General features: G+C 60.1%; 42 protein-coding genes (2 of these 42 running past the window's edge). 17 read left to right on the top strand and 25 right to left on the bottom strand.

Annotated features, from left to right (window positions below; all coding sequences use genetic code 11):
• The 4 genes from BMZ66_RS13355 to BMZ66_RS13370 all read left to right on the top strand — a co-directional run.
• Nucleotides 1–1530: the 3' portion of a CheR family methyltransferase gene (locus BMZ66_RS13355; protein ID WP_177204718.1), read on the top strand. 1503 nt of this gene lie to the left of the window's left edge; 1530 of the gene's 3033 nt are visible here — the last part of the coding sequence; its start codon lies beyond the left edge, outside the window; it ends in the stop codon at nt 1528–1530.
• 387 nt (nt 1531–1917) lie between these two features.
• On the top strand, nt 1918–4674 hold the full coding sequence (locus BMZ66_RS13360; protein ID WP_092674026.1) for a PAS domain S-box protein: 2757 nt from the start codon (nt 1918–1920) through the stop codon (nt 4672–4674).
• Between the two features lie 138 nt (nt 4675–4812).
• Nucleotides 4813–5943, top strand: coding sequence for a cytochrome-c peroxidase (locus tag BMZ66_RS13365; protein WP_092674029.1), 1131 nt, complete (start codon nt 4813–4815; stop codon nt 5941–5943).
• Nucleotides 5944–6105: 162 nt separating this feature from the next.
• Nucleotides 6106–6321, top strand: a complete 216-nt coding sequence (locus BMZ66_RS13370; RefSeq protein ID WP_092674032.1) for a heavy-metal-associated domain-containing protein — start codon at nt 6106–6108, stop codon at nt 6319–6321.
• 112 nt (nt 6322–6433) lie between these two features.
• Here BMZ66_RS13370 and BMZ66_RS13375 read toward each other — a convergent pair whose 3' ends face one another.
• The 3 genes from BMZ66_RS13375 to BMZ66_RS13385 all read right to left on the bottom strand — a co-directional run bounded on the left by BMZ66_RS13375 (nt 6434) and on the right by BMZ66_RS13385 (nt 13056).
• Nucleotides 6434–7546, bottom strand: coding sequence for a T9SS type A sorting domain-containing protein (locus BMZ66_RS13375; protein WP_092674035.1), 1113 nt, complete (start codon nt 7544–7546; stop codon nt 6434–6436).
• A 341-nt stretch (nt 7547–7887) separates the two neighbouring features.
• Nucleotides 7888–10176: a glycoside hydrolase family 2 protein gene (locus tag BMZ66_RS13380; protein WP_234795088.1), complete on the bottom strand. Its 2289-nt coding sequence runs from the start codon at nt 10174–10176 to the stop codon at nt 7888–7890.
• 291 nt (nt 10177–10467) lie between these two features.
• Entirely contained in the window at nt 10468–13056 is a 2589-nt protein-coding gene (locus tag BMZ66_RS13385; RefSeq protein ID WP_092674038.1) for a cellulase family glycosylhydrolase, read from the bottom strand.
• A gap of 395 nt (nt 13057–13451) precedes the next feature.
• Here BMZ66_RS13385 and galK point away from each other — a divergent pair, with 395 nt between their 5' ends.
• From galK to BMZ66_RS13405, 4 genes are all read left to right on the top strand, one after another.
• Nucleotides 13452–14630, top strand: coding sequence for a galactokinase (gene galK, locus BMZ66_RS13390; protein WP_092674041.1), 1179 nt, complete (start codon nt 13452–13454; stop codon nt 14628–14630).
• A gap of 232 nt (nt 14631–14862) precedes the next feature.
• Nucleotides 14863–15915, top strand: a complete 1053-nt coding sequence (locus BMZ66_RS13395; protein ID WP_092674044.1) for a UDP-glucose--hexose-1-phosphate uridylyltransferase — start codon at nt 14863–14865, stop codon at nt 15913–15915.
• 133 nt (nt 15916–16048) lie between these two features.
• Nucleotides 16049–18196 (top strand): beta-galactosidase, encoded by a 2148-nt coding sequence (locus tag BMZ66_RS13400; RefSeq protein WP_214606998.1) that lies wholly within the window; start codon nt 16049–16051, stop codon nt 18194–18196.
• A 168-nt stretch (nt 18197–18364) separates the two neighbouring features.
• Nucleotides 18365–19393, top strand: a complete 1029-nt coding sequence (locus tag BMZ66_RS13405) for a LacI family DNA-binding transcriptional regulator (RefSeq protein WP_092674048.1) — start codon at nt 18365–18367, stop codon at nt 19391–19393.
• Between the two features lie 14 nt (nt 19394–19407).
• Here BMZ66_RS13405 and BMZ66_RS13410 read toward each other — a convergent pair whose 3' ends face one another.
• On the bottom strand, nt 19408–19812 hold the full coding sequence (locus BMZ66_RS13410) for a MerC domain-containing protein (protein ID WP_092674051.1): 405 nt from the start codon (nt 19810–19812) through the stop codon (nt 19408–19410).
• Between the two features lie 350 nt (nt 19813–20162).
• Here BMZ66_RS13410 and BMZ66_RS13415 point away from each other — a divergent pair, with 350 nt between their 5' ends.
• Nucleotides 20163–20660: a hypothetical protein gene (locus tag BMZ66_RS13415; RefSeq protein WP_092674054.1), complete on the top strand. Its 498-nt coding sequence runs from the start codon at nt 20163–20165 to the stop codon at nt 20658–20660.
• Between the two features lie 35 nt (nt 20661–20695).
• Here the strand turns inward: BMZ66_RS13415 and BMZ66_RS13420 are convergent, their stop codons facing one another.
• Nucleotides 20696–21136 (bottom strand): Fur family transcriptional regulator, encoded by a 441-nt coding sequence (locus BMZ66_RS13420; RefSeq protein ID WP_092674057.1) that lies wholly within the window; start codon nt 21134–21136, stop codon nt 20696–20698.
• A 422-nt stretch (nt 21137–21558) separates the two neighbouring features.
• Between BMZ66_RS13420 and BMZ66_RS13425 the strand changes: the two genes are divergently transcribed.
• From BMZ66_RS13425 to BMZ66_RS13455, 7 genes are all read left to right on the top strand, one after another.
• The gene (locus BMZ66_RS13425; protein WP_143080200.1) at nt 21559–21885 is read left to right on the top strand and encodes a hypothetical protein; all 327 of its coding nucleotides are present in this window, start codon (nt 21559–21561) and stop codon (nt 21883–21885) included.
• Nucleotides 21886–22160: 275 nt separating this feature from the next.
• Nucleotides 22161–24590, top strand: a complete 2430-nt coding sequence (locus BMZ66_RS13430; protein ID WP_092674063.1) for a TonB-dependent receptor — start codon at nt 22161–22163, stop codon at nt 24588–24590.
• 198 nt (nt 24591–24788) lie between these two features.
• Nucleotides 24789–25499 (top strand): ABC transporter ATP-binding protein, encoded by a 711-nt coding sequence (locus tag BMZ66_RS13435; protein ID WP_369407594.1) that lies wholly within the window; start codon nt 24789–24791, stop codon nt 25497–25499.
• A gap of 6 nt (nt 25500–25505) precedes the next feature.
• The gene (locus BMZ66_RS13440; protein WP_092674067.1) at nt 25506–26924 is read left to right on the top strand and encodes an ABC transporter permease; all 1419 of its coding nucleotides are present in this window, start codon (nt 25506–25508) and stop codon (nt 26922–26924) included.
• Between the two features lie 2 nt (nt 26925–26926).
• A complete protein-coding gene (locus BMZ66_RS13445) occupies nt 26927–28318 on the top strand; it encodes an ABC transporter permease (RefSeq protein WP_092674071.1) in 1392 nt (463 codons plus the stop codon).
• A gap of 192 nt (nt 28319–28510) precedes the next feature.
• Nucleotides 28511–29233, top strand: a complete 723-nt coding sequence (locus tag BMZ66_RS13450; protein ID WP_177204719.1) for a 3'-5' exonuclease — start codon at nt 28511–28513, stop codon at nt 29231–29233.
• Between the two features lie 229 nt (nt 29234–29462).
• On the top strand, nt 29463–31373 hold the full coding sequence (locus BMZ66_RS13455) for a DUF294 nucleotidyltransferase-like domain-containing protein (protein ID WP_092674077.1): 1911 nt from the start codon (nt 29463–29465) through the stop codon (nt 31371–31373).
• 93 nt (nt 31374–31466) lie between these two features.
• Here the strand turns inward: BMZ66_RS13455 and BMZ66_RS13460 are convergent, their stop codons facing one another.
• Nucleotides 31467–31916, bottom strand: coding sequence for a DUF4174 domain-containing protein (locus BMZ66_RS13460; RefSeq protein WP_177204720.1), 450 nt, complete (start codon nt 31914–31916; stop codon nt 31467–31469).
• A gap of 194 nt (nt 31917–32110) precedes the next feature.
• Between BMZ66_RS13460 and BMZ66_RS13465 the strand changes: the two genes are divergently transcribed.
• Nucleotides 32111–34837 carry an alpha-L-rhamnosidase-related protein gene (locus BMZ66_RS13465; RefSeq protein WP_092674083.1) on the top strand — a complete coding sequence of 909 codons (2727 nt, stop codon included), beginning with the start codon at nt 32111–32113 and terminating at the stop codon, nt 34835–34837.
• Nucleotides 34838–34921: 84 nt separating this feature from the next.
• On the opposite strand, the gene BMZ66_RS13470 is transcribed toward BMZ66_RS13465, so the two are convergent.
• The 19 genes from BMZ66_RS13470 to BMZ66_RS13560 form a co-directional block, all read right to left on the bottom strand.
• The gene (locus BMZ66_RS13470; protein WP_143080201.1) at nt 34922–36280 is read right to left on the bottom strand and encodes an HTTM domain-containing protein; all 1359 of its coding nucleotides are present in this window, start codon (nt 36278–36280) and stop codon (nt 34922–34924) included.
• A gap of 704 nt (nt 36281–36984) precedes the next feature.
• Complete coding sequence (locus BMZ66_RS13475) at nt 36985–37410, bottom strand: hypothetical protein (protein ID WP_143080202.1); 426 nt, start codon at nt 37408–37410, stop codon at nt 36985–36987.
• An 18-nt stretch (nt 37411–37428) separates the two neighbouring features.
• On the bottom strand, nt 37429–38865 hold the full coding sequence (locus tag BMZ66_RS13480) for a GMC oxidoreductase (protein WP_092674092.1): 1437 nt from the start codon (nt 38863–38865) through the stop codon (nt 37429–37431).
• A gap of 272 nt (nt 38866–39137) precedes the next feature.
• Nucleotides 39138–40595 (bottom strand): phytoene desaturase family protein, encoded by a 1458-nt coding sequence (locus tag BMZ66_RS13485; protein WP_092674095.1) that lies wholly within the window; start codon nt 40593–40595, stop codon nt 39138–39140.
• A 203-nt stretch (nt 40596–40798) separates the two neighbouring features.
• The gene (locus BMZ66_RS13490; RefSeq protein ID WP_177204721.1) at nt 40799–41299 is read right to left on the bottom strand and encodes a c-type cytochrome; all 501 of its coding nucleotides are present in this window, start codon (nt 41297–41299) and stop codon (nt 40799–40801) included.
• A 112-nt stretch (nt 41300–41411) separates the two neighbouring features.
• Nucleotides 41412–42413 (bottom strand): hypothetical protein, encoded by a 1002-nt coding sequence (locus tag BMZ66_RS13495; protein ID WP_092674101.1) that lies wholly within the window; start codon nt 42411–42413, stop codon nt 41412–41414.
• Between the two features lie 67 nt (nt 42414–42480).
• Nucleotides 42481–43353: a beta-1,6-N-acetylglucosaminyltransferase gene (locus tag BMZ66_RS13500; RefSeq protein WP_092674104.1), complete on the bottom strand. Its 873-nt coding sequence runs from the start codon at nt 43351–43353 to the stop codon at nt 42481–42483.
• Between the two features lie 113 nt (nt 43354–43466).
• On the bottom strand, nt 43467–44831 hold the full coding sequence (locus BMZ66_RS13505; protein WP_143080204.1) for a lipopolysaccharide biosynthesis protein: 1365 nt from the start codon (nt 44829–44831) through the stop codon (nt 43467–43469).
• Nucleotides 44832–45007: 176 nt separating this feature from the next.
• A complete protein-coding gene (locus BMZ66_RS13510) occupies nt 45008–46687 on the bottom strand; it encodes a glycosyltransferase family 39 protein (protein ID WP_092674110.1) in 1680 nt (559 codons plus the stop codon).
• A gap of 68 nt (nt 46688–46755) precedes the next feature.
• Entirely contained in the window at nt 46756–47796 is a 1041-nt protein-coding gene (locus BMZ66_RS13515; RefSeq protein WP_234795089.1) for a UbiA family prenyltransferase, read from the bottom strand.
• Nucleotides 47789–48532 carry an HAD family hydrolase gene (locus BMZ66_RS13520; RefSeq protein ID WP_092674116.1) on the bottom strand — a complete coding sequence of 248 codons (744 nt, stop codon included), beginning with the start codon at nt 48530–48532 and terminating at the stop codon, nt 47789–47791. The genes BMZ66_RS13515 and BMZ66_RS13520 overlap by 8 nt, the downstream gene beginning before the upstream one ends.
• A gap of 549 nt (nt 48533–49081) precedes the next feature.
• Nucleotides 49082–50245 (bottom strand): glycosyltransferase family 2 protein, encoded by a 1164-nt coding sequence (locus BMZ66_RS13525; RefSeq protein WP_092674119.1) that lies wholly within the window; start codon nt 50243–50245, stop codon nt 49082–49084.
• Between the two features lie 12 nt (nt 50246–50257).
• A complete protein-coding gene (locus BMZ66_RS13530) occupies nt 50258–50902 on the bottom strand; it encodes an acyltransferase (protein ID WP_092674122.1) in 645 nt (214 codons plus the stop codon).
• A 60-nt stretch (nt 50903–50962) separates the two neighbouring features.
• Nucleotides 50963–52195 (bottom strand): glycosyltransferase family 4 protein, encoded by a 1233-nt coding sequence (locus tag BMZ66_RS13535; RefSeq protein ID WP_369407595.1) that lies wholly within the window; start codon nt 52193–52195, stop codon nt 50963–50965.
• A 25-nt stretch (nt 52196–52220) separates the two neighbouring features.
• Nucleotides 52221–53420, bottom strand: a complete 1200-nt coding sequence (locus BMZ66_RS13540; RefSeq protein WP_177204722.1) for a glycosyltransferase — start codon at nt 53418–53420, stop codon at nt 52221–52223.
• A 125-nt stretch (nt 53421–53545) separates the two neighbouring features.
• A complete protein-coding gene (locus BMZ66_RS13545; RefSeq protein WP_092674128.1) occupies nt 53546–54742 on the bottom strand; it encodes a glycosyltransferase family 2 protein in 1197 nt (398 codons plus the stop codon).
• Between the two features lie 88 nt (nt 54743–54830).
• On the bottom strand, nt 54831–55817 hold the full coding sequence (locus tag BMZ66_RS13550) for a glycosyltransferase family 2 protein (RefSeq protein WP_092674132.1): 987 nt from the start codon (nt 55815–55817) through the stop codon (nt 54831–54833).
• On the bottom strand, nt 55810–57270 hold the full coding sequence (locus BMZ66_RS13555; protein ID WP_092674135.1) for an O-antigen ligase family protein: 1461 nt from the start codon (nt 57268–57270) through the stop codon (nt 55810–55812). Before BMZ66_RS13555 ends, BMZ66_RS13550 begins: the two co-directional genes overlap by 8 nt.
• 42 nt (nt 57271–57312) lie before the next feature.
• On the bottom strand, nt 57313–57671 hold the end of the coding sequence (locus BMZ66_RS13560; protein ID WP_092674138.1) for a GumC family protein. It continues 1759 nt past the right edge of the window; only the last 359 of its 2118 coding nucleotides appear in the window; its start codon lies beyond the right edge, outside the window — the gene reads right to left on this strand; its stop codon occupies nt 57313–57315.

Here is a 57671-nt window from a genome sequence, read left to right on the forward strand (position 1 = left end):
CCGCTGGACGTGAAGTGGAAGATTTCGCGCCGCTCCGACGCCGCTTCGCCTCTCACCCGCATTGTTAGTTTCCCCTTTTCTCTAGCGCGGCCGCAGGCCAGCCCCGCACCTGCCGCTGGCACTATGCATCCGAACACTCCCCGTAAAGACGGCCCCTTCGCTACGCTGGTGCAGCGGGTGCTGCTGCGCCAGTACACCCCGCCCGCCGTGGTCATCAACACCAAAGGTGAAATCCTGTACGTGAACGGCCGCACCGGCCGCTACCTGGAGCCCGCTCCCGGCCTGGGCGGCATGAACGTGTTTGAAATGGCCCGCGAGGAGCTGAACTACGAAATCAGCGCAACGGTGCACAAGGCGGCCTCCACCCGGCAAGACGCCGTGGCCGAAAACGTGAAAGTGAAAACCGAGCTCGGCGTGCAGCTCATCCGCGTCACGGTGAAGTACCTGGAAGAGCCCGAGCAGCTGGCCGGCTTGCTGCTGATGGTGTTTGAGGACCAACCCACGCCCCGCAAGGTGCGCCTGGGCAAAGCCAGTATGGGCGCCGACCTCAGCCGCGACGCCGTGGTGGCCGCCCTCGAAAAAGAGCTGCAGTACACCAAGCACCGCCTCCAAACCACCATTGAGGAGATGGAAAGCAGCGTGGAAGAGCTGAAAAGCACCAACGAGGAGCTGCAAAGCGCCAACGAGGAGCTGCAAAGCACCAACGAGGAGGCCATGACCAACAAGGAGGAGATGCAGAGCCTCAACGAGGAGCTCATGACCCTGAACATGCAGTACCTCAGCAAAACCGAGGAGCTGAGCCTGGCGGCCAACGACATGAAGAACCTGCTGGACGCCACCGAAATTGCCACCATTTTCCTGGATAATGACATGGTGATAAAGCGGTTTACGCCGCCGGTGCAACGCATCATTTCGCTGATGCCCGGCGACGTGGGCCGGCCCATCACGCATTTTGCCAGCAACCTGCGGCGCGAGAACCTGGCCCAGGACGTGCAGCAGGTGCTCGACCGCCTGGTGAGCGTGGAAGCCAACATCCAGACCACCACCGGCGAGTGGTACGTCATGCGCATACTGCCCTACCGCACGCTGGATAACTACATCAGCGGGGCCGTCATCACCTTCACCGACATCACCGACCTCAAAACCCTGGAAGCCCAGCTGCAGGAAAGCAGCCGCATGGCCGAGGCCGTGGTAGAAACCGTGCGTGAGCCCCTGCTGGTGCTCGACCACCGCTTGGCGGTGCTGGCCGTGAGCCAGTCGTTTGCCGAGCTGTTTGGAGTAGAGCCGACCGAGGCTAAGGGCCGGCCCCTAAGTGAGCTCGACGGCGGCATGTGGCGGCAGCCCGAGGTGCGCCAGCGCCTCGAAAAGCTGCTGAAAGAACCCGGTGCTGCTTTCGACGACTTTCGGTTTGAAGCGGACTTTCCGGGCGCCGGACTTCGTCAGCTGCAGGTGTACGGCCGCTGCATTGCCAACGACCTTGCCTCGAAAAGCAAGCTGCTGCTGGGGGTACGGGACGTAACGCCGCAGTAAAAGCCAGCACCTGGCCATGATTGCTGCGGTAGCGCCCGTTTAGCTATCGCAGCACTTCTAGTGCTGGTGCCCACCAAGCAGGCGATTCTACCGGTGCCAACCCCCAGCGCCGGAACGAATTCCTGCAGCACATGCTGAAAACTTTTTTATTAATGTGGTTTTAGCTCAGGCCTCGTGCTAAAAAGCTGCCAATCAACTCCAATAGTATGTTGCTTATATCAGCCTTGCCGTTGAGCTTTCGGCAGGAAATGCCCCGTTGATGCGCGGCCAGCTATGGTTAAGATTGGCTAATTAACGTATACATTGTGAGCTAGTCACCTTCCTCCTGCTTTCACGCAGTCCCACTACCGCTGCTGTACAAACAAGGGCTCATTCTCGTCCTTAGCTATGAATAACGAATACGCTTCTGGCTTGAACCTGTTTGAAGAAGGAGAGAGGCCCCCAATGACGGACGTGCATGCGGCCCTGGCATCGCTGCGTTCGCGCGCAGAGCGGCGGCAATACCTGGTGACCCAGGGAACAGAAAATAGGTCACCCGAAGAGGTAAAGCGCATGATGCAGGAGCTGCAGGTGCACCAGATTGAACTTGAAATGCAATACGAAGAACTGCTGCTGGCCCAAACCGAGGTGCAAAACGCCCGCGCCCAGTACGTGGACCTGTACGATTTTGCCCCAGTGGGCTATTTCACGCTCACGGCCACTGGCCTTATTCAGCAGCTGAACCTGTGCGCCAGTAAGCTGTTGGGCACCGTGCGCCAGCGCCTGATGGGGCGGCGTTTTGCGTTGTTTGTGGCCCCCAACAGCCGGCTTGAATTCGGGCAGTTTCTGGCCCGCGTACTCTCCACTTCGCGCACGCTGAGCTGCGATATTATGTTGCAGCGGGAGGACGGCACCCCGTTTCATGCCCTGTTGGAAGGCTTACGCATGGAGGAATCTCCGGAGAATGTGGCCGCCAACCCCCAGTGCCGGCTGGCCGTGATAGACACTACTGCCCGCCACGAGACCACCGCCGCGCTGGCTGCCAGCGAAGCGCGCTTCCGTCGGCTTTTCAACGACAGCCACGACGCCGTGCTGCTGCTGCAGGGGCATACGTACATTGACTGCAACACCGCGGCCTTGCGCCTGGTGGGGGCAAGCCACCGGGACGAGATAGTGGGGCGCAATGCCTGGACGCACACGCCAGAGGTTCAGCCCGACGGCCGGCGTACCGTCGAAATATTTCGAAAGTCGGTGGAGGAGGCCATGCACACGGGCTCCAAGCGCTGCGAATGCCTGATGCACAAGGTGACGGGCGAGGAAATTTGGATTGAAGCCGTGCTCACGCCCATTGAGGACGGGCACGGCAAGCCCCCGCTGGTGCACATTATTTGGCGCGACGTGACCGCCGAGCGCGCTGCCGTGGAGCAGTTGCGCGAAAGCGAAGCCCGGCTAAGCCTGGCCTTGGATGCTTCTGAGACCGGCATCTTCACCTGGGACCTCACCCACAACCAAGTGGTGTGGGACGAACGCGCCCAGGCCATCTTCGGCTTGGTGCACAGCCCCCAGCCCGTGCCGGTGGAGGTGCTGCGCGAACGGTTTCATCCCGCTGATGCTGCCCGCGTGTGGGAAGCTACCGAGGTAGCCATTGCCACGAAGTCGCCGCTGGCCCTCGACTACCGGGTAGTGTGGCCCGATGGCTCGGTACACTACGTGTCGACGGCGGGCCGGGCCATTGCCAACGAGCGAGGAAAGCTAAGGGGCTTTGCCGGCGTGATGCGTGACGTTACGGCCATTTACACCGCTGAAGAAGAGCTGCACTACAAAAGCCTGGTGATGGCCGGGGTGCTTGATAACCTGCCCGTGGTGCTGGCCCGACTGCAGCCGGACGGAACCATAATTGAGCGCACGGGAGCCGAACTCGCTAACCCGGGCCTGTCGAAAGAAGCCACGCTGGGCCGCAACGTGTTGGACCTTTTTCCTCGTTACCGCGAGCAAATCAAGGTGATTTTGGAGGGCGGACACAACGACTTTCTGGCCACCGTGGAGGGCGACGAGCAGAACTTGCACGTGCACATCTACGGCTTCTTCGACCAGCAGCAGCAGCAAGCCCTGCTGCTGGTATTTGATGTGACGGAGATTGAGGAAAAGAAAAGCCAGCTGCTAGCCGAAAAGGAGTTCACCGAGAGCCTGTTGCAAAACAGCGTAGACGGCATTGTGGCCATTGACCGCACTGGCATTGTTACGGCCTGGAACCGCCAAGCCACCCGCTATTTTGGCCAGGAGGCCAGCGACGTATTGGGCCAGCCCCTGTTCGATGTGCTGCCCCGGCTCGACTGCGACGAAGCCAAAGAGGTAGTGGGCCGGGTGCTGGCTGGCGAGCAAGTGCTACTGGCCGGCCAGCCATTCGAGCACCGCGCCGGGCACTACGATGCCTACCACGTGCCGCTGCGCCAGCAGGGAGAAATCACGGGCATTCTCATCATCTTCCGGGACGTGACCGAGCGCGACCGGCTGGCCGAAGAAGCCACCCAGCTGCGCCTGCGCCAGCAGCAGGACGTGCTGTCGGCCATTCTTACCACGCAGGAAACCGAACGCAAGCGCATTGCCGAGGCCCTGCACAACGGCTTGGGTCAGGTGCTATACGCCACCAAGCTGAGCTTGGAAGGGCGGGGCGGCACACCGTCCTCGCCGCGGGCTTCGCTGAAGCTGCTGCACGAGGCCATTCAAACCACTCGCACCATCTCCTTCGAGCTCACCCCCGGCATATTGGAGGACTTTGGCCTGCGCACGGCCCTGCTGGAGCTCAGCAAGCGCATCACGCCCACCGGCCTGCCCGTGCATCTGCACCTCGTGAACCTGGAGGAGCGCCTGCGCCCGACGGTGGAAATTGCCGTGTACCGCATTGTGCAGGAGCTGCTCAATAATATTATGAAGCACGCCCAGGCCACCGAAGTGGTGGTGCACGTGGTTCGCGAAAAGCAGCGCTTAGAAGTGAGCGTGGAAGACAACGGCTGTGGCTTCGACCCCAACGCGCTGACCACTTTGCCGCTGGCTGGCATGGGCCTGTCGGGGGTGCGCAACCGCGTGGCCCTGCTCGGCGGGGTGCTTTCCATCGACTCCCGCCTGGGCCAGGGCACCATCGTCAGCTTCTCGCTCGACGAGTAGCGGAACAGCCGCCGCGCCAAAAGGAAGTCTGATCTCCAACATTTAGCGGGAGGAAGTTGTAACTTTCGCAGGGCGCTGATTGTCTGGTCTTCGAGGGGGCACACCGTGTGCCTTTTCAGGCAGCCCGTTACCAATGATATGTTTCTAGCCAAACAAAGCATACGAACGATGCTGGCCGGCGCGGGGCTGCTGCTGGGCCTGGCCGCCTGCGAGCGCAGCCCGGGCGCCGTGGAGCCGGAAGACCCCACGGGCCCCGTGACCGGGCCCACGGCTTACAACCTGATAATCCCCAGTAATTTCCCGACACCTCCCGCCCAGCCGGCCGATAACCCCCTCACGGTGGAGGGCGTGACGCTGGGCCGGCGGCTGTTCTACGAAACGGCCTTGTCGCGGAACAGCGCCGTGTCGTGCGGGACGTGCCACCGCCAGGAGCTGGCTTTCACCGACGGGCTGGCCCGCTCGCGCGGCGTGAACAACGCCCAGACCACGCGCAGCTCCATGTCATTGGCCAACCTGCTGTGGGAGCCCAAGCTCACCTGGGACGGCGAAGCCAGTACCCTGGAAACCCAGGCCCGCATTCCCATCGAGAAGCCGGAAGAAATGCACCAGTCGTTGCAAGTAGGCGTGGCGCGCCTGCAGCAGTTGCCGGCTTACCCGCCGCTGTACCGCCAGGCCTTCGGCAGCAGCACCATCACCGAAGCGAACACGCTCAAGGCCCTGGCCCAGTTCCAGCGCACCCTCATTTCGGGCAACTCGCGCTACGACCAGTTCCGGCGCGGCAACCGCACGGCGCTCTCAACCTTCGAGCAGCAGGGGCTGGTGCTGTTCAGCACCCACCCCGACGGCCGGATGCGCGGCGGCAACTGCGGCGACTGCCACAGCGGCGACCTGCAAACCAACCACACCTTCAGCAACAACGGCCTCGACGTTAACCCGCCGGACCGCGGCCTGGGCCTGCAAACCGGCCTGCCCACCGACGATGGCAAGTTCCGGGTGCCGTCGCTGCGCAACATAGCTCTGACGGCGCCCTACATGCACGACGGCCGCTTTGCCACCCTAGAGCAAGTGGTGGACCACTACAACGAGCACGTGGCCCTGAATAGCCCCACCATCGACCCGCTGATGCTCAACACCACCAACGACCCGCGCCAGCTGAGCCGCACGCTGGAGCTCACGGCCGACGAGAAGGCCAAGATTGTGGCCTTCATGCGCACGCTCACGGACTCTACGTTTATCCGGGACCCACGCTTTTCGCGGCCTCAGCCGTAGGCGCCGGGCTCCCCTGAGGGCAGAATTTTGCAGGTTTCGCGCAGCAATTCTATGCCGCGATGCCGTGGGCCAGCCGGTAATTTTGTAGAGTTGATTCGGGGCTTGCTAACGCGTAGGCTTACGGACTTTTCTCAATTTTTCAACTAGCTTTTACTTTTCGCCATGTCAACTCTTCGCTTTAAAACGACCATCAACTGCGGCAACTGCATTCGGGCCGTGACGCCCACGCTGAACCAGGAAGTAGGCGCCAACAACTGGCAGGTAGACACCGCCAGCCCCGACAAGGTGCTGACCATCACTGCAGACCAGGTATCTGCCAGCCAGGTAATGGAGGCCGTGGAAGCTGCCGGCTTCGAGATTCAGCCACTAGCCCAATAAGTTGGACCTGAGCGGGGGCGAGCAGTCGCCTTCCGCACTAGTGCATAAAACGAAGAAAGGCGGCCCTAAGCAGGGCCGCCTTTCTTGTTGGCATTTGGTGGAGCGAGGGACGCTATTCCATTACCACCATTTTGCTGGTGACCTGGTCGCCGATTTGCAGCTTCACGAGGTAGGTGCCGGCAGGGAGGCTGCCGAGGGCAAACTCCTGGTTGCCGGCCTGCGGCGCGCTGGCCAGCGAGCGCACCCGCTGCCCCATGGTGTTGTAGACGGCCAGCGACACGGGCTGCTGCCCGGCGGGTACTTTGTAGGCTACCTTGGAGGTGGCCCGGGCAGGGTTGGGGTACACCTGAAAGTCAAGGCCGGCGGCTACGGCAGCCCGATTGGCTAGCAGCACGCCCGTGCCCAGCACAAACGACACGTGCTGATTGCCAGCGATGGCGGTGAAGTCGGGGTCGGCACCGTAGGCGGCGGTACGCCCAGTAATGCCCGGAATGAGGTCGCTCAGGAAGACGCCATTGCCTTCGATGAATGCGGCCATCAGGTCGAGGCGGCTGCCCGTGGCAATGGGCGTGCCCGTGGTGCCAAGCATGGAAAGCGGAATCTCAATTTCGAAGCCGCGGTTGTCGGTATTGGCCGTGATGTTTGCGCTACTGCGGTAGGCCACTTTGGTGCCCGCCAGGTCCGTTACCGAGGCTGGGGCGGTGATGGCCGTTCCGAGTTTGTCGGACGCGTCGAAGTAGGTATCGTTGGCAACCGAGGCCGTGCCGGGGCCGGTTGCGTACGACACCCGGCTGAAAAAAGCCTCGTTGGGGCCGGGGCCAAGCAATACCCGGAAGCCGTAGTCGGTTTCCATATCGAGCACGGGCTTGTGCCGGAGCGGCGACATGACATCGCTACCTCCCAGGGCCATGCCAGCCGGCCGCCCACCTCGCGCGGGTGTGTTGATGTACAGTACGATACCGCGATAAGCGTTGGCAGTGGCCGACTCGCCCGAGGCCACTACCATGAGGTTGAGGGTGGTGGCGGTGTAGCCCACGTACAGGGCTTGTAGGCCGCGGTCGGCATCGAGGTGATTGCCGGAGTAGGTGCCTGCCAGCTGGTATTTGCCCTGGCCCGTGCCGATTTCAGCGGCAGTAGCCTGCCCATCAACCGTAAACTGTGCTTGGGCCGTGAATGATGCTGCCGTGAGAAGCCCCATGGCGCCGAGAGTAAGGAATAGCTTCATAAAAGAATAAGTGAAAACGAAGTTAAATATATAAATTAAGATAATAAGCGGCTGCGGTTGCTACCATGGTGTCACTTTGCGCGGATGGGTTGCTCCCTCAGCAACCAGCCTGCTATCGGCATTCTTCGCAATCAAAGCCGGAGCTGGAGCGAAGTATAGGAAGGCCGGCATGCCCGAAGCGAGCAGGGGCAACAGAAGCTTTGAATCAAGTATGTACTTTGTAAAATTCTGCCCTCTTTGTGTTTAGCTATTTCGAAAAAAAATATTTGGCCCTGCGGTTTTACTGTGCAAACGATTGATTCATCTGTAAAGAGCTCCCTCCTTGTGATGGAGCTACAGGCTCATTTGGTCTCAATCTTTAGCGTGGCATCGGTCAGGCCGTCGCCCGTGGCCGTCAGCTGTAGGGTCCCTTTTTCGAGGCCGGTTTTTACTAGTACCGTAGCTATGCCGGCCTCGGCCCGCACGGGGTTGTCGCCGATGAGCTCGCCTTCTCCCTTGAGCGCGAAGCGGATGCTGTTGGTGGCCTCGGGCAGCACGGTGCCGTTGACGTCGACTACTTCGGCGTACACGAATAGCACGTCCTGGCGGCCGGCGTCGCGGCCGCTGCGGTCGTAGCGCAGCTGCAGGTGGTGGGCCGCGCCGGGCGTGCGCCGCTCGGCAGTGGCCGCCGACTTGCCATTGCGGTAGGCCACAGCCTTGAGGGTGCCGGGCGCAAAAGCCGGCACTGTGAACGTGAAAGGCGCGTGGGCCAGTCGGTCAGCAAATTTGGTGGCGTCGGGGCGCTGCCGGGCCACGGGCTTGCCGTTGAGCTGCAGCTCTATTTCGTCGCAGTTGCTGTACACCACTACCTGCTTGGAGGAAGTGGGCTGCCAGTAGTTGGCGATGTACACCATGGGCTTGCCGAAGCCGTTGCGGCCTTCCACGGGGCCGTTTTGACTCTGGTAGAAGTAGTAGGCGAACTTGGGCAGCCGGAAAATGTCGGACACGCCCGACGACTCAATATCCGGCGCGTAGCCGCGCTTGTAGTCAAACATCAGCCAGTTGGCATCGCCCACGGCCGGGCCGCGGAAGTTGTCGTTGTGGGCTTCCTGGAAGTTGAGGGCCTGCTGGGTGAGCGCCCGCTCGCCCTGCCCGCGCAGCTGCCGCGAGGTGCGCTCTGATTCCTTCAGGCCCGAGAAGGCTGTTTGGTTGAAGCCGGCGTTGTGGGCGTAGTATTCCCAGTCGCCGTACTCGCACAGGAACAGGGGCTTGTCTTTGGCGTATTTGTTGAAATAATCGGGTGCTTTGAGGTGCTGGCGGGCTGGAATGAAGACGTCGTAAGCATAATCGAGCCAGCCGCAGCTGTACACGCCTTCGGCAAACGGCAGCTCCTCGTGCACGGCCTTGTGTGCCGCCTCCATGAAGGGCTTGGCCATGTCCGACTCGTTGAGGGCCGCTTCCCACAGCACAATGCTGGGGTGGTTGCGGTCGCGCCGCACCATGTCGCGAATGTCCTGTAGACTGTTCTTCTGAAACTCGGCGTTGCCAAAAAACTGCCAGCCCGGCGCGGAGTCCATCACCAGCAAGCCCAGCTCATCGCAGGCCTGCAAGAAAGCCTCGGAGGGCGGGTAGTGCGAGCAGCGCACGAAGTTGAAGCCCGCGTCCTTGATTTTCCAGGCGTCGCGGTACTGGGCATTGTCCGAGATGGCGTAGCCGAGGTAGGGGTACTCCTGGTGGCGATTGGTGCCGCGCAGGCGCAGGGGCTGGCCGTTGAGGGTGAAGGTTTTGGCGGCGAAGCGAATGCTGCGCACGCCGGTAGTGGTTTCCTGGCGGTCGACTACTTTGCCGTCGCGCAGCACTTCCACCACGGCGCGGTAGAGGTAGGGCTGGTCGGGCGACCACAACTGAGGCTGGGCGATGCTGAGCTGCTGCTTTATCTGTGAAGATGCGCCCGGCGCAACGCTGGCGGCCTCGCTGGTGGTGCGGGCTACTTCCTGGCCTTTTTCATTGAGCAGCACCGTGCGCACCAGAGCAGTTTGGGCTTGCGGGGCGTCGTTCTGCAGGTCGGTTTGCAGGTGCAGGGTGGCGCTTTGGGGGCTCACGTTTTCGTAGTGCAGCAGTAGGCCGCCACCCGCCACGCGGTTGGCCTGCACGGCGTTAGCAATGTGCAGCGGGTCGGAGAGGATGAGGCGGGCGGGCCGGTACAGGCCGCCGTAGAAGTTGAAATCCAGGCCTTTCAGGGGCTTGCCGGGTGGCACCACGGGGCTGTCCTGGTTGTTGAGGCGCACCAGCAGCACGTTTTCCTCGCCGTACTTCGCTTGGCGCGATATGTCGACGGTGAAGGGCAGGTAGCCGCCCACGTGCCGTTGCAAATTCTGGCCGTTCAGGTACACGTCGGCGGTGTGCATGGCCGCGCCAAACTCGATGGCCACGCGGGACCCCGGGCCAGCCGCTGGCACCCGAAAAAACTTCCGGTAGAAGCTGATGCCCTGCCACTGCTGTTGCTCGGTAACTACCGGCTCGATGCGCGGCGTGTGCGGCAGCGAAACCGGTGCCCACTGCGCGGTGCTGCCTGTTTTGGCGAAAAGCGAAGCGGTGACGGTGGTATCTACATCCCTCACAAACTGCCAGTCCTGGTTGAATTGAGTCACGGCTGGCGGGGCTTGGGTGTTCCGTTCTGAATTAGCTGAGCTGGTGCACTGGCTTAAGGCGGCTATGAGCAGGAGACCGCAGCTGGGGCGGAGCATTGTACTGGAAAGCAGAGAGGGGACAGGCATGAGGTAGCGATTATCGGGAGTATTGCTCAGGTTGGTGTTGAACGATGTAGAGACGCATACTTGCGTCTCGGCGTCCGTGCCGTTAGGGTGCTGTTCGGGCATCGTTCGGATATCGTTCGGATATCGTTGAACGACGAGACGCAAGTATGCGTCTCTACATCGTTCTTATTGCAGTGAGATTGACTCAATATCCACACTTAGCCGGCTACCCGTAACGGTAGCCGCTTCCCACACTACTTGCAGCACCTCAACATCTGCAAGCTTGAGCGCCGCCTTACTACCCGACTGGTATTGCAAGGGTAGAAAGCCCGGGTAAGGCCGGGGCACCAGCAACAGCGCATCGGGCTGGAAGGCGCTGAGGGGAATGCGGATATCCTGCACTTCAGCGCTGAGCGACAGCGGCGCGGAGTAGGCCACGGCGTCTTTGTTTATCAAGGTCATTTTCACCTGGGCGCCGGGCTGGCTGCTGCGGGCTCGTATCACCACTTCTTTGAAGCCGGCCATATCGGCCTGGCGGCTGGCTAGCTTATCGCCGAAGTAGGCCCGCAGGTTGGCAGCGGGGCCAGTGGCAGCGGGCTGGCCTTCGCGGGGCGGGCCCTGCACTAGGCGCAGGGCTAAGGTGCCGTTGGGCAGTGTCACGTAATCGGTCCAGGCAGTAGCGGAGAGGCCGCGGGCTTCGATGCGCTCTTGGTCGAGGTGGGCCTGAAACAGGGGCAGGGGCGTGCCCGCTGCCACAATGGGCACGGCAAAATGCTCGGCGTGGGCGTAGTCCCAGTCGCGGGGCTCGCCTCTGAAGCCGCCGGGGAAGGTGAGTGACTTACTGCCGCTGCGCAGCACCACCCAGTAGCGGAGCTGGCCGGCGTAGAGCAAGTCAGCGGGTACGTTGGCTTCAACGGTGGCGTAGGTCGCGGTCGACATTGGCAGCGTGCGGGTGCGGCCGTAGTAATGCTGTGCTACCAGAAACACGCTGTCGCCGGGCGCCAGACCGGTGAGGGTTGCTGCTATGCGCAGCGGCTGGCCGGCCACAGCTTGGGCCGGTGGCGTATGCAGCACTTGCGGGCCTAGCTCGGTAGCCTGCGGGGCCACAAACTCGCCCAGCTTGATGTGGCGGAAAGTCGACTGCCCAGTGAACGCCGAAGTTGATTTACCCGCGGCAGAAAGCAGGTACACGCCCGGCCGCACGGTGGTGCGGCCGTCGGTGGCCTGGGCCTGCGCGGTATTGTTCGCATTCAGGCCTTTGATGGAGAAGGTACTGCCCAGCTCACGTAGCGACACTTGCAGTGGCTGCTCATTCCACAAAATCTGCGTGACGTGCTTGCTTGGCGAAGCCTTTTCAAACGGGTCGCGGATGGGCACAGCGTCCGGCATCACCTCCAGGCGCCACACGCCAGGCGCGAGTTTATCTAGAAAATAGGCGCCGGTGCCGCCGTAGCGCACCACCGGCGACGAGCCCACACCCGCCAAATGCTGCAGCTTGGCCGGCTGCTTCGGCGCCGTGGTGGTCGAGTTGGTGTAGTAAAATTCTTCCGGCGAGTTCGTCTCGCTCAGCTGCTGGCGGTAACTCACCCGGAAATTATTGAAAACCGAATCAGCGGGGTAGCGTCCGAACGACTGCCCGCGCTTCACGTTGCGGAAAACCTTGCCGGCAATTAGCAGGCTGATGGCCTTGGCCGGCGTGTAGGCTAGGTTGAGGTAATGGGTCTGGTACTCGGTGTTGGCGTAGGCCATGGCCAGTGGGTCGTAGGCAAATTGGGTGGCCCACTGGAAACCCGCCTCGCGGAAGCTGCGCGCCATAAACGGATACATCACCGGCTGAATAATATCGGCCGATTCGAACTCGTATATCATCTTGGCCCGAGAGGTAAAGCGCGGGTCTTGGCGGTAGGGGATGGGGTACTGGTCGACGTAGGGCAGGAAATTGCCGCGCAGTGCGTGCCCGCTTACCAGCCCCTGCGGGTACCATTGGTAGGTGAGGCCATCGACCTTGGCGTTGAGCACGGCCTCGTACACGTCGGGGTTTTCCGACACGTTGTAGAACACCGGCTTGCGGCAGCCCGTGGCCCGAATGGCCTGGGCCATGCGGTCGGCAAAGCTGGTGATTGGGGCTTCGGGCTTGTTGTATCGCGGCTCGTTGCAGACCTCGAAGGCGATGATGTCCGGGTCTTCGCGGTTGAGCTGCTTGGTGTAGGGGTTGCGGTGGTTGAGGAACTGCGTGAGGTAGCGCTCCTGGGCCGCAATGGCGCGCGGGTTGGTGTAGGCCTGGGTTTTGGAGTAGATGCTCGAAAAGCCCGTGCCGGTGTCTTCTTCCGGATAGCCGTTGTTCCAGTAGGCAATGGGCGTGAGGATGATTTTGATGCCGCGCTGCTTGAGCTGGTTCACCAGAAAATCCAGCAGCTTCAGGTGCTCGTTTTCCTGCAGGTTGCCCAGGGTGTCGGTGATTTCGACGTCCCACACGTGCACCCGAAAGGCGTCGACCCCGAGGCGCGAGAGGTGGTATACGTCCTGCGCAATGGCCTGCTCGTGCGGCACGCCCAGCCGCTGGTGGGCGCGGTAGGCGTGCGCAAATGGTGTGGTGTAGTTCACCCCAAACAAGGCCACTTCCTGCTTGCTCTTCTGCCAGCGCAGCACGCCTTTTTTGTCAACGAATACATCGCCACTCGGCTCGCGGGGCACCGACTGTGCCGCCGCTGGCAGCGACACAATCGAATGATATAAAAGAGCGAGCAGCAGCAAAAAATTAGTGCGATGGAGCATGCAGAGGGGAAGAAGTTAGAGTAGGCCGGAGCCTGAAAATGGCATCAAGTGCCTGGAGGTAGGGCAAAAAGCTGATGGAGATTTATAACCAGCATCAAGCAGAAAAACGAGAGCTAGCACCAAACAGGGCTGTTCTGCAATGAAAAGCCACGGTTAATTTGCTGCTATTGGTGGCCTGTAGCAACACCGGGCGACCAACGCCACGAGAAAGAAAAATTCAACGGCCCGAAAGTACCGCAGCCAACTTAAACGGCAAACGTTTGCACAAATTATAGAGTTACGTGCTACTTTTCCGGTGTCATCTGGGGGTGCCTGGCCTTTCGAGTCCAAACTACGTAATCCTTTTTGGCCACTTTCACACCGCATTGTTCCTTCCTAAAACATCAATCCTGCCCATGTCCGCCTCCTTAATTCACGCCGTTCATTCCGATTTCATCCAGCGTTTTGGCTATGAGCCCATGCTGGTGCGCGCCCCCGGCCGCGTCAACCTGATTGGCGAGCATACCGACTACAACGACGGCTTTGTGCTGCCAGCCGCCGTTGACAAAGAAATGATTTTTGCAGTTGGCTTGAATGGCGGCACGGAAATCCGGCTGGTAGCACACGACCTCAACGAGACCTTCGAACTAGGCAGCCCTGCCGAAGTAACTCCCAGTGATACCCAGTGGGCCAACTACCTGCTTGGCGTGGTAGCCCAACTGCAGCTGCGGGAAGTAGACATTCAGGGGTTTGACTGCGTATTTGGCGGCAACGTGCCGCTGGGCGCGGGCATGTCGTCCTCAGCGGCGCTGGAGTGTGGGCTGGCCTTCGCGCTCAACCACATGCTAGGGGCGGGCCTCGATAAAATGGAGCTGGCCCACGCGGCTCAAAAAGCCGAGCACACCTACGCCGGCGTCATGTGCGGCATCATGGACCAGTTTGCCAGCCTGTTTGGGCGCGACGGCCATGTGGTGCGCCTCGACTGCCGCTCGCTCGAGTACGAGTACTTTCCCTTCGACACCAAAGCCACCCGCATTGTGCTCTGCAACTCGGGCGTGAAGCACAGCCTGGCCAGCTCTGAGTACAACACCCGCCGCGAGGAATGCGAGCGCGGCGTGGCGGTGCTCCAGCAGCACTACCCCGCCGTGCAAAGCCTGCGCGATGCCACCCTCGAGCAGCTCGAAGCCCACCGCGCCGAGCTGGGCGACGTGGTATTCCGCCGCTGCTCGTATGTAGTGAAGGAAAACCTGCGCGTGGAAGCCGCCTGCCAGCACCTTGAAGCCGGCGACCTGACTGCCTTCGGCCAGGAGATGTACGGCTCGCACGCCGGCCTGCGCGACGACTATGAAGTAAGCTGCGAGGAGCTCGACGTGCTGGTAGAAGCTGCCCGCGCCGTGCCCGGCGTGTTCGGCGCCCGCATGATGGGGGGAGGATTCGGCGGCTGCACTATCAACCTGGTGGCTCCCGAGCGTGTGGAGGAATTCATCGCCAGCGTGAGCGCCGTTTATAAAGAGAAATTTGGGCTGGAACTCGAAACCTATCAGACTACCATTGTGAGTGGGGTAGGGGCCGTGCCCGCAACAACCGCTGCCTAAGCTAAAAAAGCCGACTGAACGATGTAGAGACGCAATATTTCGCGTCTCGGCGTTGAACAACCGGAACTGCAGGTAACTGCTCACTACTAATAGTATCAGCAACGCCGAGAGACAATACATCTCGGCGTCCGCGCCGTAAAAATTACGCGTTTAGTCGACTTCCTAATGCAAGTTGTTCAACGCCGAGACGCAAAATATTACGTCTCTACACCGTTCTAAAACACCTGAAAATATGGCTTCCTTCGATTCTACTGAACACCCGCACCGCCGCTTCAATGTCCTTTCGGGCGAATGGGTGCTGGTTTCGCCGCACCGCTCCAAGCGCCCCTGGCAGGGCCAGCAGGAAGAGCCCGAGCAGGACAATCGCCCCGCCTACGACCCTACCTGCTACCTCTGCCCCGGGAATAGCCGCGTGGGCGGCGAGCAGAACCCGAAGTACGAAGACACCTTCGTGTTCAACAACGACTTCGGGGCCCTGCAAGTCGACGTGCCCACCGGCGGCATCAACGAAGGCGGCTTGCTGCGGGCCGAAGCCGAGTCGGGCATCTGCCGCGTCATCTGCTTCTCGCCGCGCCACGACCTCACCCTGCCCCAAATGACGGTACCCGCCATCCGGAAAGTGGTAGACTTGTGGGTGCAAGAGTTCGAAACCCTCGGCGCCCGCCCTGACATCAACTACGTGCAGATTTTCGAGAACAAGGGCCAGGTCATGGGCTGCTCGAACCCGCACCCGCACGGCCAGATTTGGGCGCAGCGCACCGTGCCCGGCGAGCCTGCTGCCGAGGGCGTGCAGCAGCTGGCCTACTTCCAGGAGCACGGCCGCACCCTGCTGACCGACTACCTGGCCCTCGAACTGGAAAAAAAGGAGCGGGTGGTGCTCGAAAACGAGCATTTTGTGGTGCTGGTGCCCTTCTGGGCCGTGTGGCCCTTCGAGACACTGGTAGTATCGCGCCGCCCGGTGCAAGACATTATCCAGCTCACCAGCGACGAGCGCGACGCCCTGGCCGACATCCTGCGCCGCCTCACCATTCGCTACGATAACCTGTTCAACATCTCCTTCCCGTACTCGGCCGGCCTGCATCAGCGCCCCACCGACGGCCAGGAACACCCCGAATGGCACCTGCACATGCATTTCTACCCACCGCTGCTGCGCTCAGCCACGGTGCGCAAGTTCATGGTGGGCTACGAAATGCTCGGCGACCCGCAGCGCGACATCACCCCCGAGTTCAGCGCCGACCGCCTGCGTGGCCTCTCAGAAGTGCACTACAAAGAAGCAGGGGAGTAAAGGAGGGTTTCCGCAGCACGTCATTCTATACTTGCCCGTTGTGCCAAAGGCCGCGCGATGGGCAAGTATAGAATGACGTGCTGCTTATCGGCCAAAGGTTTGAATACATAGCTATTACCCTCCGGACTTCTTTATGAACTATCCTTGCCGATTGCTGAGCAGCCTGCTGGCAGGCCTGATGTTGCTGAACCTCACGGCCTGCACCGACCCCGCCGCAACAGCCAAGGACAGCAACCGCCCGCCTTCCTCGACCTTCTTTCCGGACAAGGACATGATGACCATCGGGGTGTACTACTACCCCGAGGCCTGGCCCGAAAGCCAGTGGGCGCGCGACTTTGCCAACATGCGCAAGCTCAACATGGAGTTTGTGCACATGGGCGAATTTGCCTGGGGCCTCTACGAGCCCGAAGAGGGGAAATACAACCTCGACTGGCTGGACCGGGCCGTGGCCCTGGCCGCCAAAGCCGGCCTGAAAGTGGTGCTGTGCACGCCCAGCGCCACCCCGCCCGTGTGGCTGGCCGAAAACCACCCCGAAATCCTGATGGTGGACGCCAAGGGCCGCCGCATGGTGCACGGCAGCCGCGAGCAAGCCAACTGGAGCGCGCCGCTTTACCGGCAGTACGTCGAAAAAATCAACACCCAGCTGGCCCAGCGCTTCGGCAAGAACCCCGCCGTGGTGGGCTGGCAGATTGACAACGAGCTGAGCCACTACGGCCGCGTGTTTTCCTACGATGAGTTCAGTCGCGCCCGGTTTCAGGCCTGGCTCAAGCAGAAGTACGGCACCATTGCCAACCTGAACCGCGACTGGGGCAACAGCTTCTGGTCGCAGCTCTACCAGAATTTCGAGCAGGTGCGCATCCCCAACCAGGAAGAGCTGGTGGCCACGCCCAACCCCCACGCCCTGCTGGATTTTGAGCGCTGGTTTGCCGACGAAGCCGCCGGCTACATCCGCTTTCAGGCCGCCACGCTGCGCCAGCACAGCCGCAACCAGTGGGTGACCACCAACTACATGGCTAACAACCGCGACGTGGACCCCGCCCGCAACCGCCAGGACCTGGACCTGATAACCTGGACCACCTACCCAGTGCACGGCGAAAACTTCGGCCAAAACTGGCCCCTGGGCTTCCGCCTGGGCAACGCCGCCAGCTTGGGCTTCATGCACGATTTCACCCGCACCCTCAACGGCCACGAGGGCGTGATGGAGCTGCAGCCCGGCCAGGTGAACTGGGGCGAAACCAACCCGCAGCCCCTGCCCGGCGCCGTGCACATGTGGATTATGCACGCCTTTGGCTCCGGGGCCAAGCTGGTGTGCTCCTACCGTTTCCGCCAGCCCCGGGCCGGCAGCGAGATGTACCACTACGGCTTTGTGGGGCCCGATGGGGTGACGCCCCTGCCCGGTGGCCTGGAGTATGCCCAGGCCATGCGCGAAATCACGGAGCTCCGCAAGCTGCGGAAGCCCAACGCCACCATGCCGGCGCGCCTCGCTGCCCGCCGCACTGCTTTCCTGTACAACGTCGACAACCGCTTCGACCTCGACAACCACCCTTCCACCAACCGCTGGAGCACGCTGGTGCACATGTTCTGGTACTACGGCGCGCTGAAGTCCCTGAACTGCCCCGTCGACGTCATCAGCGAAAGCCAGGATTTTAGTCAGTACCCGTTTCTGGTGGCCCCGGCTTACCAGCTGCTCGACAAAGCCTTGGTAGCCCGCTGGACTACCTACGTGCAGAACGGCGGCCACCTTGTGCTCAGCACCCGCACCGGCCAGAAAGACCGGCGCGGCATGCTCTGGGAAGGCCCCTGGGGCATGCCCGTGCTAGACCTCATTGGGGCCCGGTTTGGCGACCGGCCCTTCGACATGCTGCCGAGCCCCGTGAAAGGCAAGGTGGCTTTTGCTGGTAAGAGTTACGAATGGGGCACCTGGGCCGAAGTGCTGGTGCCCAACGCGGGCACCACCGCGCTGGCAAAATATGCCGACCAGTTTTACGCTGGCTCGACGGGCGTTATTACCCGCAAGCTGGGCAAGGGCACCGTGACCTACGTGGGCGTCGAGTCATCGAATGGCGACTTGGAGCGCGACGTGCTGCGTAGTGTGTACGCCGCTGCCAACGTGGCCGTTGAGGCCCTGCCCGACCAATTCATTGTGAACTGGCGCGATGGGTTTTGGGTGGCCACCAACTTCACCGCCAGCAAGCAAAAAGTGCCCGCGCCGGAGGGGGCCAAGCTGCTGGTGGGCACCCGGGAACTGGAGCCCGGGGGCGTAGCCGTGTGGCAGGAGTAGGCTTAGTCTTTGGAGGTCATGCAGCGCGCAGCGCAGCATTCTGCTCGCTTTGTAGAGTTAGTAATTCACACAAGATTCTGCGCTGTGCGCTGCATGACTGTCTTCATCAGCCTAACATGACGTTCTTGCGATAAATTATTTATAATTCACACTAGTTCACACTCTGCTTTGGCTGCAAAACGCGCTTCTATTTCAGACATAGCCAAGGAGCTGAACCTAGCTGTATCTACTGTTTCGCGGGCGCTTAGTGGGCATGCGCGCATCAGCGAGGCCACCCGCAAGCGAGTCTGGAAGCTAGCGAAGCAACTCAACTACCAGCCTAACCACCTCGCGGCGGCCCTGCGCAAAGGCCGCAGCAATACGCTGGGCGTTATTGTGCCGCATATCGATGGCAACTTCTTCGCGCTCGTGATGAAGGGCATAGAAGACGTGGCGAACAAAGCCGGTTTCAACGTGATGCTGTGCCAGTCGAACGAAGACTACGTGCACGAGCAGAAGAACATCGAAACCCTGATGAACGCGCAGGTCGACGGCATTCTGGTATCAATGGCCCGGACCACTCGCGACTTTAAGCACTTCGAAAAGGTGCGTAGGCGCGACGTGCCCCTGGTGTTTTTCGACCGCATTCTGGACGGAGTCGACGTGAGTGCCGTGGTGCTGGACGACTACCAGGGCGGCTATCAATCGGTGAAGCACTTGCTGGACCAGGGCTGCCGGCGCATTGCCCATTTTGGCGGCCCGCAGCACATCAACGTGTATAAAAACCGCTACGCCGGCTACTGCCAGGCCTTGCACGACCACGGCATTCCCTTCGAGGAAGAGCTAGTGGTGTTCGGCGACATGGCCCTGGAAGACGGCATTCGGGGCATGAAGCAGCTGCTGGCCCTGCCCAAGCGGCCCGATGCCGTGTTCTCGGCCAGCGACTTTTCGGTGGTGGGGGCCATGCAGGTACTCAAGCAGCACAAGCTGCGCATTCCCCAGGACATCGCCCTGTCGGGCTTCAGCAACGAAACTTTCACGTCGTTCACCGAACCCATGCTCACGTCAGTAGACCAGCACTGCGAGGAAATGGGTGGGGCCGCCGTGCGCCTGCTGCTGGAGATGGTGCAGGAGCGCACCAAGCAGCTTTCGCCGCGCAAAATTGTGCTGCAGCCACTGCTACTGGCCCGGGAATCGTCGCGCTGGCGGCAGGAGTAGCGGCGCGTAAGTCGCTAACTGCGCTGACCGGAAATACAACCCAAGGAGGAACGACAGGCACAGTTGCGGCAATGCCGCTCGTTGAGCAGGTGCACTACAATTAGGCCAGCCGAAGCCGCGTATTGCGCCAGCTCCAGCAGTGGCCAGCGCTCTGCCAGCAGGCTGCACGCCGCAAATACCGCAAACATCCCCCACAAAGCCATCCGCAGGCTGGGAGTGGATTGGCGCCGGGTGGCCAGTGCCACCAGCAATCCGCTCAGCGCTAAAAAGCCCAGCTCCCAACTCTCAGACGTCGACTCGGGATTGCGGGTGCCCCACCACGCCAGCAGGAGCGGGCCGGCGGCGCAGTGCACTCCGCAAAGCACGGCATTCAGAACTCCGCCGTAGTCGGCGGCCCGGCGAATGGTAATTGATTTCATGGTAAGCAAATTGGATACGAAAATGCCCCTACACTGGCTCAATGGGGCGTTTCCGGGTGAGTGCAAAGCCAACTATGCTTTTGGGGTGCCCCCCTTAGTTGAGTGGTCTATTGGCCTGGCGAGGACGTTTGGGGTTGCAAAGGTAAGGCATACGCTCATATTCGCAACAATGTTGCAATGATACAGAAAAGGTCTAGCTCGATGAAGCTGTGGGGGAGTACGGCCCTCTTTTAGGGATGGAAGAACCAGTCCCATTGCCGACATTGCGCAGGCAATGAATCTGCCTGGTCACGGTTTTTAATGGGGGCAAGCCAGGCAGCTGTCTTTTCTCCTCCTGCCATCTACTGGCCATGAAGTTCTGCTACCAACTACCGACTGCCTTTTGCATTGTTATCGCCAGCCTTGGGCTGGGTGCCTGCGCCCAGTCGGGCAAGATGGAAGAGCTGGCGGCCACCACCCACGTGCAGCTCGCGGCCGAGCACTACGCCATGGAGTCGGTGCATCATCACATGGCACAAGCCGACTCGGCCATGCAAGCGGAGCACGCCGCAGCCCTCGCGGCCGCCAAAGCCCAGAACAAAGACCAGACCCCCGCCTTTCAGGTGCTGGAAACGCGGCACCGCGCCTTCATGGCCTTGTGCCAGCGCGTGACGCGCCGCCACGAGCAGGTGCTGGCCCGGCACCGGGAACTGGAAAAAAGCCACACGGCCGGCCTGGTTTCCACGGCCCAAATGCAGGCCGACCACGCCGCCATGCAGGCCGAAGACGAGCAGATGCAGCGGGAACATCAGCAACTGGTGGAGGCCCACCAGAAGATGGAGCGCGAGCACGCTGCATTGCTGAAGTAAGCAGATGCTAGTTTGAAGAATGGCTTGATGCCGAGCTAGTTGGTTTGCTGCACGGGCTGGCATTCGCGGCACACGCCGCCGAGGAGGTAGTCACGGGTAGTAACTTGAAACCGGGCCGGAAGCGTGACAGCGGGCACCGTGACTTGGTTGAGGCAATAGATGTGCTGGCAACTGGTGCACTTGAAGTGCACGTGGTTGTCGAAGTGCTCGTGGGTGCTGCACTCTATGGAGCAGGCCGCGTAGCGCACCACGTCGCTGGTATCGACGACACGGTGAACCAAACCGTTTTCTTCAAACGATTTCAGCGTGCGATATAGGGTAATGCGGTCGGTGTCGGGGGGGAGCTGCTGCTCAATTTCGCTGCCCGACAAGGCGTAGGCAGACTCGGCTACCACCTGCAACACGGCGCGGCGCACGGCGGTAAGGCGAAGGGAATGGCGCTTCAGGGCCTGTTCAATGCGGTCGGGACTTGACATAGAATGGGGAAATGGAGACAGGCAGGGTGAGCGGAAACGTTGGGGTGGAGCTAAGGCCAGGGAAACAGTGAGCACAACAACGAAGTTGCAAGTTCGCCATCTTATAGTTGTGGTTAGTCATGTTTTACAAGGCGAATTAGCTTTAAAATTAAAATTTCTTTAATAAAGCGCGATTCGACTTCACCCAACCGGGGTAGGTTGCACTTTGGTTCACGAAGAAAAAATTGACTTACGGCCGAGCGACGGCAGCTTCTAAGCGAGAGATTGCGCCTGAGCAGCGGCGGGCTTGGGGCGACGCGCAGCATCAACATTAAAAATAATTAGAAGGCTTTCATTTCGCAGCAATGATGCAAAATGAAAGTGCTTGCCTACCTTTGCGGTTCGTGAATAGGCTGAAAAGAGTGCGCAACCAACGAAAGACTATGGCGTGGTGGCTATTGCTGCTGCTGCTTCGGGTGCTAACCCCTGAAGCTGCCTTGTTGCGTCTGCACCCGCACGAGCACACCGAAACGGAGGAACACGCAACCTCCGGGCGCCAGGAGATTCGCCAGGCCGTGCTCACGCCGCAGCACCTGCATTGCCACATGGAACAGGTGTACGACGTGCCCTTTTTGCTTACGGACCCGCTGCAGCTGCCAACCCTGGTAGCACCGCTGAGCTATGCGCGCTACTACCCCCAGGGCCCCCTCGCCCGGGCCTCTCACCTCCTGGATGGGGCCTCGCTGCGAGGGCCGCCGGCGCGGAGCTAAATACCGGCGCGCTTAACTGACTGCCGGCCCCAGAGGCCAGGGGCAGCGCGCATGCGCATGGTAGTGGCAAGCGCATGGTAGTGCCGACCTGAAAACGGCGTTGCTTCCATAGCAAGGGCTCCGGAGCCCGTTCAATCCAACTCTCTTTCGGATAGCAGCCAGCGCCTTTCGCGGAATAGCGCACCAATACGGCCTATACCCCAACTCTTTTCCTTCTTTTCTGCCTGTTAGCCGCGGAGCCTACTCGGCTTCGCGCTTGGCATGCCTTTTTTCTTATGCTTCGAATTTTATTTCTGCTGCTGGCTTTGTTGCCAGCGGTGGCTTCGGGCCAGGCCCTGGGCCGTATTGATGGCCGCATTACCAATCAGGCCGGGCAAGGCGTGGAAGGCGTGACTGTGGTGGAGCAAACCGGCCGCTTTTCGGCCCTGACCGGGGCCGATGGCCGCTTCGCCCTCGACCAATTGCCCCAGGGCGAGTACACCCTCATCACCCGCAGCCTGGCCCACCAGGAGCAGCGCCGCACGGTGTCGCTTAGCGCCGAGGCACCCACCCTGACCGTGGACTTTGCGCTGCGGCCGAGCACCAACGCCCTGCAGGAAGTGGAAGTGCTGGGCCGCAAGGAAACCACCTACAAGAGCAACTACAGCTTTGTGGGCACCAAAACGGCCTCGGCGCTCATCGACGTGCCGCAGTCGATTTCGACCGTGACCAAGGAGCTGATGGAGGACCGGCAGGCCCTGCGCCTGACCGACGTGATAAAGAACGTGGCCGGCGTGACGCAGTACTCGCACTACGACGACCTCACCATCCGGGGCTTCCGCAACGGCTACGAGAGCGGCTTCCGGCTGCTCAACGGCCTGCGCTCGGGCTTTAGCTATGGCAACTCGTTCACGCAGGCGCCGCTCACTGTGAACCTGGAGCGTGTGGAAATCCTCAAAGGCCCCGGCGCAGCCCTCTACGGCGATATCAACCCCGGCGGCACGGTGAACATGGTGACCAAAAAGCCGCTCGACGTGGCCCGCCAGGCCCTGACGTTTTCCACGGGCAGCTTCAACACCATGCGTGCCACGGCCGACCTCACCGGCCCGCTCAACGAGCAGAGAAACGTGCTGTACCGCTTCAATGCGGGCTTCGAAAAGTCGAACACTTTCCGCGCCGTGAACGACACCCGCTCGCTGATGGTGGCGCCCACGGTGACCTTCCTGCCCACCGACAAAACTTCTCTCAACGCCGAACTGGTGTTCACTCACATCGACGGCTACCTGGACCGGGGGCTTGTTATCCGGGGCGGCGACCTGTTCGCGCTGCCGCGCTCCTTCACCCTGAGCCAGCCCAGCGACTACTTCCGCACCACTACTTACTACTTCAACGCCTCGCTGAACCACAAATTCACGGACTGGCTGTCGTTCAACGCGTCTTACCTCGACTTCACTTATAACGAAAGCTTGAGCGAGCACCGCACCTTGAATTCCTACGCCGATGCTCCGGCCAACACGGTGATGAACCTGCGCTACTTTGACCGCCGCGCCGAGGAGTACACCAAGAACCTGGCCGCCTACTTCGCCCTCAACCGCTCGACCGGCACCATCGACCACAAAGTGGTGGTGGGCGTGGACTACATCCGCTTCAACACCGACCCGCAAAGCACCATGTTTGAGGCCCGGCAGAAGCTGGTGAACGGGGTGGCCACTCCCCTGACCATGGACCTGAAAAAGCCGCTCTACGAAATACAAGACCCCACGAAGTATATCCGCCGGCCACTGCCGCAGTTTTTCACCGACTACATCAACTCCATTTACCACACCACCGGCCTTTATGTGCAGGACCAGATTGCAGTGACTTCGCGCTTGGGCTTGCTGCTGGGGGCCCGCTACGAGCTGTTTGCCGACGAGCGGGACTACGGCGACGGCTCGACCAACATCGTGCAGCGCCAGCTGCTGCCGCGTGCCGGCCTGACGTATGCCCTGCGCGACAACCTGAACTACTTCGCCAGCTACAGCGCGGGCTTCCGGCCCCTCAAACCCGAGTACATCCGGTTTCCGGAGCGCTACGGCCGGGCGACGGCATTCAGCCCCGAAACCAGCTACCAGATGGAAACCGGATTCAAGGGTGAGTTCTTTGATAAGGTACTGTTTGCCACGGTGGCGGCCTACCAGATTGTGAAGCGCAACCAGCTGGTAAGCACCGGCTCGCTTACAGCTGACGGTGCCCCCGTGTACCGCCAGAATGGCGAAGCTCTCTCCCGTGGTGCCGAGCTGGAGCTGGTAGGCAACCTGCTAACCAACCTCAGCCTGAACGCCACTTATGCCTTCAATAACACCGAGGTGCTACAGGCCGACTTGGCTGCTGAGAACGGCCAGCCGCTAGCCAACGCTCCCCGCCACTCGGCTGGCCTCTGGACCAAATACACTTTCCTGACGCCGGCCCTGCGCGGGCTGGGCGTGGCCGTGGGCGGCAACCACGTAGCCCGCCGCCGTATGGAAAACCAGGTGGTGAATACCACCAATGGCGAGCTGTATTGGGCTTATTGGCCCCGCTACACGGTGCTCGACGCGGCCCTGTTCTACACGGTGAACAAGTTCAACTTCCATCTGAACGTGAACAACGTGCTTGATAAGTACTACTTCGTGGGCGGGTACGACTTCTTCCGGGCCAGCCCCGGTGCGCCTCGCAACTACATGGCCACGCTGGGCTACTCGTTTTAGAGCGGTACTACTGAGCGGTACTACTGGTCGTTCTGGCATTCGCCTCACCCCCTGACCCCCTCTCCGGTGGAGAGGGGACACCGGTAATGCTTTTATAGAATCGTTAGGCTCCCCCTCTCCACGGGAGAGGGGGCCGGGGGGTGAGGCGCCCCGCCAGAACGACCAAATACCCCAACGGCAGAATCACTCCTTTCCATCATGAACTACATACTCGAAGCGCGCGAGCTGCGCAAAGAATACCCCGGCCGGCTGGCCCTGCGCGGGCTGAACCTGCAGATTGCGCCCGGCGAAGTGTTTTGCCTGCTGGGGCAGAACGGAGCCGGCAAATCGACCACCATCAACCTGTTTCTCGGCTTTGTGGCGCCCACTTCGGGCGCGGCCTTTGTGAACGGGGTAGAGGTGGCGGCGCAACCGCTCAAAATCAAGGAGTACCTGGCCTACATTCCTGAGCAGGTGATGCTGTACCCGCACCTCACGGGCCTCGAAAACCTGTCGCTGTTCAGCAGCCTGGCCGGTTTTCAGTATAAGGAGCCGGAGCTGCAGGCCTATCTGGCGCGGGCCGGCCTGTCCACCGAAGCAGCCCGGCGGCGCGTGGGCACCTACTCCAAAGGCATGCGCCAGAAGGTGGGCATTGCCATTGCCGTGGCCAAGCACGCCAAAGTGCTGCTGCTCGACGAGCCCACCTCCGGCCTCGACCCAAAGGCCTCGAACGAGTTTTCGGAGCTGCTGCGCCAACTCAGCGCCGAGGGCACAGCCGTGCTCATGGCCACCCACGACATCTTCCGGGCCAAAGAAGTGGGCACCCGCGTGGGCATCATGCGCGAGGGCAAGCTGGTGGACGTGCGTCCCACCGCTGCCCTGAACGCCCACGAGTTGGAACAGCTCTACCTCACCTACATGCACGATTAATTGGCTATGATTCGCAGTATCGCCCACAAAGAATTTGTCAGCACCCTCCGCGACCGGCGCTTCCTGGTGCTGAGCGCGCTGGTGCTGGCCCTACTGCTGCTGGCCACACTGGTAGGGCGCCGCAGCCACCAGGCCCTGCAGCAGGAGCGGGCCCTGGCCCAGCACACCGTGAACGACCAGTTTCAGAACCAGCCGGCTCGGCACCCGCACCGGGTGGCCCACTACGGCTCGTTTGCCTTCCGGCCCAAGTCGGGGCTGAGCTTGCTGGATGCGGGCGTGGACTCGTTTACCGGTGCGGTGGTCTTTCTGGAAGCCCACCATCAGAACAGCGTCAACTTCAGCCAGGCCCAGGAATCGGGCTCGCTGCTGCGGTTTGGCGAAACCACGGTGGCGTTTGTGCTGCAGCTGCTGGTGCCGCTGCTCATTATCTTCCTGTGCTTCGGGGCCTTTGGCGAGGAGCACGAAACCGGCACGCTGAAGCTGCTGCTCAGCCAGGGCGTGACGCTGCGGCAAGTGGCCTGGGGTAAAATCCGGGGCTACGGGCAGGCGGTGGCGCTGGTAGTGGCGCCGGCCTTGGCGCTGGCCGCCACGCTGTTGTTTGTGGGTGCAGAGTATGCCGCCGGGCCCGACTTGCTGGCCCGACTGCTGCTGTTTGTGGTTGGCTACGCGGTGTATTTCTTTCTGATTATCGTGGGGTCGGTGGTGGTATCGGCCTGGCAGCGCGACTCGCGCACGGCCCTCGTAACGCTGCTGGGGTTCTGGATGCTGGGCGGCGTGATTCTGCCTAAAGCCACCGCCAACCTCGGCGCCACGCTGTACCCCGCCATCACCAAAGCCCAGATGGACACCGAGGTCCACGCCGAAGCCCAAAAAGGAATGAACGGCCACGACCCGCAGGACCAACGCAGCGCCGCCCTTAAGGAGGCGTTGCTTAAGAAGTACGGTGTTGATTCCGAGGAAAAGCTGCCGGTGAGCGTGGGTGGCCTGGTGATGCGTGAAAGCGAGGAATACTCCAGCCGCGTTTACCAGCAGCACTTTGCCGCCCTCAACGCTACCTACGAGCGCCAAAACGCCATCTCCACCTGGGCCGGCCTGCTGAATCCTTACCAAGCCATCCGGCCGTTGTCGATGGGCCTGGCCGGGTCTGATTTTGCTCATTACGTGCACTTTCAGGAGGCCGCCGAGGCCTACCGCTACGGGCTGGTGCAGCGCCTCAACATGCTGCAGGCCGGCATGGGCTACGGCGACAAGGAGCGCCGCCTCGGAGCCGAGACCTGGCGCCAGCTCCCCGTTTTCAATTATCAGTTGCCCACGTTGGCCTGGGCGTTGCCGCATCTGCTGCTGCCGGTGCTGTCTTTGCTGCTCTGGGCCGTGGGGCTGAGCTGGCTGGGTTTGCGCCTTATTTCCAAAACTAGCATCGTCTGACTATGAGCCAGCTAACCCTTTTCCGACTGCTGCTCACGTACGAGTGGTGGCACTTCCGGGCGGCCCGCGGGCTGGTGCTGCTCACTGGCCTGCTGCTGGCCACTGGGCTCTACGGCATCTACTACGGCACCACCGAAATTGAGCGGCAGCGCCAGCACCTGGCTACCCTGCCCGAACTCACTCACCACAACGTGGCCGAGCTACAGCAGAAATTTCCGGACTCCGCCGATGCCGGCGAAATTGGCTACTACCACACCACCTACGCCGCGCACCACCCCGATGCCTGGGCCGCGCTTTCCTTAGGCCAGCGCGATGTGAACCCCTACTACGTGAAGCTGCGCCTGCTGGGCCTGCAAGCCCAGCTCTACGCCACTGACAACGTGAACCCGGTGAAGTCGCTGAGCGGCAACTTCGACCTGGCTTTCGTGCTGGTGTACTTGCTGCCGCTGCTCATCATCGCGCTGAGTTTTAATTTGCTGTCGAGCGAGCGGGAGCAGGGCCTTTTGCCATTGCTCCTGGCCCAGCCCGTGCGGCCTGCGCTGCTGGTGGGAGCCAAGCTCGCGTTTCGGATGGGCGTGGTGCTGGGGCTGGCCTGGCTGCTCTCGGCTATCGGCATGGGCTGGGCCGGGGTGCCCCTCGATGGCCGCGTGCTGCTGTGGCTGGTCTTCGTCACGGCGTATGCGCTGTTTTGGTTTGGAGCGGTGCTGGTGGTCACGGCCTTGCAGCGCAGCTCGGCCGTGAACGCCGTGGCCCTGGTGGGCACTTGGCTGCTGCTGGTGGTGCTGATACCGGGCCTGCTCAATCTGGGCGTGGCCGCGGCCCGGCCCGTGCCCCAGGGCCTGGCCCTCACCATCAAGCAGCGAGAGGAAATTCATGCCGGCTGGGACCGACCCAAGGCCCAGACCATGAACCGCTTTTTCGCCCACTACCCGCAGTGGCGCGACACGGCCACCATTCGCGAGCGGTTTGTGTGGCGCTGGTACTATGCCTTTCAGCACCTGGGCGACGTGTCGGTTGAGCCCCTAGCGGCCGCCTACGCCCGCGGCCTGCAGCAGCGCTTCGTCCTGGTCGAGCAACTTAACGTGCTTTCGCCCGCCATCAACGCCCAAACCAGCCTCAACGCCCTAGCCGGGACTGACCTGCCCACGCACCTGCAGTTTCAGAGCAGCGCCCGCGCCTACCACGATTCCCTGCGGGCTTACTACTACCCGTTTCTGTTCCGACAGGTGCCGTTCACGCACGCCGACTATGCCCGCGAGCCTACGCATTCTTTCACCAGCCAGCCGGAGCTGCCTACGGCTTACCGCGGATTGGGCAAGTTGCTGCTGACGGTGGCTGGGACATTTGCGCTGGGGTTGGTGCTGATGCGTAGGCGGGCTATTAGTCCTCGGTAGGGTGGGAGCGGGGTAGTTAAAGTGCTGGCCTTGGCGCTGATTCGTTCTGCTGGGGCGCCTCACCCCCCGGCCCCCTCTCCTTTTCGGAGAGGGGGCCGGGGGGTGAGGCGCCCCAGCAGAACAAAAGGCAGTATGAGCCAATAATTACAGTTCTTCGTACTCTAAATCCCATCAACCCCGGCTGCCTGCGCTGTGAGAGAGTACCTGCTGTTCGTCGATACCGAAACCTCGGGCATTCCGCGCGACTGGGCCAAGCCGTATTCCAGCCGCGACAACTGGCCGCACATTGCACAGCTGGCCTGGGTGGTGTACACCAAAGATGGGCAGGAAGTGAAGGCCGAAAACCACTACATCCAGCCCAACGACTACGACATGAGCGAGGCCTCGGGCAGCGTGCACGGCCTCACAGTGGACTTTTTGCGCCAGAACGGCAAGCCGCGCCACGCCGTGATGCAGCGCCTGCAGCGTGACCTGCTGCAGTACCACCCGCTGGTGGTGGCCCACTTCATGCAGCTCGACTACCACATGGTGGGTGTGGGATTTTACCGGGCCGGCATGCAAAACCCGTTGGAACAGCTGCCCACTTTCTGCACCATGCGCGCCACGGGCGAGTTGGTGCGCTACTCCAACCAAGGATATCTGCGCCTGGGCGACTTGTACCAACGCTTATTCCAGGAGCCGCAGCCCGAGCAGCACGACGCCCTGGCCGATGCCTACGCCACAGCCCGCTGCTTTTTCGAGCTGCAGCGGCAGGGGAGCATCACGCCCGAAACCGTGGCCCAGCAAGGTCCAGTAGGACTCCCGAACCTGACGCCGCTAAAGCCTCGCAAGCGACGAATTAAGGTAGGCGTGCCTGTGTGGCTGTTGTTGGGCGGGTTGGCGTTGGTGCTGCTGGCGTTTTTCCTAATAGGGTGAAAAAAGGAAGTTAAAAAGACGGTCATACAGATTTCAGCGAACCGAAGGTCAGCGTGGCCAAGCATCTTTACTAGCTAAATGAACCCAATCGTCTGTCATGCTGAGCTGGCGAAGCACCTTATCAGGTCAGCACGAGTCGTTCACACGTGATAAGGTGCTTCGCCAGCTCAGCATGACAGACGTTGAGGCAGCCTTGCACCAAACTTTTCAACATACCTACTTCTCCCTCATGAGCGACCGTCTCGACTTCCTGCGCACCGTAAAGCCTTTCGACTTGCTGCCCGAGGAGGTGCTGGCTGAAGTGGCCGAAGGCCTGGTCGAGGTGCGCCACCCCCGCGAGGCCATCATCTATTACCAAGACGTGTCGAAGATGCGCGGGCTCGACATCATTGTGGAGGGCGAATACGAGACGTTTTTCTACGACAGCCAGCAGAACCGGCGCGTGCTTGAGTACAGCCGGCCCGGCGACTGTTACGGCGGCATCTCGGTGCTGCTGAACAAGAAACGCTCGCTCCGTACGGTGCTGGCCAAGGCCAATACCCGCGTATACTTCCTGCACCGCCGCGAGTTTCGCTCCCTGTGCCAGGCCTACGAAGAGTTTTTCCACTTCTTCACCGCGCGCTATGGCCAGCGGATGCTGAACGAGGAGTACGCCCACTTTGTGCGGCCCGCCAGCAGCGCCGGTGAAAACTACCTGGCCTCCGACCAGCTGTTTTCGCGTCGCATCGAAACGTTGGAACTCCGGGGCGTGGTGGCCTGCCCCGCCAGCACGCCCATCTTCGAAGTGGCCCGGCGCATGGCCGCGGCCCGCACCAGTTGCTACTTCGTGAATGACGACGGCCATGGCCACATCACCGGCTACGTAACCGACATCACCCTGCGCGACAAAGTGGTGGCCGGCCTGGCTGATGCCCACCAGCCCGTGGGAAGTATTATGGATGCGCCAGTGGTCAGCATCAGTACCAAGGCCTTTGTGCACGAGGCCATACTGCTGATGTTCCGAACCAAGACGCGGTACCTGCTGGTGGAGAAAGACGGAGTATTTGTGGGCTACCTGAGCCGCAACAAGCTGCTGACCGACGACCAGGCCCAGTCGCCGTTCATCTTCATTCAGTCGGTGAAGCAGGCCCAGGCCGTGCCCGAGCTCAAGCGCCGCTGGGAGCAAGTTCCGGAAATGGTGTACCAGCTGCTGAACCGCGGCGTAAAGCCCGAAATCGTGAACCAGGTCATCACCACCGTGTCCGACACCATCGCCCTGAAGGTGATTGAGGATACCATCGGCGAGCTGGGCCCGCCGCCGGCTAAGTTCGTGTACATGGTGCTGGGCAGCGAGGGCCGTAAGGAACAAACCCTGCTTACCGACCAGGACAACGCCATTATTTACGAAGACAAGGCCAACGAGCAGCGCGAGCTGGTTCGGGCCTACTTCCTACGCTTCGCCGAAATTGTATCGGACCGCCTCAACGACATCGGGTTTGCGTTCTGCGAGGGCGGTTTCATGGCCAAAAACCCCAAGTGGGCCCACTCGCTCTCGCACTGGAAACGCAACTACGTGGAGTGGCTCACGGATTCCAACCCTGAAACCGGCATGCAGTTCGCGGCGTCGTTCGACTGCCGCTACCTCTACGGTGACCCCACCATCATGGACGAGCTGCACGCTTTCCTGGACGTAGAGCTGCAAAAGCCGGTGGACCGGTTTTTTCATTACATGGCCGTGAATGCCCTGCAGTACGAGCCGCCGCTTACGTTTTTCCGCAACATCCGCACTTTTGCTCATGGCACGCAGCAGGTGTTCAACCTCAAGAAAACCATGTCGCCCATCGTGGACCTGGTGCGCATGTACGCCCTCAAGCACCGCATTTTCGCCACCAACACCGGCGAGCGGCTGGAGGCCCTGCGCGAGCAAGGCGTGTTCACGGAGCGCGAGGCCCAGGAGTTGCTGCAGTCCTACTACTACCTCATGGGCGTGCGTTTGAAGAAACAGGCCGTGCAGATTATCAGCGATAAGGTGACGCCTGATAATTACCTGGACCCGAAGACGCTGACTAAAGTGGAGCAGGTGACTTTGAAGGAGATTTTCAAGGTCATTGCGGATTTCCAGCTGAAGATTAAGGTAGGATTTACGAAGTCGTTAGGGTAGGAGGGATTGGGTGGAACCGCACGCCTGTGGAACCTCACCCCCCGGCCCCCTCTCCAAAAAAGAGGGGGAGCCTGCCGGTTAAAAGCACACGCTTCAACTCATTCTACTAATCTGCGCATCCATGGCTCCCCCTCTTTTTTGGAGAGGGGGCTGGGGGGTGAGGTTCCCCCGCTTGGCCAACTCCGCGCTACTTCCGCCGCATCTCCTGCTGCCGCATCGGCATCTTATCCACCGTCCCAACAAATCCGCTGGCGCAATAGGCCGCCGGCTTTTCTCCTTCACCCCACCGTCTTTGCCAATCAGCACCGCAGAAAACTGGCCAGCCTGAACCCCGATTTTCTTCAGCAAAAACTGCTTGTCAGCGGCTGATAATTGGTCAAGCACCGCATCCACCACTAGGAAATCACGCTCGGCAAGTTCGGTTGCGTTCGCCGCTAGCAGCGCCTTTTGAGTCTTAAAATCTGCGTGCTCGGCGGTGGGCGCAGCTACCAGCAGCACCCGTTTCTTCCAGCGGCTATCGCGCAGGGTTTGTTCTAGGCTCATAGGTTTGGAAGTTTGGGCGGTGAGCAGGCAAAACAAGCCCAGCAGTAGGAGGGAGGCGCGAAGGAAAGGGCGAAGGTGCATAAGCTTGGCGATGAGACTGCGTATACGTAGGCACACAACATCGGAACCGGGATAAGCTTCCCGAACGCCTTACTTTGCATTGCTCAGCCTTTTCCGCTGCTGCTTCCTTTTCGATGAATTCCCGCCTCCTTTCCACCGGCTTCTTGCTGACCCTGGGCTTGCTCAACGCCTGCCAAACCCCCAAGCCAGCTTCCGAAACCACTGCTTCCGCTGCCATGAATCCCGTTTGGCAATCCGACGCCTACACCCTGTACCGCGACCGCGTGGTGCAGGGCCCGCACGAGGCCCGCGCCCTCTCGGCCACTGAGTTGGTATCGAACTACCAGAGCCCCATCAACGAGTTTCAAAGCCCGCGGGTGGAGTTCAAGTTCAGCCTCAACGGCAAGGACAACGAGATGGCGCCGGGCCTGAACCACCTGCTCATTGCCGCGCCGCGGCCCGGTGGCGGGGCCATCGAGACGCCGCCCATCGTGTTTGGGCAGCGATACGAGGATTCCACGCCCGCCTCGGCCACCACCTACCTCACGCCGAACACGCCGGTGAAAATCCGGCTGGATTTGCGGCCGGTGCTGGCCGCCTTCAAGAAGCAGGGCTACTACACCACCTTCAAGGGCGACAAGCTGTACCAGCAGGATTTTAAGCACGTCTACATTGCCGGGGGCACAGAGCCGTTGAGCTGGGACTTTGACAACCTGGTGAATAAGCCCGAGCTGGAAATGAAGGACCCCGACGGCAACGGCATCTACGAAGTCACGCTTAATCTCAATCAGCCCGCGGCCGCCAAAACCACCGCCCAGCAGTGGAAGCAAAGCATCAACACCGCCGACTTTCCGCAGTACTCGTCCGACTACCCGCTGGCCGATGCCCTCTACAACCTAGCCCTGGAAGAAGCCCGCCGCGCCGTGGAGCCCGACAGCACTTTCCGCACCGGCAAGGAATGGGCCGGCGTCTGGACCCGCGACATCAGCTACAGCATCATTCTGGCGCAGGCCGCCTTGCAGCCGAAATCGGCCATGAAAAGCCTGATGCGCAAGGTGAGCCCTGAAGGCCGCATCATTCAGGACACCGGTACCGGGGGCGCTTACCCCGTCTCGACCGACCGCATTGTATGGGCCACCGCAGCCTGGGAGATTTACAACGTGACCGGCGACGACGCCTGGCTGCGCAAGGTGTACCCCATCATCAAAAAGTCGTTGGCTGACGACCGCCAGAACGCCTACGACCCCACCACCGGCCTGGTGCGCGGCGAGTCGTCGTTTCTGGACTGGCGCGAGCAAAGTTACCCGCGCTGGATGCAGCCCGTCGACATCTACCAGTCGGAAAACCTCGGCACCAATGCCCTGCACTACCAGGCCAATGTGGTGCTGGCCCAAATGGCGGCCAAGCTCGGCGAGCCCGGCGTAGCCGCCCAGCACAAGCGCCAGGCCGAGGCCATTAAATTTGCCATCAACGAGCACCTCTGGCAGCCCGAAAAGGGCTATTACGGCCAGTTCCTTTACGGCCGCACCGCCCTCACGCTCTCGCCCAAGGCCGAAACGCTGGGCGAGGCCCTAAGCGTGCTCTACGGCGTGGCCGAGGGCGAGCGGGCCCAGGAAGTAGTAGCCAAAACGCCCACCGTACCCTTCGGCACGCCCTGCATCTACCCCCAGATTCCGGGTATTCCGGCCTACCACAACAACGCCGTGTGGCCCTTCGTGCAGAGCTTCTGGGCGCTGGCGGGCGCCCGTGCCGGCAACGACCAATCCGTGACCGAGAGCATGGCCGCCATCTACCGGCCGGCCGCGCTGTTCCTCACCAACAAGGAAAACTACGTGGCCAGCAACGGCGATTTTGCCGGTACCCAAATCAACTCCAGCAACATGCTCTGGAGCCTCTCGGGCAGCCTGGGCCTCGTGTACAAGGTGCTGTTTGGGATGCAGTGGCAGCCCGAGCGGCTGGTGTTCCGGCCCTTCGTGCCGCAGGCGTTCCAGGGCAAGCGCCGGCTCACCAATTTCCCGTATCGCCGGGCCGTGCTCGATATTGAGATGGAAGGCTTCGGCAACGAAATCAGCAGCATCACCATGGACGGCCAGCCGCTGGCCAATGCCGCCATTCCGGCCAGCCTCAGCGGGCGCCACGCCGTACGCATTGTGCTCAGCAGCAAAGCGCCGCAGGCTGCGGGAGTCAACCGGGTAGCCAACCAGTTTTCGCCGTTGGCGCCGGAGGTGAGCCAGGTGGGCAACAATCTGACTTGGGCGAAGGCCGAAGGAGTGAAAGAATACAAAGTGTTGAAGAACGGGGCTCTCGTGACCACTACCACCAGCACTTCTTGCTCCGTTCCTGCCGGTCCTTTCGCGGCGTATCAAGTGGTGGCCGTGGACGGCGCGGGCCTGGAGTCCTTTGCCAGCGAGCCGTTGGAAATAGGTACTGCTGCCAGCCCACAGCTACAGCTCGAAACCGTGGCTCCTAAAGCAGCGCTGGCCTACAAGGGCTTCAGCGGCCAGGGCTTCGTCGAAATCAGCAAAAGCAAAAACAAGTCCCTCACCATTCCCGTGACGGTGGCCGAGGCCGGTCTATATGCCGTGGATTTCCGCTACGCCAACGGCAACGGGCCCATCAACACCAATAACAAATGCGCCATCCGCACGCTGCGGCGCGGCCAAGAGCTGCTGGGCACGGTGGTGCTGCCTCAGCGCGGCGTCGAAGAATGGTCGAACTGGGGCTTCTCGAACCCCGTGCTGGTGCGCTTGGAGAAGGGTACGCACCCACTCACGCTGGCCTTCGAGCCGGCCAATGAGAACATGAACGGCGAAGTGAACCAAGCCATGCTGGACTACCTGCGGGTGCGAAAAGTAGAGTAAGCTCGACTTGATAGGCGGTAGTAACGCAAACAGCCCCGGCCAATGTGGTCGGGGCTGTTTTTTTGGGTTGGGTGACCAGTACGCCTAGTGCTCGCAGGGCTGTGGCTCGTATTTGCTAATGGCCCGGAATCCCATCAGCTTTTGCAGAATGAGAGGGCTCTGGTGCCGCAATTCATCGTCGGGGGAAGCCGTGGCCTGATTGAACGTGTATTGCTGGCCGTTGCGGATGTAAACAACCTGCTCGGGCTTGGCTTTGGCTACGTGATTTTTGAACTGAAAAAAGGGCAATAACTGATGCTTCGAGGCCACTTCTTTCAACTGCTTGTCGGTGGAGGAAACTACTTCCACCATGTCCTTCTGAAAGTCAAAAATCTGTGTGCTGACCGGAATAAAAACGTGGTTAGTAATCCCGCCTTCGGTTCTCAGGTTAGAAAACATCGCAAACGAGGATTCCGTCTTTAGACCCAGGTAGGGACTAATTCCGTTGAAAAACACCAGTGCCGGAACTAGCAGAAAGAGCGCTGCAGGTAAAGCAAAAGAGAGGTTGGTGTTTTGCCAAAATTCTTTTTTGAGCGCCACCAGAAAGAGCACAATAAATACCGTGCTGTACAGCGCCCAAACTATCCGGAAATAGTCTTTAAACTGCGTGGTGAGGTAGGCCAGCGCGACCAGGCTGAAAAAGAATATCGCAAGCAAAACCACGAAGTTCTTAACGCTAAACTGACCCAGTTTTTTTCTGAACTCAATTCGACGCTCCGTCCACTTGTCGTTAAAGTTGGCCACCGTGTTGGTAAACGAGTGGCTTGTGAATAGGACGTAGACGGCGAAAATCATTCCCGAAAAGTCATAGAAGCCATTCAGTGAATTGAAGGCGATAACGCAGTGAAAGCCCAAGCCAATTAAGACGCCCATGTTTCGGGTTTTGCGGAAAATAAGCAAGACCGGAATAAGCGTTTCAATGATGATGGTGAAGTAGATATTGTACTTCAAAAAAGTGTCGGTGGTGGGTATCAATGCATCAAGGTGCTGGGCTTTGTAAAGCACTGCGGCACAGCTGGCGTCAGACGCCAAAAAGCTCCAGTTTAGCTTGTGCAAAACCACAAAGAAGTAGAGTATAATTACCTCGATGCGTACTACTGGTGCAAACGTTCTGATTAAGTCGCCTTTGTCAATTTGTAAGCTGCGCTTTTTAATGATTAAATAAATAAGCGCCTGCAGAATGGTCAGGTTAACGAACGTCGCAAATATCCAGTGGTTGCTGATGTAAGGCGCCCGGAATAGCACTTCGTAGAGCTGCAGCGTAATCAAGGAAGTGAGCCGCAGCATGGAAGCTGGGCGCAGAATCAGCAGAATAGCCGCCGCCGTAAGCAGGGCATAGTGCAGTTCTTTGGTATAAACCCGCGACTGCGCCATGTGAAACAAGGTTGCGACGGCCCAGGCCACACAAAAAACCTTGTAACGGGTAATGTCATTAAAGTTATTGGTGGGTAGACTTGCGGTACTTAAGCGGGCATAATTTTCCTTATCTAGATTGCTGTTGGATAATGCAGCGGGTACAGAAAGAGGCATGTAGTAGTCGTTGTTGTAATAAGTGGAAAGGCAAATGCGAAGGAGAGAATGAAGAAATTTAAATACTTAATTTTTTGATGCGTTATGGTGTCCGGCTTGTACCGAATAACACGTGTTGAAGTTGTGTTATTTACGGTATTTTACCTATTATTTTTATGGATAAAAAAATAAAAAAATTCCTTAGCTGGACAAGTCGTCAAGCTTATTGGCTTCATAATTAATTGGTGTGCAATAACCGGGCCTGCCAACAACGTGAAGAAAAAACTTTATTAAATAAGCCCAACTGCACATTACGGGATGGTATTGAGCAGAAAACCTTGCGAACGTTTGAATTGCTAAGACTCCGTGACAGACCATTTTCGAACATCTTTTTGTTCCCTCACAATCATCTTATTAGTCACTCCGAGGCCCTTGTTAAAACACGTGGGATTTTGGTACCTGCGTAGGAGCTGAACCAGCCGCCACTAAGAGGCACAATTCTATTGAGTGAGCGCAAAAAAGCCTGCTGCTAATTATCGAAATCGATAATGGCAGCAGGCTTCTTAATTGATGAGGTTCTGCCCGAAGGCAGCAAAGAACTAACTCACGACCGGCGGGTAGTAGATAGACGAGAACGGATTGGCGCACGGCGTTTTGTGCGGATTGTACCAGCCCAGGTACTTCACTTCCTTGCTTTCATCCATCCGGTTCTGAAAGAAATCGGTCGACATCAAGTACAGTTGGGTCAGGGTCCGCACGAGTTGTGAGCGTTCCGAGTCGATTTTCAGGAAGTAGTAGGCCTTGGTCTTCACGTTCATGAAGAACTGCTTGTTGGCCCCGGTCATGCGGTAGTAGTCGGCCACAAACTGGTCGACGCCCGCCCGGTCTATTTTCAGGAAGCTGAATTCGTTCAGGATGATGCCGGCCAGGGCGTTCTCAACGGAAGAGGCCGCCACCCCCACCGAAGGAACCGCCACGGCGGCAGTGCCCAAACCCAATAATTGCAAAAAGCTTCTTCTGCGCATAACAATATAATTTCTCGGCTAGAAAGATTGGTGGGCCGACAGCAGCGAGAGCGCCGACAGCGTGAGGGTGGGGTTGGCGGGGGTGTAGGTGGTGAAGCTGCCGCTGCCCAATACGAACAAGTTGCGGTATTGGTGGTGGCGCAGGTGCTTGTCCACCACGCCTTGCTCGGCCGTGGCACTCATGCGGGTGGTGCCCAGAATGTGCGCCTCGGAGGCATAAGGCTGGTCGTAGATGATTTTTTCCACGGGCAGGCACGACAGCACGTCGGGCAGGCGCTGCTTCATCTTCTCAATGCCCTTGAGGGTGTAGTCGGAAGGGCCTTTGAAGTGGATGGCCGGCTTCATAATGTCCGACGTGGTGGCCACGTAGTTGTCGTGGTCGGGCAGGTCCTCGAAAATCATGCGGAAGCTAGCCATGTGGCGCCACTTGCCGCTTTCGGGCCGGAAGAAGGGGGCGTTGCTCGACTCCATGAGGCAAGCCGCGTACTCCTTGCGGTGCTCGCCGTCGTAGAGCATGTAGCCGTTGGCGTTCACCCAGGTGCTGCCGCCCAGGCTCTGCAGGTTGTCGAGGTACACGTGGGCCTGCAGGCCCAGCTGCTCGCCCAGGCCGCGCCCCGTGAAGGGGTTTTTGTCGCCGGAATTTAGCAGAATGTTGGCGTTGAAGAGGGCGTTGGCACCCAGGGCCACGACCTCGCCGGCGGCGTGGTGGTCCTTGTTGTCCTGCCGGAAGCTCACCTTGCGCACCCGGTCCTGCACCAGTTCCAGGCCATACACCTGGGCGCCCTGCTGCAATTCAACGCGCGGGTCCTCATAAACCCGGAAGTTCGAGTTCTCGATGGTAAACTTGGCATCGACGGGGCACACGCTGCACACGGCGCTGGCGCAGCAGGGGTTGCGGCCGTTCATGGCCACGCGGGCGCGGGCCGTGGGCTGGTTGATGTATAGCTTGCCGTACTTCTGGTGCAGAATGGTATCAACGGCCGTGAACAGGTGCGGGGGCTGGGCGTAGGCCTTCTTGCGGGGGTAAGGCGTTTCGGCCGGGCCCGAGATGGACATCAGGTCTTCCACCTGCTCGTAGTAGGGGTCGAGCTCGTCGTACTGCACGGGCCAGTCGTTGCCGATGCCGTACAGCGTCTTCATCCGAAAGTCGGAGGGCAGGAAGCGCGGCGTGCAGCCGTACCAGCAGTTGGAGCTGCCGCCAAAGCCCACGCTGAAGTGCCAGTCTTTGTCGGGCTTGTGGTTTTCGAACGTGTCGTTGGAAATGGGGTTGAGGCCGGCGTAGGCTGACTTTTCGCCGATTATCTCCTTCACGCGCTCAGCCCGCGGAAACAAGTGGCCGCGTTCCAGCACCAGCACTTTGGCCGAAGCAGGAGCTTTGCTAAGATACTGTTTAAGAAAAAAGGTCGAAGCGAAGCCCGTTCCGACCACTACTAAATCGTAAGCCGTATGTTTCATTTAATCAGGATACCATTGAGTGCAGGAAGTGAGCCGTCGCCCGTCCCCCGCAAGTTGCGCGTACTTCATACATAGCGCCATTGTTCTACATGTAGGGCTGTGAATTAGTTCTTAATTATTGCGAGATAAAAAAGGCTAATTATAAGCAAAACAAGGGAGTGGAAGTGGTTTTTGCACGCTCCCGGCAAAATTTGTGCCCCAAAAGCAGCGTGGCTGCCAGCGCAGCGCGGCCGAGCCGCGGCATGGTTTGAGGTCGCCCAAGCCGCCAGTCGCTACGCGGGGGAAAGCGTGGCGGGCAGCCGCACATCAAACACGTCCCGCAAGGCCTTACGGGCCGCGTGGTAGCCGCACATGCCGTGCACGCCCCCACCCGGCGGGGTGGAGGAGGAGCAGATGTAAAGCCCCTTGGCCGAGGTCTGGTAGGGCGAGAGGCGCAGCACCGGCCGCGTAAACAGCTGTCCAATGTCGAGCACGCCGCCATTAATGTCGCCGCCGATGTAGTTGGCGTTGTACTCCTCCATCTGCACCGTGTTCATGACGCTGCGGGCCAGAATCCGCTCCCGGAAGCCGGGTGCGTAGCGCTCCACCTGCTGCTCAATGGCGGCGGTCATGTCTTTGGTGGAGCCGTGCGGCACGTGGCAGTAGGCCCAGGCCGTGTGCTGGCCGGCGGGGGCGCGGGTTGCGTCGAACAGGCTTTGTTGGGCCAGCAGCACGAAGGGCTTTTCGGGGTGCGTGCCGTCCCAGGTAAGCTGCTCGGCGTGGGTAATCTCTTCGAGTGTGTTGCCCAGGTGAATGGTGCCCGCCTGCCGGCACTCCGGCGCCGTGAAGGGAATGGGACCAGCCAGCGCCCAGTCGACCTTAAACACGCCCATGCCGTAGCGGTAGCGCTCCAGCTGCCACTTATACAGGGCCGAGAACTTGTGGCCCGCAATGCCCAGCAGCTGCCGGGGCGTGATGTCGAACAGCACGGCGTGCGACGAGGGCAGCTGCGCCAGTGACTTCACATAAAAATTGGTCTGGACCTGCCCGCCCAACGACACGAAGTACGACGTGAGCGCCGAGGCAATGGACTGCGACCCGCCCCTGGGCAGCGGCCAGCCCTGCCGGTGGCCCATGGCCAGCAGCACTAGCCCTATGGCCGACGTGGCCACGTTGGCCAGCGGCAGCTGGGCGTGGGCAGCCATGCCGGCCCACAGGGCCCGGGCCTCGGTAGTTTTCAAGAAAAGGTTGGCTAGCAGCTTGGCTGGCAGCAAGCCTTTGAGGCCGAAGCGGGCCATCACGAAGGGATTTTCGGGGAAGCGCAGGGGCCCCAGAATGGCCGGGCCCAGCTCGGGCCAATCCTTAGCCACGGGCCCTACCAAGTTCTCATAGGCTTTGGCATCGGTGCTGAACTGCGCTACGGTGTCGGCCATAGACTGCGTGAGCGCGGCGGCGGTGCCGTTGTCCAGCGGGTGCGCGGCGGCCACTGGCGGATACAGGTACTCGAGCCCGTGGGCCTGCAGCGGCAGGGTTTTGAAAAAGGGTGATTCGGCCGCCATCGGATGAATGGCGGAACAGATGTCGTGCCGGAAGCCGGGCAGAGTCAGCTCGGCGGTGCGCAGGCCGCCACCTATGGTGTCTTTGCCTTCCAGCAGCAGCACCGACAGGCCCGCCTGCTGCATGGTGATGGCCGCCGCCAGCCCATTGGGGCCCGAGCCCACCACCACCGCATCAAAATCGCGCTTAGTCAAGGTCTGTTACTGGATGAAAGGATGGTTTTGAACGCAGCTCTGCCTGGTATGACCCAAAAACAGAATCATACGCCATGCCGAGCGCAGCCGAGGCATCTCGCTCCCATCGTTGTAGTGCCATTGACTACTAACCCCGGGCGAGATGCTTCGCTCCGGTCGGCATGACGTACTGCTAAGCTCCAGGGTCAACTTATTGTTGTCGCTTACTTGGTAGTAGCGCGCAGCTTGCGCACAAAGTCGGCACTAACCTCCGAGCCTTTGTTGCCCCAGGAGTTGCGGACGTGGGTAGCTACGGCGGCAACCTTGTCGTCGCTCATGCTGCCGGCGTAGCCAGGCATCACGCCGTACTCGTCCCGCTCGTTGTAGCCGTTCAGAATGATGTTGACCAGTTGCTTGCCATCGGCGTCGTTGACGCGGGGGCTGCCCACCAGCGAGGGGAAGGCGTTGGGCAGGCCCTGGCCGCTGGCTTGGTGGCAGGCCTGGCAGGTGCTGGCGTAGAGCGCCGAGCCATCGAGCTTAACTGCGACGGCGGGAGTTGCCGGGGCGGCAGCAGCGGGCGCTTCGGCAGACGGAGCAGGGGCGGGCGCTTGGTTGGCGGCTTCGGTGGCGCTGGGTTCTGTCCGGGTGGTGGTTTCGGTCTGGCTTGATTCGCAGGCACCCAGCAAGGTTGCCGTGGCAGCGAGCAGAAGGAAGGAGTATTTCATGAAATGGGAAAGTTGGCCGGGCAATGGTTGCCGCTGGCCGGGTCGGCTACACGTAGGCTCGCGGCCCGGGTGCAGCCTGTAGCGGTATTGGTAAAGGGCATCCTTGGCGCGATTAGCTAAGGATTCTCTTGCGAAATAGCGTGAGCATGTTTTTGGCAAAGGTGGCATCAAGCGGCGAGGCAATCAGGGCCTTGGCGGCGCACTTGATGCCGGCCGTTAGATTTTCGTTCGCAAGGGCGTAGAGTGCGCCCTCGCGGACCAGGTCGGCCTTCACTTCCTGCAACCACTTCATGGTAAGCGGCTTCACCTGTTCCAGACGCTCTTCCAGGGGCAGAGTCCGGAATTCGGCGCTGTCGAGCTTGGTCAAGAGTCCGTCCATGAGCACCTTCTGCTGCTGGCCCCAGTAGTGAAAAATGTACTCGTCGCTGGGAATGATGTTGGTTTTGAGCGGCAAAGCCATGGAGAAGGCGATTTGCTCGCTGGTAAACCACTCGCTGCCCTTAAAAAAGGCGTCGTTGAGGGCGCAGATGTCGGGCATCAACTTGCCTACTTCCTTGCTCAGACCCAGCACGCCCGAGTTCCAGATGTACTGTTTTTTGTGAAACTTCCGCTCCACCGAGTCCACCGAAAAGGTGCGGCTCTCAATAAGCTCAATCAGCTTGCGCGGGAATCTGTCCTGGTTGGCGGGGGTGAAGGCGGCGTAGGTGTTTACGGCTTCGGCAAAGGTGAACTCGCGCACGTGCATCACGCTCACCGACGGCTTAATGCTCTTGAGCAGCGGGTCGGCTTTGGCGATGAAAAACGTGTCGGAGTCGCAGAACAGCAGGTTGTCGCCGGGGTAGTCGCGAAGCACCTGGGCCACTATCATCGGCTTCACCCGATGAATGTATTGCTGCGGGCCCCGCATCTCTTCCAGGCCTTCGGGCGTGAGCACCGAGTAGTCAACGGGCAACCCTTCGAAGTAAGGGGCAAAAAAATCGGGCTTGTCAGTAAACACCACGGTGTGCACGTCGGTCCGGTCGCCTTCGTACCAGGCATAGAAGCTTAGTACAGCAAAAGTGGCGCGCCAAAGTTCGGTTTCTCGGCCATAAGCAAGGATTACATGCTGTGTCATGAATTGCAGCTGTTGGTTTTCATAGAAGCACCCATGGGTAGTGGGTGGGTTAGGGCAAGGGCTGGAGTTAAACCAGCACCTGGGCCTGAGAGTTATTCATCGATTGGTCGATTACATCCAGAATTTCAGCATCCTGGGTAGTATCAAATTTCCGTGCGAATAGCTTGTACGTATGCGCCAGCAAACTGGCGTCGTTTACAGTCAAGATTTTGGGGTTGGCGCCACCTTTTGACCAGTCTATATATCGATAATTATCGTTTATGATTCTGTCTTTCAGGGGCGAATTCATCAGTATGGTTGACACTAAAAATTCATCGGAACCCCAGGTAAACAGGCTGAAACGGCGCAATTCGGCGTGGCTGTCGATGAAATCGACCAGGTACTTGGCGCTGTCGGCGCTCAAGGTCCACCACGAGCCGTACGGCCCGCCATACAGCGTGTAGGGCAGCGGGAATTTGCGCTTGGGCAGCAGCCGGTTGGCCAGGGCCTGCAGCTTGTACTGAAACTTGAAGTCGAAGTACACCGAGTGGTACCGCTCTACCCGGGTGATGGCGTGGCGCCACCAGTCCGACTCCCGCGGCTCAAACGACAGGAATGTGCAGCCCACGTGCTGGTTGAAGAACTGATAGATGCTCTCAGCTGGCTTGATGGGGTAATCCTGGCCACTCAGTAGGTTGATGAATTCGTAGGTGCCCGAGGCCTGGATTTCCTTGATGCTCTGGCAAATGGCTTCCACAAAGCTGTAGGCAGCCCAGCGCACAAACTGCCGCTTCTGAATGAAGTGCACCCGGGGCAAGGCGCTCAGGTGAGCATAGTCCTTGGGGTCTATCTTGGCGTCGAGGTGGATAAAAAAATCGAACTGCTCGTGAGCCAATGCCTTCAGCAAGCGCTCTACCTGGTCCGGATTTTTGTGGACCATAATCAGGTGGGCTATTCTCATGGCGTCGGGGTGGGTGGGAGTTCAACGGTGGCTTGGGGCCGGTTTTTCGGAACTGCAGAAAGTGGTAAAATGAGACAAGGCTGCTCGCTGAGGAATGCAGTGCGCAGCTGGGCTTAGCCGGGTTTGAGCACGGCCGCCGCTTTGCTGAGCACCCGCTGCACCAGCAGCTTGCTTTCCTGCAAACCAGTGGTCATAATGTCGCGAATGGAGAGCGGCAAATGCTTTTTGAGGTGGATGTAGCCGAAGGTGAAGCCGGCAATGCCCGTGGGCAGGCTGGCCACGGCCACGCCGTAGATGTTGCCGAACAGCAGCAGGGCCGTTACATCGCCCACCACGTTCACGGCCAGCATCAGGAACACCTTCACCAGGTTCAGGCGGGGCTGGTTCACCACGTCGAGCGTGACGCCCACAAACCGGTCGATGGGGTAGAGGATGGCCAGCACCATGCTGATGCGGAGCAAGTTAGCCGCTTCGGTGTCTTGGTACTTGGGGCCGCCAATGAGAAAGACGGGCACATCGGCGAGCAGCAACGTGCCCAGAATAACCGGCACAAAGGCCCAGGTGAGCATGCCCGCGTTCTTGCGCAGCAGGCGCGCCACCTCGGGCAGCCGGTTTTGGTTGAAGGCCGCCGACATGGCCGGCATGGCCGTGGCCACAAAGCTGCGCAGCGGAATCTCGATGATTTCCATGAAGCGCCCGGCCAGGTTGTACACGGCCAGGGGCGCGGGGCCCAGCATGTAGTTAATAACAAAGGTGTCGGAGCTGCGCAGCAGGTTTGAGCCCACGTAGCTGCCCACGCTGTACTTGCCAAAGTGGCCCAGCTCGCGAATGCAGGCGCTGGTGCGTTGGCGCAGGCTTCCGGCATCGGCCCAGCCCAAGACTAGCATGAGAAAGCTGGTAATCACGGAAGCGCCCACGTAGCTATACACCACGCGGTCGATGGTGGAGGCCCCGGCCAGCATGAGCCCGATGATGCACAGCACAAATAAGCCCTGCGACAGCAGCCGGATGTAGAGAATACGGTCGAAGCGCATTTCGGACTGCATCACGCACGCCGCCATGAAATACGGCAGGGTGGCCACCAGCACGATGCCAAACCACTTCAGCAGCAGGGCCAGCGAGCCGTCGTTGGTGTTGCCGAACAGCAGCCAAGCGCCCAGGTTTATCAGCCCGAGCAGGCCGGTAATGACCAGCGCAATGGCCCAGGCCGAACCCGTGACCTCGGCGGTGCGGGCCGGGGTAGCCCCCGAGCGCGCCCGAATGAAGGCCGTGGTGAGAAAGCCGGCCCGAAACGAGTCGGCCAGGCCCACGGCCGCCATGAAGTACACCCACATGCCAATGTCGTGCACCGGCAGCGTCCGAAACAGCAGCGACACCGAGATGATGCTCATGGCCGACACGGTCAGGTTGCCGGCCAGCGACATAAACTGTTGGTTGTCGAGGTACGATTGCAGCTTAAGGAGTAAGGGATTCTTCACGTAGTGCGGGCGGGGCACTCCGGCTAAGGAGCACCCATAGGCCCAGTAAGGGTGGTAGGGCAATCAGGGCGTGCGGGAGGCGACCGCAGCGCCAGTGGTAGAAGAAGTAAGTATAATACCGGGACTGAATAGCATCGGCCCGATGCAGGGAAAGTACGCAGAAGTAGCCGGAAGCGTTAGTCGTTAAGCTCGTAGAGCACTACTTCGTAGTAGCCGCGGCGGAAACGCTGCACCTCCTTGCCCAGCGTGGAGAAGTGTTCGTTGAGCAGCCGGCCTGGGGGCATGGCTTTTTCGTGGTACCAGGCGGGCTGGTCTACAAAATCGCCGATGGCGTCGCGGTTGTTGCTGTCGTAGATAAACCAGAGTCGCTTTTTGCCCTGGAAGGCGGCAAACTCCGGCTGCAGCTGGCGCAGGTAGTCGGCCTGGCTGGTGGCGGTGTTTTTGGCGAGGCTGGCCCGGGTGGCCGGGTACTTTAAGTTGTAGGCGTCGCGGTAGTAGTCGTAGGCCTGGCGCATGTTCCAGTACACGTACACGGCGTCGCCTTCCTGGTACCGGTCGTTCACGAAGAACACGGTTTCGCGGTAGTATTCGCGGTTGTAAAAGGTGTCGGGGTCGAGTACCTGGCGGCTTGAGTTGGCCAGCGAAGGCAGCAGCACCAGCGCCAGCAGCACGTAGGCCACCCTGGGGCTGGGCACAAACCGGCGGGCCAACTCCTGGGCGCCCAAGGCCAGCGCCAGCATCACGGCCGGCGCCAGAAACAGCGTGAAGCGCTGGTAAAACGGATACTGGCTTGCGGCCGACGCCAGCAGCGCAATGGCCAGCGGCAAAAACAAAATCAGGAAATACTCCTTGCTGCGCTGGAAGAAGAAGTATGCCCCGGCCACGATGAGCGGCAGGTATAGCCACCCCATTTTCAGCACGTGCTTCAGGCCGAAGTACGTGCGGCTGTTGTCGACTTGCAGCAGCACGCCCATAGGGTGCGCGAGGAATTCGTAGGCTTTTACCACCGCCCACTTAGCAGCCGCCACGGGCTGTAATGGCAGATAGCCTTCGTACTTGATTTTGAAGAAGTAGGTAAGCCAGCCGGAATCCTTGTATTTGCTCACAAAAAACAGGAAGACCAGCCCAAAGCTCAGCACCCACAGCGCCCCTGGAACCAGGTACTGCGCCGCGCGCTTCCAGTCGCGCTGCAGCGCGGCCCGCAGGAACACTCCCGCGCCAATGCCCGCCAGTACAAAAATGCTGGGAAAGGAAAACCACGGCAGCAGCCCACCCAGCACGCCCCAGGCCACCATGGCACCCCACGACTGCCGGTCCTTAAACTTGGTGTAGAGATACAGGGCCACGATGGTGCCCAGCAGCTCGGCGCTGTACTGCTTAGCCTCCACAGCGTGGTATATGGCCGGGTAGGCCAGGGCCAGCATGCCCACCGCCAGCACCGTGCCCCAGGACTTCAAAAAGAATCGGGCCACCGGCACAAACAGAAACAAGCCTGTCAGCCCGCACAGCAGCGAAAACAAGCGCAGCGCCTGCTCCTGCTTGCCAAACAAGGCCATAAAAAACCGCGTCGACCACAGGTAGCCCAGCGGCGCTTTTTGCTCGTATTCGAAAGGCAGCGTAGCCAACTCCCGAAAGCCCATCTTGATGATGTTGACGTTCAGAAACAGCTCGTCGATGAAAAACGACCGGTTGTTGAAAAAGTGAAACAGCCGGAAAAATACCCCCAGCGCCAGCAGCCCATAAATCAGGCGGCGCTGCGTGCGCGGGCTGAGTGGCGGCAGCCCAGTGTCTGTTCCGGGTTCGGAATAGGGCTGGCTGGTGGTAGAATTGGGAGCGTGAGCTACTATTGAATGCATAAGGACGCAGTACACTTCAAGTACCGGGAGCTATACCGGAGAAGGCCACTGGACAGGAAGCGAAAGTCCTACCGCTGGTCAAAATTGAATTGGTCTTCCAGCAGCGGGCTGAGAATCGGAATCTTAACGAACATCAGCACCATCAGCAAGATGCAGAATAGCACCACGTAGGTCATGAAATACTTGCGGGTATAAAGCTTCTCGGAGCCCTGCACCGGCGAGTTTTCGAGCAGGCCAATGCGCAGGTACCACGAAAACAGCAGGGCGAAGAACGGGAAGCTGAGCAGCAGCTCAATGCGGTTTTTAACCAGGAAGATGCCCAGGAAGAACGCCGACGTGAGGGCGTAGAAGAACATGGATATCAGCAGGCTGTGCTCGGTGTAGAACTGAAACGACCGGCGGTAGAGGCCCGCCAGGGCGGGGTCTTTGATGAGGCGGTACTCGGCAAAACGCTTGGTGGCCATGAGAAAGGCGCCGCCCATCCAGTAAGCCACGATGATGCTGGAAGGGGGGAGGCTATTGAAGAAGGAGATGCCATTCAGGGCTTCGTACGACAGGGCTGGGGCCACAATGTACCAGCCCAGCGCAAACCGGATGGGGTTGTTCACCGACTCCGACAGCACGTCGAGGTACACCCGCTCCTTGGTCCGGAAGGGCCGCACGTTGTACATCACGCCCATGAACAGCAGGAACATAGAGATGAACAGGAACTGCAGGCTTATTTGGTAAGCCAGGAAGAAGCCCACCATGGCCAGCGCAAACCACTCGAAGTACACCAGCGCCGGGTTCACCACGCGCACCACCGAGGTGCGCTTCTTCTTCAGCGGGTGAAACTTGTCAAACTCCGCGTCGAGGTATTCGTTGATAACGTAGTTGGCCGAGGCCACCAGGCAGGTACTGGCCACGCCCATCACCAGCTTGGCCAGAAACACTGAGTCGAGCGGAATGCGGTAGATGATGAAGGCAAACAGCACCCCCGGCATCATAAATACGTTTTTGGCCCAGTTGTCGGGCCGGGCAATGGCAATGTAGTCTTTGATGCCGGCCGGAATCATGGCAACCTCAGGCTCTGCCGTCAGAGACTCAGTAGACGTAGGCATATTATTCATGTGGGGATGTAGTTAAAGAAGTCGCGAGCGTGTCTTCAAGCGTTTTATAGAAGGTAAAACTGTCGAAAGGCTGCTTGTCGACAATGAGGTAAGGCATGCCGGCCTGTTCGGCGCAGGCGCCGTCCAGCTCGGGGCGGTCGCCGATAAACAGGCAGTCGGCCGGCGCCAGGCCGAGGGCATCGGCAATGTAAAGCAAGCCGTGCGGAGCAGGCTTTAGGTGGTCAATTTCGGGGTCGGTGGAGCTGACGATGATGTCGGCGGCCAAGCCCATCGCCGCCATCTTATCGTGGGCTTTATAGTCGGAGTAGATACCAATTTTTATGCCTTTTTGCCGTAAAGTGGCAAAAAAAGCGTGGGTGCCAGGGTACGTGCAGCCCCGCAGATATTGGTTGGGGTACTGAAACATCCAGTGTTCTACCACCCTTTTGATTTTGTCGACGGGGGTGCGGCCGTTGTTAGATGCCCAGGCATATTGTGCATTTTCGATGTCGGGCCCGGCTGCGCCGTGGCGCTTTTCCCGCTCGGCGCGGAAGCGCTGCAAAATCAGCATCTCGTCCAGTCGCCAGGGCCGCAGCGCGTAGTAGCCCAGCAGGGAAACCAGCATTTTGCTGCGCAGCTTGGACTGCGTATACAATGTGCCGTCTACATCAAAAATAACAGCTTTCACCTCGGGCCATCGAACCGCCGATGCTGCCGAAATAGTGAATTCCGCTTCTTTGTGGGGGTGTAGACTCATAAAAATATTGTGTTTTCGAATAGGGCGATAACCGGTGATTTATACTGCTTTGATACGGTTTGGTTATGGATTATTTGAATACTTGCCCCGCTATAAATTGTATAATGTATTTATTTACTTTAAATCAAAGTTGGTGTTTCGCGAAATTACTTCTTTATCTTTAATGAATACTTGCAGAAAACGGCTCATAATTAGGAGCATAGTCCTGCTAAATGGAGGTAGAGTACCTCACTTCTAGACCCACCCATTAGTAATTAAAAAAGCAGAACGGATGCTTCACTTTTGCTCAACACAGGCCAGTTTATAGTACTAATGGTTACTTCTAGCCTGTTGCCTACAGCATGCATGCCTGCAAGGAAAGGGCAGCGCTCCCATACGCAGCAGTTGGGGCTGGGTTACCGGTTGGCACGCTGCGGTTTTCATAATCCTCAGCTACTCTTGCTGCCTGTCTCTCCCATCAGCTCATAGACTTTCCCGTAGCCGAATGCTACAATCTGGCCATCTGTATCGACGTTCTTTTGCCCCTTCTTGACAAAGACAAGCCCTGAACTAGGCCACTGGGGCCCGCTGGGCTTTGTCCCAGGCCGCGGGCTGGGAGTTGCGGAAAAACCGCGCCGCGCCTTGGAAAACGGCCACATTCATCATAGTGAAGTAGAGCGGAACCAGCAGTGGGCCAGCGGCTTTGCCCCGGCTGGCCTGGTACCAGCCCAGCGCCGCCGCGCCATAAAATAGCCCTTGCAGCACCAGCAGCACGGTGTAGATGCCGCCGTGGCTCACGGCCAGCGCGGCATTGAGCGGCAGCAGCAGCAGCAGCAAAGCCGGGGTGATGCTCCAGCGCAATACCCGGTGTGAGAAGTACAGGAAAGCAACCACCGGCTGCCGCAGCGGATTAAGCAGCGGCAGCAGCCGCGCCATCGACTGCCAGCCACCGGCGCAGATGCGCACCTTGCGCTTCATCTCCTCCTTCAGCGAGAAGGACGGCGGCTCCATGGCATAGGCCTGGGGCTCGTAAATCACGCGGTAGCCATCGTCCACGATGCGCATAGACTGCACGAAGTCGTCCAGAATAGTGTCAGCCTCCAGGGGCTTAAACAGGTCGGTGCGGAAGGAAACCAGCTCGCCGGCCGCGCCCATGAGGCTGTAGATGTCGGAATCGCACTGCTTCAGAAAGGACTCGTATTTCCAGTACAGGCCCTCGCCGGCGCCGGAGGTGCTGCCGTCGCGCAGCACCCGCTTCTCACCTGACACGGCGCCCACGCGCGGGTCGGCGTAGTGGCGCACCAGCTGGCGGGCCGCTTCGGGGTTGAGCAGGGTGTTGCAGTCGGTGAAAATAACGTAGGGCGTCTTCACGTAGCGAATGGCGCGGTTTTCTGCCATCGATTTGCCGGCCCGCTCGGGGCTGTGCAGGTGCTGTACCTCGGGGTACTTGGCCAGCACCGCACCGGAGTGGTCGTTCGAGCCGTCGGTAATGAACATCAGGTGCAGCTTCTCGGCCGGGTAGTCCAGGGCCAGGCAGTTGCGCACCTTCTCGTCCAGAATATCGGCTTCGTTGTAGGCGGGCACCACCAGCGTCACTTCGGGCTCGAAGCCACCGGCGGCCACGGCTTTCTTAGTGCCCCGCGCCAGCTTGGCCCACACCCACACCACCAGGGCATAGCCCACATAAGTAAACAAAACGACGGTCAGCGACAGCCAAAAGAGAAAAACAAGCATCTGAGGTAAAATCTAAACAGAGGGTTGGGCGACGGAGTGCTTTTGCGGGCGCTCCCACATCTGGGCCTCTGCGTTGTATTGTTTGAGAATGCGGGCGGGATTGCCGCCCACCACCGAATACGGCGGTACGTCTTTGGTAACCACGCTGCCGCCGGCCACCACCGAGTGCTTGCCAATGCGTACGCCCGCCGTAATCACGGCATTGGCTCCAATCCAGGCCTCGTCTTCCACCACTATCTCGGCTGTGGTGCAGAGCTGGTCTTTGATGGGCATGGTCAGGTCGTCGTAGCCGTGGTTCAGGCCCGAGAACACCACGTTCTGAGCAATAATGACATCATTGCCAATGCGCAGCGGACCAATTAGGACGTTGGCAATGCCCACGAACGTGCGGGCGCCAATGTGCACTGCGCCCATGCCGTTGTTCACCGTTGCGTAATCTTCAATCACCGAGTCGGGGCCTAGGGAAAAGGCGTTGAACGGCACCACGTCCATGCGGGTTCGCCAGCGCACCAGCGAGCGGCGGCCGTATTGGTGCTTGAATGGGTTGACGAACCACCGCACCCACAGGCGCGGCCGGGCCTCGCGGGGCACCAGCAGCAGCCACAGCACCAGCTCTTTCAGCCGGGGATTGTTCTTTATTTTTTCGGCAACGGACATGACGGTAGGGAGTGAGTGGGCGCGACCAGCAATAATCCCGCCGAACGCAGATACGGCCAGCTAGCGGGCCTTGGGTACGGAGCTGGCCTCCACCACTTCCTCGTACACGCGGCGCACTTGCCGGGCGGTTTCGCGCCACGAAAAATGCTGCACCCGCTGCAGGCCCCGGGCCACCAGGGCGGCACGCTCGGTGGGGTCGTTCTGCAAGCGCAGAATCGCGTCGGCAATGGTTTCGGGTTTGAAAGGGTCGACCAGCAGAGCAGCATCGCCGGCCACTTCGGGCATCGACGACGTGTTGCTGGTGATAACCGGCGTGCCGCAGGCCATGGCCTCCAGAATGGGAATGCCGAAGCTCTCGCGCAGCGACGGATAGAGGAATACCTCAGCCAGATTATAAATCAGAGGCAGCTCCTGGTTGGGCACGTAGCCGCACAACTGAATGTGGGCCCGTAGCTCGGGCGCATCCAACTCCCGGAGCAGGGCCGCTAGCGCCGTTTCGGCGTAGTCGAGCATCACCAGCTGAAACGAGAGCTGGCCTTGTTTCTTAAGCAGCGCCAGCGCCTGCAGCACGCCGCGAAGGTTTTTCTTGGGGTCGGTGTTGGCCAGGAAGAAGATAAACCGGTCGGGCAGGGCGTAGCGGGCCTTGGCCGCCGCTAGCGCCGCTTGGTCGGTGATGGGCCGAAACTGCTCGCCGGCGCTGTTGTACACCACCTGCACCTGGCCATCGGGGCCCGGCAGGCGCTGCACTATGCGGGCCTGTTCAAACGCCGACACCGTGAGCACTCGCTCGCAGAGGGGCATCACGCGCGGCACGTTCCAGCGCCGGTACAGGTTGCCGATGCGCTGGTACCAGCTGCCACGCCGCAAGTCCAAGGGCTCCAGGTAAATAATGTCGTGCAGGGTGAGCACCAGCGGCACGCCGGCCCGTAGGGGCGCCGTGTTACTGGTGCAGTGCAGCAGGTGCACGCCCGCTTCGCGGGCTGCGCGCGGCAGCAGCACCTGCTCCCAGTAGGGGTAGGGGCCACCGGGCACCTCCACAATGTGGAAGTTAGGCGTGGCTTTCAGCACGGCGTGGTCCTCGTCGGGCTTCACGAAGATGAAGTACTCGTTGTGCTGGTCGAGCTGCTGAAGGTTCCGAATCAGCTCCAGGGCCACGATGTCCATGCCGTGCTTGTGGGGCCGGAAAAGCCGCTGGGCCTCAATGCCAATTCGCAATGGGCGCCGAGTGGGGGCCACCTGGCCGGGCACAGCCGGTGCTAAATCTGCAGGTGGTGGGGGCAAGGGCGTAGCCATGGGGTATGGTAACTAATGGTAGTACTTAGGCGTGGGCCGGCTGGAACTGTTCCAGGGTAGCATACAGCGCCTTGGCGCTGGCCTCCCAGGTGTGGCTTCTGGCAAAGGCAATGCCTTCGGCTGCCGTGCTGGGGCCTCCTTCGGTGATTGCGCGGTCCAGCATGTGCAGCCAGTCCTCGGGGGTGTGGGCTAGGTACACGTGGTCGGCAAACATCTCCATGGTGCCGGTGGCCGTGGCCACCACGGGCTTGCCCATGGCCAGGTACTCGTCTATCTTAAGCGGGTAATTGCCAACCGTGGCCTCGTTCACCATCTGGGGGTTAATGCAAACATCGGCGTGTTGGAGGTAGGCCGACAGCTGGGTCGGGGCCTTATTGCCCAGGAAGAACACATTGGGCAGGTCGTGGAGCTCGCTGCGCCGGAACACGTCATCTTCTGGGCCTATCAGCACCAGGCTCCAGTCCGGGCGCTTCTTTACAATGTCCACTAGCAAGTCAATGTCCAGCCGGATGGTGGTCAGGAAGCCCGTGTACACGATGCGGGGATGTGGCACCCGGGCCATGTCGGCGGGTTCTTCGTAGTCGGCGTCAGCCTGGTACATTTCCAGCGCGCAGCCCTGGCCAATGTTGAAGCTGTTCGGGTTGTGCTTCAGCGCATATTCGCCCAGGTAGGCCGAGTTGACGGCCACCACATCGGCTTGCTGCAGCAGCTGAGCTTCCACCCACGGGCCGTGCCGCTGGAAGTAGGGCACCGCAATGGTGTAGTCGCGCAGGTAGTAGATGGACAGGCGCGGAGCCAGCAGCTTCTTCAGTTCCAGGCCCTGGAAAATGATGCCGTCCTGCAACAGATAATAGGAATCGAAACCCACCGCTTTGGCTGCCTCGGCAATGCTGGCCGCGAGCTTCTTGCTGTTCCAGCGGTTCAAGCTTTCAAACGCAGACCGCACCGGCAGCCAGTTGATAGACGCCCCGAGGACCTTGGGCGTGAGCACCCACAGGTTGGCCTCGGCTTGCACCACGGCATCCGTTTCGCCCTTCAGCACGCCCAGGTGCCTTTTCACTTCGGGCTGGCTGAAGCCCGAGAGCACCGTGTTCATGTCCAGGGGCATGTTCACGTAGAGCACCCGGTTGTTCTTCGCAAATTCCTTGGCCAGGTTTTTAGCGCTGGTTGCAATGCCAATGTTCCAGTTTTGCTGGCACAGCATGACGATGTTTTGATTTTTCATAGCAGAGCGTGCGGGCCGCCGCATTACTTTTTAGGAGTGGCCTGAAGGCCCTTGCGCCAGCCAATGTATAGGCTGATAAGGGCGGGGATGAAGATGATTTCCCAAGGCATAGCGGTGGGGTTGGGTTAACGGTGGGAGGAGCTTCGGGTGGCCGTTGCCGTGTGCGGAGTGGCCATGAAGGAGGTTTTGGCTTTTCTGATTTGCAGCATGGCCAGCAGCATGGCGCCCAGCGCCACCGGCAAGTGCAGCACGGCCCGCCCTACCTGGCGGGTGTAGAGGCGCGCCGGCAGGGCCAGCAGCAGCGCCGCGGCTGTGCCCGCCAGCAGCGCCAGCCAAAACACCGGCGAGGGGCCCACCGGCCACAGCAATGACAACACCACCAGGAGCCCCAGCAAGCCCAGCAGCAGAATGCGGGGCAACAGCATTGACTGCAGTATCTTATCCACGAAGTCCCAGTTGCCTTTGCCCAACTGGCGTACGCCCTCGCCCAGGTACTTGATGAAGAATTCCTTCTGAGTAGCCAGCCAGCGGGTGCGTTGGTTGGCGAATACTTTGGAGTTGGGAATCTTCTCGTCGTACACGTAGGCTTCGGGCAGGTAAGCTATTTTAACCTTGTCTTTCAGGGCTCTGAAGTCCAACTCCTTGTCTTCGCCCGGCGTGTCGCCAATGTCCTGCAGCAGCTGATGAATGTAGTCGTATTCGAACGCCATGCCCGACCCGATGAGGGCCGACGACAAGCCCAGGCTGGCGTGGCCCTGCCGGAAAATGTGGTTGTTGATTTCCTCGTTGCAGGCGTCGAGCACAGCAAACGGTGAGTCCAGATTTTTGGCCGTGCGGTGGCCCTGCACCACCCGGTAGCCCGCCGCGAAGGCGTTGTTTATCTGGGTCAGAAAGCCGGGGGCCATTTCATTGTCCACGTCCAGAATCACGGCCACGTCATAGGCCTGCGCGGGTAGCTCGTTCAGAGCCGCGAGCAAGGCCTTGCCCTTGGTGCTTTTGGCAAAGCCCACTTCCACCACGCCGGCACCCTGCTGACGCAGCGCCTGCACAGTCACGGGCAGGAGGCCGTCGGCAATGACGTGCACATCGGCCTGACCAGCGTATTGGTGCGCCACGGCCACGGGGGCCGTTTCCGTAATCACGGCATCGGCGCGGTAGGCGGGCATAAGCACGCACATGCGGCGCAGCACACCTGCCGGCGCCGGCGGCAAAACCGGAATGGCCCGATGCCCAGCCACCGAAAAAAACAGCAGATACACTACATTGAACAGCAGGTAAGCGCCCAGCAGGTATAAAATCAGGGTCGGTAAAATGACCAACATATTCAAGGATAATGATTTGTGCTTATATCTGGCACAGTTGTACGCAGTCGTCTGCCCCGCAGTACGGAAAGTATGCCCTTCGGTTCTGTTATTCGATGGTAGAAGAACGGTGCTGAGCCGCGTGGGCCGAGCCTACACCGGCCGCCACGGGCCGGTTGGCTGCGGCCGGCGCCAGGAAAGTATTGTGGTGCACGTTGTGGCCTTGTAAGTGCCAGCCCAACCCGCGCCACAGGGCGCGCAAGTGCGCCCACTGGCCTCGCAAGGCCATAACCAAGCTGTTTTTGGGCACCGATATCAGCAAGTAAAACAAGCAGCCGCTCCAGAAGCGCCAGCCCATGGAGTTGCGCCGGATGTATAGCAGGCGGTTGCGGTTCATGTAGTAGGTGCGCAGCACCGAGCCCTGGCCCACCGACACCGATTCTTTGTGGTAAATGGTGGCGCCGGCTTCGTAGTAGCTCTGGTAGCCCGCCCGCTTTATCATCTCGCACCAGTCCAGCTCCTCGTAGTAGAGGAAGTACAGCGCCGGCATGAGGCCGGCTTTGCGAATGACTTCGGTGGGTACCATCATGGCGGCCCCGTGAATGAGGGAGGTCACGTGCGAGGTATCGTGCTGGCCCTTGTCGGGTTCGAGGTAGCCTTTCACGTGGCCGCGGCCGGTCCAGGGGCTGATGCCGTCGCAGCCCGCGTACTGAATAATGTTGTCGGTACCGTAGAAAATGATTTTCGGCGACGCCACGCCCACTTTGGGGTTGCGCTCAAACACCGAAACCAATGGCTCGAGCAGGTGGGGAACTACTTCGGTATCGTTGTTAATGAACAAGCAATAGTCGCCTTTGGCAGCCTGAATCCCGAGGTTGTTGCCACCGGCAAAGCCCAGGTTCTCGGTCGAGCGGATGAGCTGCACTTCCGGAAATTGCTCCTCAATGACGCCCGGGTCTTCGGTGGGCGAAGCATTGTCTATCACAATCACCTCGAAGTTGGGGTAGGTGAGCTGCCGCAACGAGGCCAACATAGCACAGGTAACCTGGGCCTGGTTGTAGTTAATGGAAATAATAGAAACCAGCGGCCTAAGCATAAACGGCACGAGCTAAAGTGGTAACGGGCTTAGGGGTGTCGAGGGTAGGGCCCAGAAAAATGAATACCCACGACGTATAGAGGAGTAGCGAAGACGGGTACTGATTCATAATCTCGTTGCCGTAGCTGGCCATGAGAATGCCGGCGTAGCCAGCCGTGAGGGCCAGCAGCTTTTGCCGCAGCACGGGGTCGCGGATGCGCCAGACAATGCCCGCGCATTTGCCCAGTATGTAGAGCATGAAGCCGAACCAGACAATGAAGCCGATGATGCCGTAGTGGCCCCAGACCTTCACAAAATAGCTGTCAGGAGCAATTCTGGACAGGAACTTGTCGCGGTTATACAGCTTGCCCCAGTTGCCCATCACGCCCATGCCGCCGCCAAAGGGCCGGGTAGACATATAGTCGCGCAGAATGGCCTGGTTTTCCAGGCGCACCAGCAGCGACGGGTCGTTGGGGTCGAGCGCCGTGCGCATGCGGAACACGTTGGGGTTGGTGTCGCCAATCTTGGTGTACTTCAGCACCCCAAAAGCCCCGGCCGCCAGAAAGCAGCCCAGAATGAGAATGGCCACGCGCTTGCTGAGCACCAGGTACACAAACGCCCCCACCACCAGCACGAAGAAGGCCCCTCGGGTACCGGAAACCAACATGCCGTACAGCATTATCAAAGCCGCCCCGGCCAACAACGCTCGTTTCTGCCAGGAGAAGGGGCCAATGGCCAAAATGCCGCATATCAGCGCCACGTGCGCCATGGACGACCCAAACTGCGCTGCCTCGCTGTAGAATGAGAAAGCCCGCAGCTGCCCCCATATTACGTGGGTTACGGCGCCGCCTCTGTTCAGCCAGAGTTGCTCCATGGCATCCACCCCGTTCACCTTCTGGTTGATGCCGTAAAGCGCGCCAAACACCGATAAGCCGATGATGATGTTGATGAACAGGTCCAGGTCGCGCTTGGTGTTGAAAACCATGAAGCACAGCGGCACCGTCATGAACCAAATCAGGGCGCTGCCCCGCAGCTCAAAAAACCAACCAGTAACGCTGGCGCCCGCCGGGTTGGCAACTTCTATAATGTTGATAATAAACCAAATAACCGTGATGCGGCACAGGTCGTTGTGGATGCGGCGCCAGTCGGGGCGCACCGTTTGATGAAACAGCACGGCCACCCAGGTCAGCACCAGGATAATCTCCATGGCCGTGCCCGCGGGCAGGTCGATGAAGTGCCGGGTGAGGTAGCTCAGCAGGAAGGAATAGACCAAAGCTGAGATGTAGCCAGCCTTCGGATTGTTAAAAATTACAATCAGGAAGGCGACAATCAGCGGCGTAGCCAGTATCAGCGTCGGCACGGCCAGCCCCAGCTGGCCGGAAAGCCACCCGCCCAGCAATGCCACGGCCAATGCCCCGGGCAGCAGCCAGGGGGAATTGAGCACGTTTTGAGCGGGTGTGGGCGTAAATCTCATGAGTAAGCAATCCAGGAACGAGGCGGCAAAGGGTACTGGACCCTAAGCCATTGCCTCTTCGCCGTGGTGCTGCGACACGCCCGACAAAACCACTTCGACCGGCGCCGAGGTAGCAGAGCGGAGCTGCTCCACGGTCTGATGGTCGGTGTGGCGCCAGGCGCGAGTGGCCGGCACGGTAAGGAAAACAAGGTTGAGCTGGCGCAGCAGGCCTACCGGCAACGCTTCTTCGCGCAGGGCCGGGAACTCTACCAGCACCACCTGCACGTCAGGCGAGCTGATTTCTGACATGCGCTTGGGCGTGGCGTGCTGAATGAGCTGGTCGAGCTGCCAGCCTTGCACGGCAGCCGCTTCCGACGGGTAGAACAGCGACGGCGCGTCGGTGCCGGGGTTGGCCCCGTCAG

Origin of the sequence: Hymenobacter arizonensis, assembly GCF_900115775.1 — a bacterium.
In the GTDB taxonomy this organism is placed as follows: Bacteria; Bacteroidota; Bacteroidia; order Cytophagales; family Hymenobacteraceae; genus Hymenobacter; species Hymenobacter arizonensis.

Excerpts from the sequence above, each read along its gene's own strand:
- BMZ66_RS13375 (WP_092674035.1), bottom strand. The coding sequence starts at position 7,546 with ATGAAGCTATTCCTTACTCTCGGCGCCATGGGGCTTCTCACGGCAGCA.
- BMZ66_RS13385 (WP_092674038.1), bottom strand. The coding sequence starts at position 13,056 with ATGCTCCATCGCACTAATTTTTTGCTGCTGCTCGCTCTTTTATATCAT.
- BMZ66_RS13535 (WP_369407595.1), bottom strand. The coding sequence starts at position 52,195 with ATGGCTACGCCCTTGCCCCCACCACCTGCAGATTTAGCACCGGCTGTG.
- BMZ66_RS13420 (WP_092674057.1), bottom strand. The coding sequence starts at position 21,136 with ATGTCAAGTCCCGACCGCATTGAACAGGCCCTGAAGCGCCATTCCCTT.
- BMZ66_RS13510 (WP_092674110.1), bottom strand. The coding sequence starts at position 46,687 with ATGCATTCAATAGTAGCTCACGCTCCCAATTCTACCACCAGCCAGCCC.
- BMZ66_RS13550 (WP_092674132.1), bottom strand. The coding sequence starts at position 55,817 with ATGCTTAGGCCGCTGGTTTCTATTATTTCCATTAACTACAACCAGGCC.
- BMZ66_RS13465 (WP_092674083.1), top strand. The coding sequence starts at position 32,111 with ATGAATTCCCGCCTCCTTTCCACCGGCTTCTTGCTGACCCTGGGCTTG.
- BMZ66_RS13415 (WP_092674054.1), top strand. The coding sequence starts at position 20,163 with ATGAAGTTCTGCTACCAACTACCGACTGCCTTTTGCATTGTTATCGCC.
- BMZ66_RS13520 (WP_092674116.1), bottom strand. The coding sequence starts at position 48,532 with ATGAGTCTACACCCCCACAAAGAAGCGGAATTCACTATTTCGGCAGCA.
- BMZ66_RS13545 (WP_092674128.1), bottom strand. The coding sequence starts at position 54,742 with ATGTTGGTCATTTTACCGACCCTGATTTTATACCTGCTGGGCGCTTAC.
- BMZ66_RS13530 (WP_092674122.1), bottom strand. The coding sequence starts at position 50,902 with ATGTCCGTTGCCGAAAAAATAAAGAACAATCCCCGGCTGAAAGAGCTG.
- BMZ66_RS13500 (WP_092674104.1), bottom strand. The coding sequence starts at position 43,353 with ATGAGAATAGCCCACCTGATTATGGTCCACAAAAATCCGGACCAGGTA.
- BMZ66_RS13525 (WP_092674119.1), bottom strand. The coding sequence starts at position 50,245 with ATGCTTGTTTTTCTCTTTTGGCTGTCGCTGACCGTCGTTTTGTTTACT.
- BMZ66_RS13555 (WP_092674135.1), bottom strand. The coding sequence starts at position 57,270 with ATGAGATTTACGCCCACACCCGCTCAAAACGTGCTCAATTCCCCCTGG.
- BMZ66_RS13435 (WP_369407594.1), top strand. The coding sequence starts at position 24,789 with ATGAACTACATACTCGAAGCGCGCGAGCTGCGCAAAGAATACCCCGGC.
- BMZ66_RS13430 (WP_092674063.1), top strand. The coding sequence starts at position 22,161 with ATGCTTCGAATTTTATTTCTGCTGCTGGCTTTGTTGCCAGCGGTGGCT.
- BMZ66_RS13490 (WP_177204721.1), bottom strand. The coding sequence starts at position 41,299 with ATGAAATACTCCTTCCTTCTGCTCGCTGCCACGGCAACCTTGCTGGGT.
- BMZ66_RS13400 (WP_214606998.1), top strand. The coding sequence starts at position 16,049 with ATGAACTATCCTTGCCGATTGCTGAGCAGCCTGCTGGCAGGCCTGATG.
- BMZ66_RS13365 (WP_092674029.1), top strand. The coding sequence starts at position 4,813 with ATGTTTCTAGCCAAACAAAGCATACGAACGATGCTGGCCGGCGCGGGG.
- BMZ66_RS13425 (WP_143080200.1), top strand. The coding sequence starts at position 21,559 with ATGGCGTGGTGGCTATTGCTGCTGCTGCTTCGGGTGCTAACCCCTGAA.
- BMZ66_RS13360 (WP_092674026.1), top strand. The coding sequence starts at position 1,918 with ATGAATAACGAATACGCTTCTGGCTTGAACCTGTTTGAAGAAGGAGAG.
- BMZ66_RS13410 (WP_092674051.1), bottom strand. The coding sequence starts at position 19,812 with ATGAAATCAATTACCATTCGCCGGGCCGCCGACTACGGCGGAGTTCTG.
- BMZ66_RS13395 (WP_092674044.1), top strand. The coding sequence starts at position 14,863 with ATGGCTTCCTTCGATTCTACTGAACACCCGCACCGCCGCTTCAATGTC.
- BMZ66_RS13475 (WP_143080202.1), bottom strand. The coding sequence starts at position 37,410 with ATGCGCAGAAGAAGCTTTTTGCAATTATTGGGTTTGGGCACTGCCGCC.
- BMZ66_RS13445 (WP_092674071.1), top strand. The coding sequence starts at position 26,927 with ATGAGCCAGCTAACCCTTTTCCGACTGCTGCTCACGTACGAGTGGTGG.
- BMZ66_RS13495 (WP_092674101.1), bottom strand. The coding sequence starts at position 42,413 with ATGACACAGCATGTAATCCTTGCTTATGGCCGAGAAACCGAACTTTGG.
- BMZ66_RS13460 (WP_177204720.1), bottom strand. The coding sequence starts at position 31,916 with ATGAGCCTAGAACAAACCCTGCGCGATAGCCGCTGGAAGAAACGGGTG.
- BMZ66_RS13540 (WP_177204722.1), bottom strand. The coding sequence starts at position 53,420 with ATGAAAAATCAAAACATCGTCATGCTGTGCCAGCAAAACTGGAACATT.
- galK (WP_092674041.1), top strand. The coding sequence starts at position 13,452 with ATGTCCGCCTCCTTAATTCACGCCGTTCATTCCGATTTCATCCAGCGT.
- BMZ66_RS13515 (WP_234795089.1), bottom strand. The coding sequence starts at position 47,796 with ATGAATAATATGCCTACGTCTACTGAGTCTCTGACGGCAGAGCCTGAG.
- BMZ66_RS13455 (WP_092674077.1), top strand. The coding sequence starts at position 29,463 with ATGAGCGACCGTCTCGACTTCCTGCGCACCGTAAAGCCTTTCGACTTG.
- BMZ66_RS13440 (WP_092674067.1), top strand. The coding sequence starts at position 25,506 with ATGATTCGCAGTATCGCCCACAAAGAATTTGTCAGCACCCTCCGCGAC.
- BMZ66_RS13370 (WP_092674032.1), top strand. The coding sequence starts at position 6,106 with ATGTCAACTCTTCGCTTTAAAACGACCATCAACTGCGGCAACTGCATT.
- BMZ66_RS13480 (WP_092674092.1), bottom strand. The coding sequence starts at position 38,865 with ATGAAACATACGGCTTACGATTTAGTAGTGGTCGGAACGGGCTTCGCT.